This is a genomic window from Candidatus Magnetominusculus xianensis (assembly GCA_001541255.1).
Classification (GTDB): Bacteria; Nitrospirota; Thermodesulfovibrionia; order Thermodesulfovibrionales; family Magnetobacteriaceae; genus Magnetominusculus; species Magnetominusculus xianensis.
Map to the genome: position 1 here is coordinate 1 of LNQR01000019.1, position 57671 is coordinate 57671.

The window sequence follows — 57671 nt, forward strand, 5'->3', positions numbered from 1 at the left end:
AGTCGTACTGCTTCAGACTTAAACTCTTCATCTTATCTTCGTCTTTCCATCTCCTACCTCCGTTTCTGTATTCTACCTTATTTTCTTGTCCTCTGAATCGGGGTAAGATCAATGCACAACTCAGCATGAATGATGGAACAATCTTCTGCAGACTCAGGATGGTTTTGTCCTCTTTCCCGATTAATATGTTATTATTTGTTTAATCAGCCGGTTATGTAATCTTGTGTTACCCCGGCACATTCGCAAAGACATGAAAAAGAGACTCGACATACTATTAACACAACGCGGCCTCGCACCGTCGAGAGAGAGGGCAAAGGCCCTGATTATGGAAAATAAGGTCTTAGTCTCCGGTCAGCCCGTTGATAAGGCCGGATGCACTGTTGACGAATCTGCCGAGATAACCGTAAGAGAAACCGAAGCGCCGTTTGTCAGCAGGGCAGGATTGAAACTATCTCACGCCCTCGATGAATTCAAAATCGATGTGACAGGAAAGACCATAATGGATGTCGGGGCATCGACGGGTGGGTTCACCGATTGCCTGCTTAAAAGAGGCGCTGGCCGCGTATTTGCTATTGATGTCGGCTACGGACAGCTTGCATGGGCACTTAGAAACGATGCAAGAGTTATTCCCATCGAGAGGACAAACATCCGCTATCTCGAAAGAGAGAAGATTCCATGCGCCGTAGATATGGTCGTCATTGATGTGTCTTTTATATCGCTCAGGCTTGTAGTGCCAGTGGTTTTGAGGTTTCTCCAGCCGACGGCCGCCGTTGTTGCCCTGATAAAACCACAGTTTGAGGTCGGCAGGGGTCAAGTTGGCAAGGGTGGTATTGTTGCCGAGGAGGACAAGAGACTGCGCGTCGTTGATGAGATGAAGGAGTTTTTTTCGTCATCTGGGCTATTCGTCCACAGTGTTTGTGAAAGCCCCATTCGGGGGCAAAAGGGCAATGTCGAATATTTTATTCATGCGTCGTGATAAATACCCACTGCCGTGTCCAAATATCGTTATAAAAAAATCGCATTTTTCTTAAGAATAGTGTTACTATATACATTCTATGTTGTAAGCATAAAAAAAGGAGGGAGATATGCCAAAGAAGAATTACTTTTTTACTTCCGAATCAGTAACGGAAGGGCATCCTGATAAGGTCGCTGATCAAATATCGGACGCCATTCTTGATTCGATAATCGCGAAAGACCCTACCGCAAGAGTGGCCTGTGAGACGCTTGTTACGACGGGGTTGGCTTTCATAGCCGGAGAAATTACGACATCTACTTATGCTGATATACCGTCAATCGTAAGATCGACAATAAAGGACATCGGATACACGAGGGCTAAGTACGGTTTTGACTACGAGACCTGCTCGGTCATCACGGCTATACATGAGCAGTCGCCTGACATCGCCATGGGGGTTGACCCGGGCGGGGCAGGTGACCAGGGGCTTATGTTCGGGTTCGCCTGTACTGAGACCGAGGAGCTGATGCCTGCAAGCATTATGCTGGCTCATAAGCTTGCCATAAAACTTGCCGATGTACGCAAAAAAGATATTCTGCCATACCTGCGCCCTGACGGCAAAACCCAGGTTACGATAGAGTATCGTGAGGGCAAGCCGCACAATATCAATAACGTCGTCGTATCAACACAGCACAGCCCCGACGTAACCCTGAGAGAACTTAAGGAAGACATCATAGAAGAGGTGATCAAACCAACCATCCCCAAAGAGCTGCTTGACGAGGAGCATATCATCTATCACGTCAATCCCACCGGCAGATTTGTCACCGGCGGCCCGATGGGTGACACCGGCCTCACGGGAAGAAAAATCATCGTTGACAGCTACGGCGGCACGGGCAGACACGGCGGCGGCTGTTTCTCTGGTAAAGACCCCACGAAGGTTGACCGCTCAGGCGCATATATGGCACGGTATATTGCAAAGAATATCGTAGCCGCCGGCATCGCAGAAAGGGCAGAGGTTCAAATTGCCTACGCCATCGGCATAGCGCAGCCCCTTTCAATCCTTGTCGATACGTCAAACACAGGGAAGGTCTCACACGAAAAGATAGTAAAGATAATCAGGGACAACTTTGACCTTACCCCAAAGGGTATAATCACCAAGCTTGACCTGAGAAGACCAATATATAAAAAGACAGCCTCCTATGGACACTTCGGAAGACCAGACCCCGATTTCACATGGGAAAAGACTGACATGGCCGACCACCTCAGAGCAGAGGCAGGCCTATAGCATTGCTATGCCATATTTAAATCGAAAAAAAGGAGAGTTTCTACAATGGTGAAACATGACGTTAAGGACATAGGTCTTGCCGGCCAGGGAAAGCTGAGAATCGAATGGGCAGAGATGGAAATGCCGGTACTAAGGTCGATAAAAGAGCAATTTTCAAAAGGAAAACCCCTGAAAGGCATGAGAATGGCCGCATGTCTGCATGTCACGACAGAGACGGCAAACCTGATGGAAACTCTGAAGGCCGGCGGGGCAGAGGTTGCCCTTTGCGCATCAAACCCGTTAAGCACACAGGACGATGTGGCGGCAAGTCTGGTGAAAAACTCAGACATTCCGGTATTTGCCATCAAGGGCGAGGACAACGACACGTACTATAAGCACATCATGGACCTCCTGTCCTTTGCGCCGCACCTTACGATGGACGACGGCGCCGATGTAGTCAGCGTGCTTCATAAAGAAAGGCAAGACCTGCTCTCAAACGTCATAGCGGGGACAGAGGAGACTACCACCGGCGTTATCAGGCTTCGCGCAATGGCCGAAAAGGGGGTCCTGCGCTACCCAATCATAGCCGTCAACGACGCGCTCACCAAGCACCTGTTTGACAACCGCTACGGCACAGGCCAAAGCACTATGGACGGGATACTAAGGGCGACGAACAGGCTGATAGCGGGTGCGGTGTTTGTTGTATGCGGTTACGGCTGGTGCGGGCGCGGCGTTGCGATGAGGGCACGCGGGATGGGCGCACGTGTGGTTGTGACGGAGATAAATCCACTAAAGGCGCTTGAGGCCACGATGGACGGCTACGACGTAATGCCTGTGATGGACGCCGCGAAGATTGGCAATATATTTGTCACAGTAACCGGCAATATAAACGTGATAAGCGAGAAGTGTTTCGGCGTGATGAATGACGGCGCGATTGTATGCAACTCCGGGCATTTCAATGCAGAGATAGAGCTGAAGGCGCTGACAGAGATGGCCGTAGGAAGGCGGGAAATCCGGCCTTTCGTAGAGGAATTTACACTGCCGAACAAGCGCAGGATATATGTGCTTGGCGAGGGCAGGCTGATAAATCTGGCCTCTGCCGAAGGGCATCCATCGTCTGTAATGGACATGAGCTTTGCGAATCAGGCCCTGTGTTCGGCATATGCTGTTACTAAACATGAAGGACTCAAGAACACCGTGTACAGTGTCCCTGAGGAGATAGACCGCGAGATAGCAAAGCTCAAACTAAAGTCAATGGGCATAAAGATAGACAAGCTCACAAAGGCCCAGAGCGACTATCTGAAGAGCTGGGAGATGGGGACATAATTGATCTAAAGACGCTGTCGCGCGCTGAAATTGGGGAATTGTTCCAGAAGATGGGGCTTCCCGCATTCAGGGTATCTCAGCTTATACATTGGATGTACGAGAGAAACGCGGTAAGCATAGATGATATAACCGAGTTTTCGAAGCCCTTGAGGGAAAAGCTCAAGGGCTTTTCGTATATAGGCGGCGTAAAAATCATCAAAAAGACAGACTCCCCAGACGGGACAATAAAACTGCTATTTGGCCTTGAGGACGGGCTTTCTGTGGAAGGTGTGCTGATACCGGACGAATACCGCCTGACGCTTTGTGTATCTTCACAGGTTGGCTGCGCTATGGGCTGCAGGTTCTGCCTTACGGCGACGATGGGATTTATAAGAAATCTGAGGGCTGATGAGATAGCCGGGCAGGTTACAGCCGTGCGGCGGGAGCTTAATGCCAATGCCAATTCAGAGATAACCAATATCGTATTTATGGGGATGGGCGAACCGCTTAAGAATTTTAACGAGGTGGTCAAAGGCATAAACATATTAACCGACTACATGGGGATATCAAAGCGCAGGATAACGCTGTCAACGGCGGGTGTGGTGCCGGAGCTTCAGAAATTATACAAAGAGATACCGGAGGTGAATCTGGCCGTCTCACTAAACGCAACTACTGATGAGACGAGGTCAGCGCTGATGCCGGTAAACAATAAATACAACATTGGGGCATTGCTGAGGGCGTGTGGGCGGCTGCCTATATCACCACGGCGGCGCATAACCTTTGGCTACGTGTTGATAAAAGGGGTAAACGATACGCAGGCTGACGCGCGGCGTCTGATTGCGCTGTTAAAGGGCCTGAGCGCGAAGGTTAATCTGATACCGTTTAACGAATATGACACTGCCAAATTCGAGCCGCCTGACGAGAAGACCGTCCTTGAGTTTCAGCAAATCCTGGTAGACAGACACGTCACCGCGTTTATACGCAAGAGTAAGGGGCGGGGCATCTACGCAGCCTGCGGACAACTTAAGACATGCCACGAGACGGACAACTGACTTACCGCAGCTCACACCTCATGACATAAAAAACTAACAACCACTGTAACCAAAGTCATAGACATACTCGAAGAATGCTGTTAGAATGTGGGAAGTGGGAAGGGCAGCTGTTGGCAGCAGCCACCCCTCTTGCAGTGAGTGTCGATATGGTCGGAATAACTCCGGAATAACTAGAGAAACCATATCGTCAATAAAAAAGGTACCTAATTATATCACATCAGAATTGTTGTGTAAAGGCATATCTTAGACCTAAATCCACCATCAAAATAAGCCACGGCACCAGTTGATGTTAGAGTTTATGGACAGACCCTTTATAGATAAGATGGTGTATAATATCTTCTGAAAATAACAACAAAACGCATATAGTGCGTTTGCCCTGGGAGAGTGTCTAAAGTTCTTGTATAAAACGCGGCATTTATTCTAAAATTGACGTCAATGAAGACGGCGGCAAGAAAGATACCTGATTGGGCGGCAGGGGGCGTGGTTGCGCTTCTTGTGATGCTGGCGCTTGCCTTTGACTGGTCTTCTTTTATGAAACTTGAGTATCTGACCTATGACCTTAGGAGTACCCTGAGGCAGAAAAAGGTATCAACTCCTGTTGTTATCGTTGGAGTAGACGAAGTAACGATTGAAAAACTCGGACCGCTGCCGCTGCCGCGCACGTATATGGCAGAGATGGTGCGTAAACTCAGGGAATACGAAGCTAAGACCATAGGGGTCGGGTTTATCTATTCAAAATCAGAATCCGAAAATGACAGAGGACTGTCTGCTCTGAGGGAAATCATGGGAAAAATAGATAAAGACCCCACTACGCCGCGAGTGGCTGGCATCCAAAAGGCACTTGTCGAGGCCGAGCACTCACTAAACACTGACCCTGTCTTTGCCGGTGCGATTGAGAATTCTAAAAATGTGGTACTACCTCTTTCATTTTACCTAACGGACAATGTAGCTGCAGAAGAAGATGCAAAGCCGCCGACTGCCGATTATGTAATGAAAAACTCTGTTAAAACAGATGGAAAGGGTACATTCTTAACTGCCCGCGGTATTGTTCTTCCCATAAGAGAGTTTGCCGATAAAGCACACGCGCTTGGTCATCTAAACATTGTGCCAGATAGCGACGGCATTGTACGCAGCGAGCCGCCTTTGATACTTTATAAGGACAGACTATTTCCCTCGTTTGCCTTTCAGCTTGCCCTCGCTTATAAGGGCTTAGGGATTAGTGAAATCACGATAATCGGCGGGATTAAGGCCGCCAAAGCATTGACAATTCCTCTGGATAAAAGTGGAAGAATGCTTATCAGTTACACCGGCAAGGCCTCAAGCTCTCCTTATTATTCGTTCCTTGATGTAATGAACGGTAAAATTCCAGCTGCGATGTTCAAAGATAAAATAGTGCTGGTTGGGCTGACGGCTGACGGGGGCGGCGCTGTCAACAAGACTCCTTTGAGGAGTAATTATAATAATATTGAAATAGTGGCTCAAGCGGTAGAAAATATCCTTAACTCTAATCATATAACACGTCCGTGGTGGCTCACATATGTTGAACTGCCCGTTATGCTGCTCTTTTGGGGCATTATTGCCTTTCTGATTCCACGAGTTAAGACGGTTGCAGGGGCTGTCATTGCAGGGGTGGTGTTAATCGCATGGGGCATAATCTGTATATATTTATTTTACTCGCAGGGGCTATGGGTAAAGATGTCATATCCGGCACTTGTCCTCTTTTTCGGATACATAGCCGTTGTGTCCAGGCAGCTTTTACTTGGTGAGGACAAGACCACGTCTGCTGATACCAGTGAAACGAATAAGATGCTTGGGCTTAGTCTTCAGGGGCAGGGGCAGTTAGATGCGGCATTTGAAAAGTTCAGAAAATGCCGTTTAGAAGATGCCACGACAAGGGAACTTCTATATAATCTGGGACAGGATTTCGAACAAAAAGGTATGCAAAGCAAGGCACAGGCCGTCTATGAACACATCATAAGTGCAGGTGATTATAAGGGACTTTCAGACAAGCTGAAAAAACTCAAAACGACCGGAGAAAAGGCTGCCCCTGCCGTTCAGCCGCAAGAGTCTGAGGCTACGATAATGATGATGGAGGGCACCGGCACGAAATCTACATTAGGACGTTATGAGGTACTGAGAGAACTTGGTCGTGGCGCTATGGGAGTTGTATTTTTGGGGAAAGACCCTAAGATAAACCGTGATGTGGCAATAAAGACATTGAGCTATGATGAAATAGATTCTGAACAGATTGTTGAGATAAAAACCAGGTTTTTCCGTGAGGCCGAGGCAGCCGGTAAACTATCTCATCCGAATATTGTACGAGTGTATGATGTTGGTGAGGACAAGAATGTGGCCTACATGGCAATGGAGCTGCTTGAAGGGACTGATTTGGCCAGATACTGTGCTAAGGACTCAAGGCTCCCGTTTGGAGAGGTACTGCGTGTGGTAACGCGCGTAGGTGAGGCGCTTGACTATGCCCATCAAAACGGTGTCGTCCACAGGGACATAAAACCGGCCAATATCATGCTTCTCAACAACAAGGAACTCCGTGTTACGGACTTTGGAATTGCAAGGGTCATGGAATCCTCAAAGACGCAGACCGGCATGGTGCTTGGTACACCAAGCTATATGTCGCCAGAGCAAATAGCCGGACGCAAGGTAGATGGGCGTTCTGATTTGTTCTCATTAGGGGTGGTGTTTTTCGAGCTTCTATTAGGTGAAAGGCCATTTAAGGGCGACAGCATCGCCACACTGATGTATAATATTACGAGTACTCCTCCGACGCCTATAAAAAAAATAGAACCACGAATCCCAAACTGTGTAGTGGAAATAATAGACAAACTGCTCCAAAAAAATGCGGAAGACCGCTACAGCCGCGGCAAAGACCTGTTAGACGCAATAAACAAATGCAAGAAAACCCTGGTAAAACGCCCTGCACCGCCTGCTCAATAGAATCGCTGCACATGCTAACCACTCCGTTAGGACTGCTTGGGGGCAATTGCACAGTTGATTTTAATCTGTATTAACATGTAACATATATCCCGTGAGGGTTGGTATTTAACTTAATGAGAAAGATTCTGATAGATAATATACTTCAGAGTATTCGTTCCGGCCTTGTGGTGCTGGACTATCACGGCATCATTGTTTATGCAACCAGCCCGGCAATGAAAATACTTGGCTATGAGGAAGAACAGTTCATCGGCAAGAGCTGGGGGGAATTATTTCTCCACACGGAGAATAACTCTGAACTCAATCAGATTATTATTGATGTAATCGGCGAGGAGAAGTTAAATCTTCACCGCGAGGTCAGCTATTTTTCCCCTGCGCGCCAGCACTACCAGCTTTCTGTTACTACATCTTATCTGCGTGAAACGAAGACCATTTCAGGTATTATCGTCCAGCTTGATGACATTACTGAACTTTCTGAGTTAAGGCAGCGGGAGAAGTTAATGATAGAAGAGAGGCAGCGGTTTTCTCTTGAGATGCTTGAGAGCATGAAGAAGATTTCGCTTTCCGTTGCCCATGTAATTCTCAATCCAGTTGCCAGCATTGGCGGTTTTGTTCGTCTGATGATGAAGAGAATCGACGAAGACAATCCACTCAGGCAATATCTTGAGCCTATCGGCGAGTGTACCGGCAGGCTTGAGGGCATCGTTAAGTCATTCAAAGAATACACTGACATCAAAACAGTACACTACGAAACCATCCACCTCATTACGCTAGTTGAAGGGGTTCGGCCTAAGATAGAATCTATAGCCAATAAGCTTGAGAAAGAGATTCGCTATCGTATAGATGTCGAGGACAACGTAACGGCTTATATCGACCCTGTGCTATTTATGATGGCGTTGGACGAAATCCTTATAAATTCCATCGAAAGTATCGAAGACGGCCCAGGTGAAATTGACATAATCGTCTATAAAGCCGCCTGTGGTATTATTGTTGAGATTAAAGACACTGGTTCAGGAATCGACAACAAACACATTCCATATGCATTTGACCCATTTTTTACTACAAAGACCAGCAACAACGGTATGGGGCTGTTTAAGGTCAGAAAAATTATCACCGAACACCTCGGCACAATCACAATTGAACGCAGGGAATTGCTTGGAACAAAGGTAATCATTCACCTGCCAGCAGATGATCTCCCGGCAAATAATCTCATGATTCAATAATGCTCATCACAACAATACGTGCGGCTGTTGACGCGGCCTAGTGATATTAATATCTCGTATGATATGGTCCCAGCCCATGCTGCTATTTCTGATGCCGTAATTTCTTTACCACCCTGCCGCCCGATGAGGATGACCTCTGTGTTTTCTTTTATATCGCAGCAGTCAGTTAAATCCACCATCGCCACATCCATACAAATCCTCCCGATAATGGGGGCAAACTGGCCGTTTATCAGCACATGTGCCTTGTTTGAGAGCGCCCGCGGATAGCCGTCTGCATAGCCTGTGCTGACAACACCGACGAGGCTTGCACGCTTTGTTACGAAAGTCCTGCCATAGCTTATCGATCTGCCGGAAGGTACTCTTCTGATATGTAAAATACGCGACTTAACAGTCATCACAGGTCTGAAGTCTGCCGTCTCAAGCCGCGGGTGTGACGGTTCAAGTGAGTCTGAGCCGTATAATACCAACCCCGGTCTCACTGCATCGAGGTGACTTGCGGGGAAAGACATAACAGCGGCGCTGTTGGCTATGTGCCATGTTGCATCTTTAAATAACCCCGACAACTCAGACCTTAAATGCAAATATCTCTCTAACTGCAACTCGGCAAAGCTCCTGTCCTTTAAATCGGCCTCTGAAAAATGACTCATAAACCCTGTCACTCTAACACCCTTTAATCTGCTTAGTGCCTTAATTCCCTCTATATCTCTGTCATAGAGAAATCCAACTCTGCCCATGCCTGTGTCTATATCGACGTGAATATCAATTTGCCGGTTTTGCTTTAACGCCTCAGCAGAAATGGTATCAGCCGTGCCCGCGCCATAGACGATAGGGGTTAACTCATATTTAATAATATCTGCAGCATCAATATTGTCAAAATAAACGAGGATTGGGATTTTTTGAATTCCGGCTTGACGCAGCTCCAAAGCCTCAGGGGCATAGGCAACCCCCAGACAGTATACGCCAAGTTTTTCAAGCGCTGAGGCAACCTCTATAGCACCGTGACCATAGGCATCGGCCTTGACCGTGGCAATGACCCTTCTGTTGTTCGTGAGGACTTTAACTAACTCATAGTTGTGTTTAAGGGCAGCAAGGCTTATTTCAACAGCAGTACCCCTTCCCATAGAGCACTATTTTGCTGCCTTTTCTTCCTTTGCTGCACCCTGCGCTGCCTCTGGTTTTTTTGGCGTTACGTCGATTTCATCATGATCACTAAGACCTTTTTTCAGGTTTTTTACAAAAGAGCCCATCCCTTTGCCCAACTCTGGAAGCCTCTGTGCGCCAAACAACACAACAACCACCACAAGTATCAATAACAGCTCTGGCATACCTAAACCAAACATTTACAACCTCCTCGTGAAACCGCAGTGGGGTCTCACATTCATACGCTCACCACTAGTTAATCATAACTTATTTCAATGACGATTATCAATGTATAGTAAATCCTCAGGCGTATTAATATTTATAAAACTGAGGCCTGCTGAGTCGGCCTGCTGTACTAGTTCTTCTTCGACATACCTTACATTAATGGTTTTTAGTATAGCGGCAAGGGATTTAACGCCGTTACTGATGGATTTTTCCAGCATTGGGACAATCCTCTTATGATACAGTGCAGCAAGGGGCTGTGGTCTTCCTAAGTATAGCGGGACAACGGCGTCGTAATCTTCAGGATATGATGTGATAAGCGCTATGAGTTCCTCTTTGACAAATGGCATGTCGCAAGCTACAAAAAAAGCCCTGTCATTCCTGCAATTAAGCAGGCAGGAGAGAATGCCGGTTGCTGGCCCTTTTTCGGTTAATACATCGCCTATTAAGATTTCAGCCTTCGGGAAATAGATATCTGGCTGATTTGTACTGATTATGATCTCATCAAAAAACCCAGCCAACAGATGCAGATTCCTGTCGATTATAGTCTGACCGCCAATCTCAATAAACGCCTTCAGAGAGGGGAAACGTTTATTCTCCCCGCCAGCGAGGACAACCCCTGAAATATTTGTGACCATATGGTTCCTTGAACATATTGTACCAAATTGGGTTGAATTATACCACTGATGTTTTGTATGATACGGACAGACCGGTGATGATAGGGCAATGAGAAAAAGAATCCCGACAAGCGCAACGCGCATAGGAATGTACGTTGACGGCTTTGACTCATCGTGGTTTAAAACACCTTTTCTCAAGCATCATTTCGAGATAAAGTCACAGAACCAGTTAGACAAAATACTGCAATCCGGCATAGACCATCTGTATATAGATACCGAAAAGGGGCTGGATGTCTTATCTGATGAAGAAATATACCCTGCACCCACCCGCTCAACACCGAAAAAAACTGCCGAACTGCCTGGAAAGCCCGTAAATAATCCCCATAAGCAGGACGAAAAGGCATTCATGGATTATATCAAGGCAATTAATGAACTCCTCCAAATAGACAAGCTATGTTTGGTAGAGTCAACGGCGGTTGATTTTGACCTCTTTGTAAAGATAGACATGAACATCATTCCTTTGTCTCTTCCGCGCAATAAAAAGGGCAGCTCTGTAATCACAAAAGAACTGCTGGCTTCCCCCGGCGACCTGTTGATTAGCCGCTGTGATGTGCAAAAATACAGGAATTATCTCACAATGATAGCAAAGGACTCCGGCTCAACCCAATCACTTGCCAGCAAAAACATGCTGATAAAAGAAAACGCCAGAATACTTATTCGTGAACTGTTCGACGACCACGGAAGCCACGAGAAGGTAGAGGCATGTAAAGATTCAGTTGAGAACATCATGTCATCGATAATAGACACAAAGGGTCTGATAACCAATCTGTTTACAGTAGACAAGCACGATTACTATGTCTATACCCATTCGGTGAATGTCTCAGTGTTTTGCGTAGCTACGGCCTTCGCGATGGGAATAAAATCCGAGGCTGATCTTTTTGCCATAGGCCTGGGCAGCCTTTTACATGACATAGGGATGATTACACTGCCGCCTGAGGTGCTGCATAAACCGCATCAACGCCTTACGGACTTCGAGACAGACTTACTCAAGGGACATATTTTTGAGGGGCTTGACATAATCAATCTATACAATGGTATTCCACCCGATACTATGTTCCCTCTGATAGAACACCATGAGAATCTCATGGGAACGGGATATCCAATGGGTCTGAAAGGTGATAAACTCCACCTGTCCGGCAAGATTATCTCCATAACAAATACCTATGATACGCTGACTACATCGCGGCCGGGATTTCAGGCAGTTTCACCGTATGAGGCGCTTGCGTATCTGCGCGACCATAACAGTCTATACGATGCTGACATTTTAAAGGAGTTCATATCCGTGCTTGGTAAATCAAGCCAGTAGGTCTTACTCATAGAGAAACACTTCGTTTCTGCAAACATACTATACACTGGCAGCCGGATGCGGGGGATGTGAGATGAACAAGGCCATGTATTACTCCGCCTTCGTTATCAAACTTCTTTGATATGATATCAAAACATTCTTGTTCATGATAAATATAATATCGTCGTAACTCATACGCTATCAAATCCGCATATTGAACCATCCTTGTCGCTTTGGAATCAACAAAGAGTGGAACATCAGACATGTTTACCAATTTATGCCCCCATCTATGCCCAACATCCCTAAATTCACGCGCAAGCATTTGAAGAGATGTTTCATAAGTTGATTTGTCTAAAATGATAAGGCCACGCTGTGGATTTCCATTTTTATAGATACGAGTAAGATATTGGTCAAATCTACTGGCTAATTGCTCAAAGGCGTATTCTATGGGATCTCCTGGTGATAAAGCCACCCTGTTTATGACATCACCGAAAAGCTTTATACTTTTACTCTGCTCCAAAAAAGATAGTGCTTTTTATAAGTTTCAAGCCTTTTAACTTTCTCTATTCCTCGCCAATGTTCTTTGCCATTGAAAATATTAACACCACGAAACTCTAAGCTTTTAAGGTTCTCAGGCCATACGTCCTTTGCTAAGGAATCCAATTTGCCACTTAGATAGTATGGGGTTTGTTCATAACAACACAAACCTCCTAAAATAACCTCTTTATCAGAGGCATTTTTAGCGGAGCCAGAATCACCCAGATAGAGTAAATACATCTTTTATGAGTGAAGGCGGCCAGGCAGACATATGTCTCAACGGACTGCAAAAGGCAACCCTCCCAACCGCTCAGCTATATTTTAACATATAAGATTATCTATTTTCAAAAAATTTGCTTCTTGTTCTATTATATTACCAGTTATATTTCCCAAACAATAGACAAAATAAACCATATGGTTATTTTGTCAGGCCCTAAGGCGGCTTCCTGCTTCACACCAGCGCAGTGTGCGTCTGTGCCTCGCGCAGCATATCGAGGGCAGCCTCAAAGTCAAAACCCCTGATTGCCTCGTCTATCTTTTTGTAGTGCTGAGGGAATGCCGCATTGAACATGTCTGCATTGTTGTCAAGGACATCACCGGCATCGGCATTGTCATCGGCAAGCAGCGCTGCAAGCTGCTCACAAACCTTATTCAGCCTCTCAGGGTCAACCTGAGTCTGTGCGCTTAGGGCAGGGTCTGGTGGCAGCGCCTGTTCCAGTGCCGCAATCAGCACAGCGAGCATATCTGCGACAACTGTAAGCTGTCTGTCTACAACCTCCCGCGCATGTTTTTCCTTACACTGGGTCTCAAGTATCGCCGCCTCTGACTGCACTTCACCAGCCCCGATATTGCCTGAGACACCCTTGGTGGTGTGTGCAATTCGCTCTGCGGTCTTCCAATCACCAGCAGCCAGCGCCTCTTCTACCTGAACACGCATGTCCTTTTGACCTGATATAAACTTTCTCAACATCGACAGATAGAGTGAACGCTTGCCAAGCACACGGCGCAGCCCGGACACGACATCCAGCCCCGGCACATTCAACGGTAAATAGGTCTCCGCCTGTGGCTTTACCTCCTGTTTAACCGCATGTGATGCACCTATGCCATCACGCGGTTTTACCCATTTCAGCAGCCCCTTCCACAGTTCATCTGGTTCAATGGGCTTGGATATGTGATCGTTCATGCCCGCTGCCAGGCACTTGTCCTTGTCTACCTGCATGGCATTGGCCGTCATCGCCACAATTGGCAGATCATTCAGGTGGTTGAGCTTGCGTATCTCTCTCGATGCGGTCACCCCGTCCATTACTGGCATCTGCATGTCCATAAGCACGATGTCATAGGGTGCAGCCTGCACCATGTCCACAGCAATCTGACCATTGTCGGCAACTTCTACAATGAACCCTGCATCTCTCAGCAGTTCAGTGGCGACTTCCTGATTCAACTCGTTGTCCTCCACCAGCAGTATGCGCGCACCCTTGATTGCAGCCAGTGCCTCCATGTTTACCGAGATACGTTCTATGCCTGATTCACGCCGCTCGGTCTGCTTGCCGCCAAGTACATACGCAATGCAGTCAAACAAAACGGAGGCATTAACCGGTTTTATCATAAAGTCTGAAATACCTGCCTGCTCTGCTCCCTTAATGGCATCCTCGCGGCCATATGCAGTTACCATTATCAGGTGTGGCTGCCTCTGCAGCGGGACGCTGCGAATGCGCTGCGCCACCTCTATGCCATCCATGCCCGGCATCTGCCAGTCAAGCATTACTATATCAAAGGGCTTCCCTTCCTGATCTGCCTTTGGAATTAACTCCAGGGCCATTTGACCGCTGCTTGCCTCTTGTGTGACAAGGAACATGCTCTCAAGCATGTCACATAGCACAAGACGCGCGCTGTCATTGTCATCTACGACCAATACCTGTTTGCCCTGCACGTCAATACTGAGGGCACGCACGCGCTGGCGTCCCTGCGCCTTGCCAAGCCGGGCGGTGAACCAGAAAGTGGAACCTTTGCCGTACTCACTGTCTACACCTACCTCACCGCCCATCAGTCCGGCAAGACTCTTCGATATGACAAGCCCCAGCCCTGTGCCGCCATACTTGCGCGTTATTGAGGTGTCTGCCTGCTGAAAGCTCTGAAACAACCTGCCGCGCTGCTCTTCGGTAAGCCCAATGCCGGTGTCTTTAACTGCGAAATACAGCAGAACATCCCTGTCAGACTCTTCACGCTTGCGTACCTGAACGCTGACTTCCCCTTGCTCTGTGAACTTCACTGAGTTATTAACATAGTTTATCATGATTTGCCCAAGACGCAGCGGGTCACCTATCAAGGCATATGGAACGCCTCGCTCCACATCGAAAACAAGTTCCAGTCCCTTGGCCGTCGTTTTCTCAACGACAAGATTTGCAACGTTCTCCATAACCTTGTCCAGTTGCAGTTCTATATTCTCAACAGTGAGCTTGCCCGCTTCAATCTTAGAGAAATCCAGAATATCATTAATTATGCCAAGAAGGTGCTGTGCTGAACCCTGAATCTTTTTAATGAAATCTCTCTGGCGCGGGGTCAAATCTGTCTTAAGTGTCAGGTGCGACATGCCGATGATCGCATTCATTGGTGTGCGGATTTCGTGGCTCATGTTAGCGAGGAAGTCAGACTTAGCCCTTGTGGCGTCCTCGGCTATTTCCTTGGCTTCCATCATCTGCGCGTTCACCTCTTCCATTTCGCGAAACAGCTCATCGCGCGACTTCTCAGCCAGTATCCACCGCACAAGGGTAATTTGTTCGCTTGACAGGGGTAAGCTGCTCAGTGTAGAGCGAAACTGAAGGACGCAAACTCCTGTGTTGTCTTTTACCTCCCTGACAACCCCAATCGAAGGCGGACAGTAAGGAGGTCTCATTTGCCCGGAAGGAATAAAATTGATGACAAGCCGTGCAATAGAGTCATTTTCAATATTAATATGTGCAGTGAGCGGCGGTTGTTTGGCTAACGCAGTGGCACAATCTGAAAGCCATGCCGCACGCACCGTAGTATCTAATGCCGATGTTACACATGCCATAGCATTGACCATCTTACGCCTAAACTCGATGAATGACCGTTCACCTTCAAGCGTCAGGGATACGAGGTGTTCTATTTCAGGCATTTTACCACCACGCAGGACACATCATCTGTCGATTTCCCTGCCTGAAGCATCACTTCCTTAACTATCTGTGTTGCCGACAGTGATGAGCTGCGAGTGAGTACGCTTACCCTTGCGCTCTCTGAGACGCCATCAGAGGCCATGACAATTATATCACCAGGCACCAACTCCACCGATTGTAAAAATATGCCCGGCATTCTTTCCCCTATAATACCATCGCGTGATACCCCTCGCCAGGGCCGCGCCCCAATCACACGAATATGGACATTTCCAACACCGGCGTATAAAAGCCGACGGCTTACAGTGTTGACAAAGGCCAATCCCACTGCGGCACCGCGTGTGCCAATTGCCATCCCATGGAGCAACAACAGTTGCTGCTCTATGTCTGAAGATATGGTCTCCATCATCTTTCGTCCGAACTGTTCTGCAAGCAGATGGGCCTCAGGGCCATGCCCTGAAACGTCGATGACGCCAAGCAGCAGCCCTGCATCCACAGGATGCAATACCGTTATATCTCCGCTGAGAGTTTCACGCGGGTGTGGACGCACCTCTGAGGCATACTCAATCTTCATAATACTGGATGTGCTGCGCTGTGACTGGCGGCTTGCTTGCCCAGAACTACTAACGCCATTGAGCCACTTGCTGGCAACAACCCTGGTTCCTTTTCCAACAACAGTCTCTATATTCATAGTTGACATGATGCGCTTAACCGCTGGAAGCCCAAGCCCAAGCGTACCGGCACTGCTGTAGCCGTCCTGCATTGCACGCTGGACATCACGAATACCGGGGCCGTTGTCTTGTGCAATCACCTGGATTGCATCATGCCCGTCATCAACAGTCCGCGAAAGCGACAGAGTGCCCTTGCCTGCAAACTTTAAAATATTTGTGCCTAACTCAGAAACAACCGTGGATATCAACACCCGGTCATCAAGGCTGATATCCTTCATAAAAGGCAGTGTCTTTGACATAGCGACTACCCCATGCAGACTGGCAAAGCTGCTTAGGTTGAAGCTGACAAATGTTGTCCCATTTGTGTTGACCATATCAACCACTCTCTCCTTTCCCGAATCGTTGAAGGGCCTCATCAAGCCCAAAAAAGTAGTTAGTGCCTTGCGTCTCTGCCTGAACTTCGGTGAGATAGACTACAATGCCAGCAGAGAGACTTACGATTGCCGTTTCAGCGCCAAGCAGGTAGACTGAATTGAGAAATGCCCTTGCACGATTAAACTCGGTCAGATTCAGCACGTCCACAGCGGAAAAGTCCAGTATCACCGCCTTAATATCAGACTTCACGATTTGTGTGAGTACCGCCTCGCACATGGCGTTAAAATCATCTGTATCCAGGTCAGGGTGCATTGTTACTACAATGACGCCTTGGGTCTTCGTTATGGCAACCTTAGAATTCACACTCATGCAGCATATCCCACTATTTCACTTTGTGAGCGTCGGTGTCATTGGCCTTTTTGCCAATGAGTGACTCGCCGACCATCACCAGCGCCTTCTCAAACGCATCGCGCAGCGTGGCAGTTGTACGTATAGCCTCGACATTCACCCCAAGCTCCACAATTGTACGCGCTATTGCCGGAGAGAGCCCTGAGACTATGGCCTCACAACCCATGAGACGGGTCGCCTTAGTTATCTTTATCAACTGATTCGCAACGGCAGTGTCAACAGTTGCCACTCCGCTGATATCCAGCACAAACACCTTTGCGCGCATCTCAGAAATCATACTAAGCGACTTGTTCATTATATCCGATGTACGCATTGAATCAAGTACACCAACAAGCGGCAGCAGCAGTATGCCCTCCCAGATTGGTGTTACGGGGGTGGACATCTCCTGGACGGCACGGTCAAGCTCGTTTCGCATCTTCTCGGCCTCCTGCGCCTCGGCAAGCGCTGCCTCAAGCGCCTCGCCCTGACGGACTTGTGCCGTAATGTCATATGCAAATTTGACTATCTTAACTGGTTTTCCATTTGGATCGAATATCGGAGAGTAAGTAGCCTCAAGCCAGACAGACTCCCCTGCCTTGTCAAACCGCTCAAACCGTCCCCTGTTGAACTTGCCTTGTGCCAGGTCAGCCCAGAACTGGGCGTATGCCTGAGAAGCGGCGAATTCCTTGTCAACGAACATACGGTGGTGCTTACCTTCAATCTCGTGGGCTTCGTATCCCATGCGGTCAAGAAATAGGTCGTTCGCCCGAATTATTGAGCCATCTGTATTAAACTCAATTACCGCCATGGACTTCTCAACCGCATCAATTTTGCCTGTGGCGTTAGCACTGGAGAGCTTCTGGTTAGTGACTTCAGTAGCGAGCTTAATGACCTTCAAGACCTTACCGTCAGCGCCGAGTACAGGGTTATAGGTTGCCTGAAGCCAGACCTCGCGCCCACCCTTGGCTAAACGCATGTAATCAGACGCACAGAACGTGCCTTTTTTTAGCATATCCCAGAATTCTGTGTATTGGGATGATACCGCAAACTTGGGCTCGACAAATATACGGTGATGCTTGCCTCGGATTTCATCGATAGTGTAACCCATGCATTGAAGGAACATGGCGTTGGCATCTATTATTTCCCCGTCAACTGTAAACTCGATAATAGCGTTGGAGCGGTCAATGGCTCCGATGAGGGCCTTCGCCTCGTTTAAATCACCCTTGTATTCCATTATATCCTCCCCGTATATACATTAAGCACAAGGGCCTAGTCTAAAACAAATCCTGCCCCCTGATGCCATGGCTCACTCACAAAATAAACTACCCGCTTGTACTATAAACAATTCAGCGATAAAAATTCCATTTTATCAAAAATATGCCGAAGTAATTACAAATTTACCCATGTGTTTGCCGCTTGGCATATCTCCTCTGGCGGCAGCCCCAAGAAGGGATTTTATTCCCTCCCTGGGATAATGCCTCAGTGCTATATGCCTAAGGCTTTTCTTTTTTTCATTATGTGGTCTTCAATCCCGTTTACAATCTGAACAGGGTCATCGCCGATGGCAATTTTCCCTCCTGTAAGATTCTCGATATCTTGAGTCAGGAGTTTAACCACATCAGGGGCGCCTGTTACAGCAGGTACCGGAGATACATGTGTATAGAGACCAAAGGCTACTGCAAACAAGGCGTCAATCGTAGCTTTTTGCTCCATAAACTCAGGAGCTGTTACAGCTACTGGCAACTGTGACACGTCAACGCCAAGTGCCCCGGCAACGGCTGTTACCAAATTAGCAAGTCTTCCCGTATCAGTACAGGTGCCGAAACTCAGCGCTGGCGGAACTCCCAGGGCCTTGCATACGCTTTGCAGCCCTGCCCCAGCCAGCGCTATAGCATCAAGGCTTTGCAGTCCCGCTACCTGTAAGGCTGCATTTCCACACCCAGCACTAAGTACCAAAATATCTCTCTTTATCAGCTCCTTAGCAACTGCTACGGTCAGGGCGTCCTGTGGCCCGTTTGTTAGGGTTGAGCAGCTTACCAGGGCAGTGATGCCTTTTATAGACCCCTGTTTTACTGCATCGAGAAGTGGGGTCAAGGTTCCTCCAAGTGCTTTAAGCACAGATTCAGTTGAAAACCCTACTATTGCACTTTGTTTTTTCTGAGGTATTAATGTATCCTTACCCTTTCTCTTTACAAAGTTATCTATAGCTATGGTTATTAGCTTCCCTGCAATCTCCTCTGCGTTTTCAGGAGTATAATCAAAGTTATTGTTTACGCCCACTATTCTGACGAGTTTCGACACGCTGGCTACAGTTGAGTTATATTTATCTGCAAAAATGCCCAGAGTTGGCACAGAACAGTTCATGTCAACCGCAAAAAGGTCTACAGCTCCGGTTGCCATTACATATTCCTGGTTTATCCAATTGCCGGTAAGCCCTACAAACACATCGTCTGTGGGAAATCTCTGAATCAATTCCTGCCCAGTCTCGATAGAACCAACTACTCTGATACCCTTAGCGCCTTTGTCACGTGCAAGCTGTTGAATATCTTCACGATGTGCCAGCTTTATTACAGCCGCCCCAACAAAAGGTTCATGACCGTTTGGCAGAATGTTTACATAGTCTTTGTCTATTATGCCAACATCTACAAAAGTCTCATGGGGCGTAGGGGAGCCAAACAGGATGTCCTGGACAATCTCAAGTGGAATTTGGGAGCAATAAGCCATGGAGATGGCCATTCTAAAAGCCATTTTCGCTAAAGATACATAGTCTGAGTCAATATTGGTCATGCACCTGGTTTCTGTATCCAAAATTTCATGAAGTGGACCGCCCGGGAAAATCCCCATATCCTTCCAGATTCGCTTACGTGACTCTGGCGCAAATATCTCAACAAGCTTTGATTCCTCATCAGAGTCGCGGTGAAGTTCATTCAGGAAAAATTCGGCTACTTTTAAGGCAGTTTGCTTTACGCTGTCCTGCCTGCCTACTCCCAGAGTATCGGCAACATTGTTCAACATCTCTTCATTTTTTATCTCATAAAAACCCTTTCCCTCGCCCACAGCCTTTAACGTCTTGAAGGCTGTTTTTGCATGATGTGAGTACGCAGCAGTGCCAAAAACGTGCAAATGCACCAAATTCCTCATCACCATACCGTTTGCGTCTATGCCGCAGACTCCTCTGTCGGCATACTTTGTTATCCTGCATGGTCCATGACTGCATAATTGACAGCTTAAACCCTGTTTACAGTAATTACAGCGGGTTTTTTCCTGAGCCTCAAAGCGCTCAGGCAGACTTGACATGCCATCTTTCTTAACTCTTTCATGGAGTTCGTTGATGCTTCCGTGACTACTTACTTTTTCCATATATCCTCCAATTATTTACGTATAGTGAGGCAATAATAACTTAAAATATCAATAAATAAAATGATGCTTATCATATAACGCCATTTTAAACAGATTGGTTATTAATTATGTTCGATTGAGATTCGCCAGGTAATTAACTCTCTCCAAAACTGGCGGGTGGCTGTAGTGAAACAACACATACAGGGGGTGCGGGTGGAGATTCGATAAGTTGTCCTTTGCCAGCTTCACTAGGACTGAGATCATCTTGTCAGACCTGCCTGTCAGTGCGGCGGCAAAGCGGTCAGCCTGTCTTTCGTATCTCCTTGAGGCGGCATTCGAAAAAGGTTTGAATGGAAACACCACTATGCCCGCTATAAAGCTTATGAGCAGGAGTTTTACAAAAAATGAATTCTCATCTATGTTAAAAATATCCAGCACCGCATCTGTCTTAAGAACAATATGAAAACAGTACAAGGCCGCCAGTGTCATAACTTCATATGCGGCTATGAGTTTTAACAAATGACGTTTTCTCCAATGACCGGCCTCATGCGCCAATATGGCAAGAAGCTCCTCGTCGTCTACTTTTTCTATCAGCGTGTCATACAGTATTATGCGCTTAACCTTCCCAATGCCTGTAAAGTAGGCGTTTGTATGCGTTGAGCGGCGCGAGGCGTCCATCTTAAACACGCTTTTCACCGTTATCCCTGCCCTGCCCATCATCTCCTGTATCTTCTCAACCATCGATTCTTCTGATATGGGCGTAAACTTGTTAAATAACGGCTCGATTATATACGGTGACACATACATAAGCGCTATACTAAATATAAAAAACACCACCCACACCCAAAGCCACCAGAAATCCGGGCTCCTCTGTATAACATATAACCCAACTGCTATCAATGCCCCCATCAGGATTGTCGAAATCACCAGTGATTTTATCGAATCCGTCAGCCATACTCTCAACGTTGTCGTATTAAAGCCATACTTTTTCTCTATCTTAAACGTGCGCCACAGACTAAATGGAATCGACAGTATCGTCTCCCCATAGCTCAACAATAGAAAAAAGACCACCCCGCAATACATAAACGATAACTTAAACGACATTACCCATGAACTATACGCGTTTAACAGACCGCCGAAGATAAATCCAATTACCACTATGTTATTAAACATGGACTCTACAACGCCAAAGCGCATGTTTTCTATCTGATAATCGCAGGTCTTCTTTAACAGGGCAGCATCAACGCTTCCCCTAAACCCATCAGGCACTACTGACCCCTTTGCTGTCATGTGCCTTATGTTTATGAACTCAAGATAATACCCGAAGCACTCCTTTAATATGTATGCCGTGAGGATTATAAAGAGCGGCGTGTTCATTTATTTTGCGGCATCAGGTGCATGTTCTACGATAAGTCCTATCGGGAGGGATTCGCCAAATATTTCGTTTTCATCTGTGTTATCAAGCGGTGTCAGCTCCTCTATCTGCCTGATAAAGCGTCCTGCCCATTTAGCTGGGGAACTACCTTGTTTATATGTCAGGAGTTTTTTTACGATTTCCCCGCGCAGGGCATCATCTATGTCCCGTGTCCTGTCTCCGGTTTTTCTGGCAAGCTGGGCAATTGCATATGCCGAATCCTCCGGTCTTGCATCGCTTACGGCAAGACATTCTCCAATCCACCTCTCTGCAGTCTCTTTCGTAACCTGCCTGTCCAGTTGGCCGTAAAAGCTCACCCTTGCCCCTAGTCTTGATAATGACCAGAAGTGGCTTCCCAGTACCCTGCCCTTTTCTTTTTTAATTATTACAAGCAGTTCGTCTCCTAGGGCCGTCTTTATCTGAGGACTAAGGTGTTCAAGACTTGATACAAGCATCCACAGCTCCACATATTCTGAACTCTCAAGGCGCGGGCCTTTTTTCTTTTGCATGATAAACGGTGCTATGCGCTTATAGACAATGTCCTGATGCTGTGTGCTGAGTCCTCCGGCAACACGCCTCCACAGTATCCACCACTCGCTGCGGCACTGCCCGTTGCGCGAGTACTTCACCCCCTCAGAAAATTGCTTCCACAGTTCCTTTATCCTCCAGTCATCCAGTGGATGCCCAAAGCCGGGTCTCAACAGGAAGCCCGCAAGATTAAGCCACCGTGCCTCATGCCCCGGCGTAACCAGGCGCCTCTGGCGCAGTTGAATCAGCGTATCCCACATCTTTCTGATTGCAGGAAGAGGCCAGTCGGCCTTGTTATGAACCCCAAGCACACCCGGCAAGGCCCTCGGCAGGTCATCTGGATTTTGGCCAGTAAATGCGCCCTCTATAAGTTTGACTGCATCGTCAATGTTTGATTCATTGAGCGTGTGCAGGTCCCCGCGTGCCGACGGTGGTTGATTTGGCAGGTCTGGTCCTCTGCGTATGTCAAACGCAAGTTTCCACTTATGGGTTGTTGTCTTTGATTCGCACCACACGTCAAGCGTGCCGTATTCGTTTAGCCGTATGCCAAGTGATACGGGGATTGTGGCAGCAACGGCCTTTTTCCCGTAATTCAGGATAGTCTTTATCTGTGGGAGTTCTGTAAAGGAATCCCTGTCAGCACTGATAATATCCCCCGGCCTGTCACCTGCCCGGTATGAAGAACAGTATACCGAAAAAGAAACAGGCGTGTTGGCGGCAACCTGGAACTCAGGCTCAAGTATATGCAGCTCTCCGCCTTCTTCAAATCCCCGCGGCACTATGCAGGCAGCAGCGATGAGGTCGTCATCAGAGCTTTCGCCGGTCTTCACGGCTATGTAGTATGCCTTGCCAAGCCCACCTGATATTTTTATCTTCTTTGTGGGGGAATTTACTCCTGAATCTACTGCCGCCTGCCTCTTTACAAGTCCATAGTACGCCGCACCCAAAGATACCGCGTGGTCATACCTGTCGTTTTCAAGTATGTCTAGCGCCCAATCAGGCTTACCTCCAAACCAATGCCTCAGTCCATCGATGGCACACTGTCTGATAAGCGGCGACTTGAAGACCCCGCCGTTAAATAACACCATATCAGGGCGCACGATGTCCACTCCACCGTCACTAACTACGGGAAGCGCCGGATTTACTGCATGTCTTTTCAAAAACGAGGCAAGATGCCTCATCACTGCCGTATCAGTCACGTATGGAAGACCTAGCTCCTGAAATCCTGTGCGCTTGTCCTTAGTAATCTCGTCTGACTTATCGACCTGCTGGAAGAATCCTTCTAAAGTCACGCGCCTTACGTCTTCATAGGTGATCTGTCCTTTTACAGCGCCGCCTATGACGCTGCGCCCTGTACCAAGAATGGAAATGTCAACAGCCCCTGGTGTCTCAGCTCTTCCTTGCGTATCACAAAGGAGCTGTTCCTTTGCTGCCCTGCACTGCTCAGACAGCGACACCCAGCCCTGAATGCCAAGCGTGCGTTTCCCTCCAGGTAATATTCGCGCCTCCATCTCCATTGCCAGGGCAAGGTCCATGTTATCACCGCCTAGCATCAGATGGTCTCCAACTGCCATTCGCTGAAACACCGGAAGACCGCCAAGCTCCTTCAGCGTGATAAGATTAAAGTCCGTCGTCCCGCCGCCAACATCAAAAACAAGGATCAGTTGGTATAATTTAATGAACTCCTGCCAGTTTTCTTCATGCACAGAAAGCCATGAGTAAAAAGCCGCCTGCGGCTCTTCAAGCATTGAGAATGTCCTAATGCCCGCTATTTTTGCCGCCTCAGAGGTCAACTCCCTTGCAGATTCGTCAAACGACGCCGGTATGGTGATTACAACAGTCTGATTTTCCAGTTTATGCTTTACATCTCCACGGGCAATACAGTAGTCCCACGCCTCTTTGATGTGTCTCAGGTAGCGGCTTGACGCCTCAACAGGTGAGAGCTTCCCACCGGCTGAGTCTTGCCTTCCCCAGGGTAAAATCGGAGATTTGCGCCCTACGCGGCTGTGGCAGAGCCATGACTTTGCCGATGTGACAAGATTTAACGGTGCCATAGCGCCTTTCACCCTGGCATACTCGCCAACAATACCGGACGTGTCTTTTGACCACGGCAGTACACACGAAGTGAGTTCGTATTGGGTTGGCAGATATAAAAATGACGGCAGCTGGGGGCATTCCTTAACCTGTCCTTCGCCTGTCAACTGTGGGATTTCAAATATGTGTATCTCTTCGCCGACCTCTGTATCGGCATACGAGACTGAGGAGTTTGTCGTGCCAAGGTCTATGCCTATGATATATCGGGAGCGCCCTGACACTAATCCTCTTGCCGGCCCTCTTGCCGGACACTGAACTCGAGCTTCCACTTGCGCTGTCCCTCAAGCGCCTCACACCACAGTTCAAGCGTCCCTATCTCTGTCAGATAACTATGAATCTTCACTGGCACCACAGCACCCTCACTTCCACCGGCGTTTCCATCTGCCTCAAGTGTGGCCTCTAATGAGGCAAGCTCTGACAGCTCTGTCTCATCCCATTCGTCAAGCACCTGCCCGGGCGTGTCTTCTTTTCTGATGTTTGAGCCAAAAAATCTGAACACCGACTGCTCACCGACAACAAGGCCAAACACATGCCCTGCAATACCCGTATCTGTGCCCTCTTCCATCCCAAACGGCACAACGCAGACGGCCTTAACCGGCGTGGGCATCCCCGGCACAGCCGGCATAGAGGTCTCAACCCCAATGTAGTAAGCCCGCCCCGCACCGCCTCTTACCCTGATGCCCTTTCCTCTTTTTGTAAACCCATAGTAGGCAGCCCCATTGGCAACGGCAGTATCGGGGTCATCTCCGGCAAGCAGTGTTACTGCCTGGGCGCCTTCTGCCTCTAACCACCCGCTGAGGACTTCCCTGACCCGCTCCCGCAGCGATATACCCTTTGTTACGCCGCCGTTAAATAATATCTTCGTGGGATGAATAAATGACTTTTCAGTCTCTTTAGCCCCAAGGTGCTGCTTAAGGAATTTTGATAAAAACTTCGTCACCGCCGAGTCAGACGAATACTGAAGGCCAAGTTCTTTAAAGCCCGACGCGCGTCTCTCGATGGGGTTGTCTTTAATAGTGCATTTGGGGAAGAATCCTTCCACAATTGATTGCTCTACCTCTTGTCTTTCCAGAACGGTCTTTATTGTGCCGCCAACGACAGACCGCCCGCGCCCAAGCACTACGATATCTGCACTGGCACACGCAGTGTCGCTGAGTATCTTTTCCTTTGCGTCGCGGCAGCTGTGAATCAGGCCCAGCATCTGATGTGAATCAATGTTTACTCCTTCGTCGTTAAATTTCTTTTTAACCGCATAGGCAAGCGTAAGGTCCATGTTATCGCCGCCAAGCAGTATATGGTCACCAACGGCGATTCTCTTTAAGACCAGCTCGCCGTCTTCCTCACACACCTCAATAAGGCTGAAATCTGTCGTTCCGCCCCCTATATCACACACCACGACTATATCGCCAACCGCAACATCCTTCCTCCAGCCATCGGCATTCCCATTTACCCAGGCGTAAAAGGCACTCAGCGGTTCCTCAATCAGATTAACATCGGCAAGACCTGCGGCGGCGGCGGCCTTCACTGTAAGTTCACGCGCGGCGGCGTCAAACGATGCGGGGACAGTAAGGTAAATGTCCTGTGCCTCCAGTTCATTTGCTTTGTCTGTGGAGGCCATAGTGTGGTTCCACGCCAGCCGTATATGATTTAAGTATGCCGCTGATACCGCTACTGGAGAGAGCTTCTCAGCCGCGTCTGTAACGTTCCACGGCAGTATAGGGGAGTTCCTGTCAACCCCTGAATGACACAGCCACGACTTTGCCGAGGAAATGACGCGGGTTGGGGCCTGTGCGCCGCGCGTAAGGGCATACTTGCCGGTGACATTTTTCATAGCTTCAGGTGCAGCCCACGGCAGCTTATAACTTATCTCAGGCCTTTCAGACTCAAGCGGCATATATAGAAACGACGGCAACGACTGTAGCTTTTCTACCATTCCAATGTCTGTAACCTGCGGTATTTCAAAGAGATTACACTGAGTATCGTCCTTCAGTGTATCTATATACGAAACGACACAGTTGGTCGTCCCTAAATCTATTCCAACTATAAATGGTGAATTTTTCATCGGTAACTCCTGTAAAAGGCGGGAATTTTATCGGGAACACATCTCAATTTAACACATTAAAGGATTTCAACCTCTGCAGGCTCTACAATGCTGAGGTCCTGACCGCCGGAAATCTCAGGCAAAGACGTCTTAACAACACGCCAGCCACAGTGCCTCAGCACACCGCGAAACGGGGGCTGCCCTGTAACATTGCCCGTTAGTCTGACTGCCGATGGGTCAAAGCCTGCCTCCACCGTTACATCATTACCTTCGGGTTCGTGCCTGACTGGTTCGATTTTTATATATTCCGTAATGGCCTCCCTGCATCCTGAGTGAATCGCCCTAACTGCGTTGCCAATTTGAGCGTCGCTGAATCCGCTGACATCCTCCTGAAGGAAGTCTATCAGGCGCCCCTTTTTCTGCAAGATCATAAGTGTTTGGGCGGATTTAGGCTCGAAGGCGGGCGCTGCCTGAATCTCAGGTACTGCCTTAACTTCAGGCACTGCCTCATTAGGCAGTATCTCATTCACTGAAGAATTCGCAACCATAGAGCTTACCACGCCATATATAACCGCCGACATGATAATACCAAGGGCAACAAAAATCCCCACAAGTAATACCTTCTCAACGCTCAGACTAATCGCAATAAACGCTAACAAGGCCGCAGAACCAGTCATGAGCGCCGCAATAACTACAAAAAGTTTCTTCTTGTCCAGCACAGTGGTACTATAACAACATTACGTGGGTATTGTCAATATTTTGGAGACTGTTGGTCAGGGCGTCAAAGTGGGGGGGAGTCTTTTTCTAATTAGTATCGCCTGTCACGGTCAATTCGGGCTTATCTGCCTCTGGTTGCTGCATATTTAACACATCAACGGCACCAATACTGCCTCCATCACTTGATCCACCTGATTCACCGCTGTAGGAGAATGTCTCAGCACCGGCTACAACTGTGCCGTTCAGCTCTTTTTCGCCTGTCAATGCAGTTGGTGTGGCAGCCATGTTTTTGACATCTGGCTTTTCAGGTGTTTGCACAGGCACATCTGCCGACTGAACTTCTGCTGGAGTTGGGGCTGCTGCTGGGCTTTCAGATTTGCTTGAGTCAAGCGGTGGCTTTTGCCCGGCTGATTTAGCCTTTTCTACGGCTGTCTTTAGAGACTTAAGCGATGCTGTCATTGCCTTCATCTTTTGTACGGCCTTGGACATATCCTTTAGTTCCGGCTTATTTATTACTGGTGCCTGCGGCTGGGTTTGGGTACTTGCCTCAGCGGTTGACATATTTAATATGTTCATTGACTCTTTTATTTTGTCAGATGGTTTTTTGGTTGTTTTTTTTGTATCCGGTAATTTTGAGACGGCCTTTTTCTCGACTATAACTGGCGTTTTTTCTGAGTTTTTTGCACTGTCAGGCTGAAGGTCAGGCGACTTTCCATTTCTTAGTGCCTGGTTGTCACTGCTGCCAACTGAACTGGTTACAGCAGTATTCCCTTCTTTGGCAGCACTGAATATTTTTGCCGAAGAATATACGATAACGGCCAAAAAAGCCAAGAACACTATCAAATAAACCAAATGGCGCGTGTAATCTGTAGTGTTGTTCTCAAGCAAGTTTGTTGGCTGCTTTGCCGGTTGTTCTGGCCCGCCGGTATCAATTTTTACGCTGCTAGCATATTTAGAGGTATTTAATTTAACTTGTGATTTAACTGGATAAAATCCATCCTCCTGTAAAATCCTCAAACCCTCTGTACTGTCCATATTTAAGGACTCTAAATATACGCGGATATAACCTTTTGTGAATACTTCACAGGGCAATGCCTTAAAGTCTTCGTCTTCCAATGCCTTCAGATAGGACAGCTTTATCATTGTCGTTGCGGATACATCCTCCAATGACAAATTCGCCGCCTGACGGCTTTTTCTGAGATAGTCCCCTATCACTATACCAACCCATACATATTATAATTGTATGATTTAATAAAGTCAAATTATTTTTTCATGACTGCTCACGGCAGCTCTTATTAATCTGCTCAACACGAATGAAACGTAAACAGGTGCGTAAATAACTCATCAGGGGAGTCGAAGACTACGCCGCAGTGCGGGCAGTTTTCTCTAAAACCGCCGTTGGGTGTGTCTTTCGGCCTGCATTCCAGCATGTTTCACGCGGTGCGGGCAACGGTAAATCTCAGAATATTTTTACCGTCTTCGCGGCTGTAACTAACATCATCCATAAGCTGTTTCATAAAAAAAATCCCAAGCCCGCCTATCTTTCTATTGTCTATATCGGCTTCTAAATCAGGTTCGGCAACAGCCGTCGAATCAAACGGCACACCCTCATCTATTAACTCAACATGCAAATCCCCTGCCTCATCCACCTTTATAACCATTTCGGCAGTGCCGGGGGGCTGCCCTTCATAGGCATATGATGCAATATTAACAAATGCCTCCTCAATAACTAACTCAACCTCCCCTACCCGCTCGGCTGTGAATCCATGGGCGTGGGCGCATGAGGCGGCAGCATCCAAAAACTCACGCAGGTGGTCAAGCGCTGCCGGAAGTTTAACCTCTGATATAACTATCAATTCTGGCATATTTGGCTTCTCAAATATTTTGGGCATTTCGGGCTATTGGGCTTCACTGTGAAATCCTCTTCAGGTCTTCTACAACTCTCAGTGCGTGGCCTTTGGCCTTGACCGCTTTGTAGTGTTTTATTATCGTGCCGTCATGGGCTATTATCACAGTTGAGCGGATTGTCCCCGTTGTTGTCTTCCCGTATGAGGTCTTCTGCCCCCATGCGCCGTAGAGTTCCATTACCTTGTGCTGCGGGTCACTCAAGAGCGGAAAATTAAGCGCATATTTCTCTTTGAACTTCTTATGGCTTTCCAGTGAATCAGCGCTCACACCCGCCACACGGGCATACGGAAGGATTATATTTAAGCTGTCTCTGAAGTCACATGCCTCTTGTGTGCAGCCCGGGGTGTTATCTCTTGGATAGAAATATAGTACAAGATGTTTGGCCTCTTGCAATAAATCGCTCAGTTGAAAATCCCTCTCCTGACCATTTGCATCTATTCCCGCTAATGTAAACTCAACAGCCTTTTGCCCTTCCATTTGGCATCCCCCCTATCAGTCTCTTACTGCCCAGCAGACATGCCCGGCTCTGTTACGATTACAGTGTCTTCATGGCTGTACGGCGGCACACATGCGCAAAGTACTTTTATTGGAACTGTGCCCGTGTTTTTGAGCTTGTGCGGCGTGCCTGGCTCAATACATACGGTGTCACCTGCTGAGACCTCAAACACATCCCCGCCAAGCGTCATAAGCCCCCTGCCTGCTGTAAAGTAATATATCTCCTCTGTCAGCTCATGTTTGTGCAGACTGGTCTGCCCGTTGAGTTTTACAATTGCCTCGGCCAGGCTCTGTTTTTTGTTTCCGTGAACCTGGGGGTGCATCAGTTCCCTTATCTCTGAGCCGTCTTTGGTTGTGTATGCGTTTATTTTTTTATATGTTGTCTTAATCATGCCTATTTAAGAGATAATTCATTATCAGTCTGACCCCTATGCCCGTTGCCCCTTTACGTATGTATGGTTTATCTTTGTCGGCAAATGCAGTAGAGGCTATGTCCAGATGTACCCACGGGGTATCTGTTACGAATTCACTGAGAAAATACGCGGCAGTGACAAGCCCGCCTGTCCTTCCCCCGATGTTTTTTATGTCGGCTATGTCGCTCTTGAGATAGTCCTTGTATTCCTCGTAAAGCGGCATCTGCCACACACGCTCATACGTCTCTTTGGATGCCTTTTTCAGTTCGTCCATGAGGGCTTCGTTATTTCCCATCATAGCTATGGCCTCGTTACCAAGCGCTATTGAACACGCACCGGTCAGTGTGGCCATGTCGATTATAACGGCTGGCTTGTAGTGTTTTATCGCATAGCCAATTGCGTCGGCAAGGACAAGGCGTCCCTCGGCGTCCGTATTTAGTATCTCGATGGTCTTGCCGGTGATAGCGGTAACCACATCGCCGGGGCGTGTGGCATTGCCTCCCGGCATGTTCTCAGTTGCTGGCAGCACTGCTACCAAATTTATATCAAGCGACAGCTCCGACGCCGCCTTTATTATCCCCAGGGCAGCAGCCCCGCCTGCCATATCGTATTTCATCTTTTCCATCCCATCAGCAGGCTTCAGAGACAGCCCACCGCTGTCAAATGTGATGGATTTGCCAATTATCGCTACAGGGGGCATTTTTACCGGGCCGCCATAGTACTCTATGACTATAAACTTCGGAGGTTCTGCCGATCCCTTCGACACAGACAGGTATGACCACATACCCTCTTTTTTTGCATCCCAGGCATCCAGTATATTTACCTTTACAAGTTTGCCGGAGAGGGACTTCGCCGTTTCTGCCAGTATCGTCGGTGTCATATCAGATGACGGCGTGTTCACTAAATCGCGGGCAAAACTTACGGCAGGGATAACGGTGTCAAGCCATTTCATTGAATCAGCCGAATTATCAGATTGAGCGGCATCAAGCACTGTCAGGGTTTTCAGACTTTGGGGCTGGTCTTTTTCAGGCCTTTTATACCTCCTGAACTCGTAGCTGCTTAACACACCACCTTCAACAAAATAGAATGCCGCACTATGCTGCGCGCCGTCTAATATCCTCAGCTCCTTAAATATCGCCGCTGAAAGGGCTGCTGAGATGACTTCATGCCCTTTGAGATATTTTGAAATAAAGACCTTGCCGCCGACCCTTCTCAGCCTTTCTGCCGTTAACTGTTCTGCCTTGCCTAATCCAACAAGGACAACCCTGCCGGTCTTCGTGTGCAGGAGGGTCAGCTCTGTGTGCTTGCCGGTGAATTCCTTTGTGTCAAGTACGTGTTTTATCAAACCCGCGGTCTCATCATCAAGCCCTGCGTACACGCTGCCCTTATAATCTTCTGTAAACGGTAAGATCAGTACGTCTGCCTTTATATCAGTCAAAGATATATTTTCAACAATCCTTATTTCCAAGCCGTCCCCCTTTTGAATAATATCGCGTATATTGTATCACAGTGCGCCGCGTTACGCAACGTAAATCAATTTATGCCATATTTTTTCAGCCTGTGCCTGAACTGCCTGAACGAGATATTAAGGAGCCTTGCAGCGTCTGTCTTACTGCCACCTGCCTTTTCAAGCGCCATAAGCAGATACCTTTTTTCGGTCTCCATCAGTATATCATCAAGCGATACACCACCTTCTGAGAACTCGACACCCTCTATGAACTTAACACCCTCTAAACAAGGCACAGGCTGTGACACAGTCTGACCAGAGCGTATATCTTCGGGGATTTCTTCCTCTGTAATTACAGATTTATCAGTAAAAGTAAGCAGCCGGTCAAGGGTATTCTCAAGTTCCCTGACATTACCAGGCCACGGGTATTTCATCATCACATCTATTGCCCCGCGTGTGAACTTCACATGTGCAGCATTGTTTTTATCCAAATAGTGGTCAATCAACACGGGAATGTCTTCCTTTCTATCCCTGAGCGGGGGCAGGTGTATGGGGATGACATTTAATCTGTAAAACAAGTCAGCCCTGAATCTGCCTGCTGCCGCCTCGTCTTTTAAAATCTTATTTGTTGCAGAGATAATCCTCACATCAACAGTTATGTCTTTAGTGCCACCTATGCGCCTGAATGAGCCGTCCTCAAGAACACGTAGAAGTTTGGCCTGGAGGTTTAGCGGCATATCGCCTATTTCATCGAGGAATATAATGCCGCCGTCAGCCGCCTCAAACAGTCCGGTTTTATTTGAATTCGCCCCTGTGAACGAACCTCTCATATAGCCAAAAAGCTCACTCTCAAGAAGTCCTTCAGGAAGGGCAGCGCAGTTTATTGGGATAAATTCCTTGGCAACGCGCTTACTGAGGTTGTGGATAGCACGTGCGATAAGCTCCTTACCGCAGCCGCTTTCGCCTGTTATCAGCACATTGGCGCTGCTCTCTGCAACCTTGGGAATGCTTAAGAGCAGGTCACGAATCGCCTTACTCTTACCTGCCACCTTTTGAAACGTGAACACTACCTGTGAGCGGAGGTTTTTGACCTCCCGGCTTAAGAGACGCCTCTCAAGGGCATTTTTGACTATTAGCCTGATCTCGTCTATCTTAAACGGCTTGTTTATATAATCATATGCGCCGGATTTCATTGCCTCTATTGCGTCTTCTGTCGTACCAAAGGCGGTTATCATCAACACCATCGTCTCAGGGGAGAGTTCCTTGACGCCTTTTAATATCTCATGACCGCTGCCAAGCGGCATTTTAATGTCTGTTATTACGATATCGAAGATGTCTTTTTTCAGAATTTCAAGGCCTTCTCTGCCGTCATACGCGCTTATAACGTCATAGCCCTCGCCCTCAAGCAGGAGTTTTAGTATATCGTTCATGCTTTTTTCGTCTTCTACTACGAGTATCTTGCCCTGATTCATTTTTAAATACCCTCCATCATTGAGCCATTGGCAATATTATTGTGAAGGTTGTACCCTCCCCCTCGATGCTGCTCACTGTTATCCTGCCCATATGGTCCTGTATAATCCTGTATACTATGGCAAGGCCCAGCCCTGAACCTCCTTTTTTTGTCGTAAAAAATGGATAAAATATCTTTGTTAATGTATCCGGGTTTATGCCGCCGCCATTGTCTTCAAACGTTATTCTAACATAACCTTGCAGGGCTTTAGCATCTATCACAATCCGCTTGTCAAGGGCTTCAGCCACAGGACATCCGAACGACTGCACCGCGTTCAGGCACAAGTTCCAAAATACCTGCTTAAGTTTGTCCTTGTCACCACTTATTGTCAAATCGTCATCTATACCGGAGGCAATTAGCTGTAGAGCGCTGGTGTCTTGCCCTGTTTGTCCTGTTTGTCCTGTTTGCCCAACTAGGGAGTTTCGAAGCATCTCAATGGTCTCTCTTAGTACGGCTGTGATAGAGATTATTTTGAACTCTGGCGGGCGTGGATTTGAATAGACAAGGAAATCAGTGATAATCTTATTAAGCCTGTCCATTTCATAGAGGGCTATTTCCATAACCCTTGCCATCTTGTCCGCTGGGACTTTTCCTTCTCTTAGCATCTCAATAGAGGCGCGCAGGGCAGCCAGGGGGTTTCTTATCTCATGGGCTATGTTTGCTGAGAGTTCTCCAATGGCCGCGAGTTTTTCTTTTTCCTTCATTTCCCGCTCCAGCTCTGTTATCTTTGTCAAGTCCTCAAAGGTAATAACAAATCCCATCATTTGGCCTGTGTTGTCCTTGTGTTCGGAGAGTTTTAATTCGATTATCTTATGGGTTGCCGTCATTGTTCCCTTATATATCCCCTTCTTTACCGGAAGTATGACAAAATCAAATACCTCCGTGATTGTCATCCCCACTGCCGCTTCACGGTTGATACCGGTTATCTCCTCAGCCGGGCGGTTGAACAACATAATGCTGCCTTCAGTGTCTGTGTAGAGCAGGCCGTTAGGTATGTTTTCTATAACCTCACGGTGAAAGGCATAGAGGTCGCTGAAGTCCCGCTCGGTTTTTATCAGAGTGGTTGACGTCCGCTCAAGATTTATCAGCAGGTTGCGGCTAAGGTAGGCGATTAAGAAAAGGGCTGTTATGTTGGCAAATATATTATAAAAGAAATCCTTCGGACTCAGACTTCTCACATATGGCACTTTTAATATCTGGTAGAACTGCAGCTCCAGGGCGATGCCATATAAAATACCGCTGAGACCGGCTACAATTAAAATCGTCCGCTTTCCCAGCGTAATCCCAGCGCTTATTATGTTTACAAGCAAAAGAAAAGAAAACCAGCTATCTATCCCGCCGGTTATCAAAATCAATGTGATAATTAAAAATATATCGAATATTACTTGAAAATATGTAAAGTGATAAAATGATTTCTCTACGGCACTGCTGGACTTTTCATCTGATTTTTCATATGACTTCTGAAGGACTTTAAAAATTACAAGATATATGATGGTCAGAAAAAAAATAGAGGCCGCAAGATAGGAAAGAAACATCGGATATATAAAGATTACAAACTTCTGGTCATAAAGAAAAAACGAGGCCAAGAGCAGATACGTAATAAAGACCCTCAGGAGGATCAACGACCTGAGCTTGGTAATTTCCACTTGCAGGTTACTTAATCAGTGTTACCATCTTAAATATCGGCAGATACATGGCAACAACTGTAAAGCCAACCGTGCCGCCAAGAAACACTATCATCATCGGTTCCATCAGGGCTGTGAGGTTTGAGACGGCCTGGTCAACCTCCTCATCATAAAAATCAGCTATCTTGGAGAGCATAGAATCAAGCGCACCCGTTGACTCACCAATAGATACCATGCTGGTTACCATCGGCGGGAACACCTTCGACTTCGACAATGGCTCGACTATTGTCTGACCCTCTGTTACCGAGCTTCTGACGATGTTTATAGTCCTCTCCACTACCTTGTTACCTGATGTCTTCGCGGTATTTTCAAGCGCTTCCAGTATGGGCACACCGCTTCTGATTAGTGTGCCAAGCGTTCTGGTAAATTTTGCCACAGCAACTTTCTGTATAAGCACTCCAAACACGGGCAGCTTTAAGAATATCTGGTCTGTGGCATACTTGCCCTTATCGGTACTTCGTATTTGTTTGTATATAAACGTAAGCGCCACTATCACAACCACAATTATTACGCCGCCCCAGCCGGCTATGAAATTACTCATCGCAATAATTATCCTCGTAGGGGCAGGCAGCGTACCGCCTAATGAGGCAAACATCTTTGCAAATGTCGGCACAACAAACACCATTATAACGCCGATACAGACAACGGCTATCGAAATAATTACCACAGGATAGGTCATAGCGCCCTTGACCTTCTTTTTCAGTCTGAGGGCCTTCTCTATATAATCGGCAAGATTCTGCAGCACCGAATCAAGAATACCGCCTAATTCGCCGGCCTGCACCATGTTAGCATACAGCTCGTCAAAGACTTTTGGATGTTTTTTTACCGCGTCGGCGAAGGTTGTACCACTTTCGACGTCTTCTTTCATATTGGCAATAATTGCCCGAAACGCGGGGCTTTCAGTCTGTACTGAAAGTATATCAAGCGCCTGGACAAGAGGTAAACCGGCGTCTATCATAGTAGAGAACTGCCTTGTAAACACCACAAGGTCCTTCGGGGAAACACTCCCACCCACTTTAAATGCCTTTTTTACGGGCTTTGCAGGCTTTACCTCAGCCATAACACCTCCATAGTACTCACTCCTAGATTATATCTAACCACAATAATATGTCAACATGTGTCATTTATAAATCATTTGATTTGATTTAAAAATTCAGGCAGCGCTATATTGTATCCAACTTCACCTTCCCAAGATAGACAACACAGCTTGAACACGTCATTTTATTGTCGTGACCACACCTCTTTTTATTAAGCTCCCAGCATGGAATCGACTTATCGACAAACGCTGAACAGTGCTGGCGTACCTGTTCCGGACACTTGGTTATCTCCCAGCACGGGGCATAGTCAAGCAAGAGCTTTAGCCCCTCAATACTTATCTTCCTGTCGTGTATCAGGTCTCTGATGCAATTGAGCCATTTAATATCGTTTTCTGAGTAGAAACGGTTCTTGTTTTTTCGTGAGGGCTTAATTAGACCGTGCTTTTCATACAGCCTCAGCGTCTGATCGGTTATCCCTGCCAGCTCTGCTGCAACCCCTATTGTATACAGAGGCCTGTCATCTCTGGAGTTTGCCATATTTGTCTTCACGCTGACCAACTATCTATACTCAACCAGGTCATCAAAGGCCAGCCTATATTTTTGTGGCTGAGGGTTCACCCTGTAACCAAAGGGAACAATCAGCGCAACAGTATGCTTTACCTCATCAAGGCCAAGCGCCTCCATTACCTTAGACAGAGAAAACCCACCAATCGGACACGAATCTATGCCGATGGCAGCGGCAGCCGTCATCATGTTCGCCGCCGCTATGTGACACTGTGTTATGCTCCATTGGCTGATATTTATGCCTGAGTAATAACTGGCGTAAAAGTCTCTTACCCACTTAAGCACCTCCGGGCGGTCAGCAAGGCAGGCAAAGCGCGCCTCTACATATTCAGACCCCGGCAGTAACTCTTCTATTTTTGCCGCTATTACTACCGCGTCACTGCATGTCGAAAGCTGTACCTGATTAAAACATGCCTCTTTCAGCTTTTCTTTTAACTCCTGTGTGCGTACTACGATAAACCTCCACTGTTCTAAGCCGAAAGACGAAGGGCTGAGACGCCCTGCCTCAAGAATAAACCGGAGGTCTTCATCCGGTATCTTTTTCTCTGCATCAAATATTTTACAAGCGTGGCGAAACTGCATCGCCTTCAGGAAGTCTCCCTTCATGGTTTTTCCTCCTTATGACCATCGTCTATGTTGTGTGTCTCATCAAGTTCCAGCTTTAATCCGGCTATTAAGATATCTTCTATTGTTCTTTCACTATCTGGTTTTGGCGGCGCTGCTGGTTTTGGCGGCATAATCGGCTTAATCGGCATAACTGGCTTTACTACCACTTCAGGCTCTGCCGGTACTTCAGGGATATCCGGCACTTCAGGGATAACCATGATTTCAGGTCTTGCATCCTTTTTAGATTTAGCACCTTTTTTAGATTTAGGCTGCACTTCAGGGGCAAGGTCAGGCTCCGGCTGTTTTAGCGCTTCTGGCACTTCTGGCACTTCTGGGACAGCCTCCTTTTTAGATTTAGCCCCTTTTTTGGGCTTAGGCTGCACAATTGGGGCAGCCTCAGGCTCAGGCTCCAATTCTGGCTCCAATGATATCTCGTACTCCTGTTCGGTAGTACCGCCGGTCTCCTGCGCTATTTCCATATCTACCAGCGCTGAGAGTGAGTTGAAATCGCTGGTGTCTATTTTCAGATTACCGGCCTCGTCCTCCATAGGATGGTCCAACTCTAACTCAAAGGGTATATTTAACACTGGTTCAGCACTATCCCCTGGACTAAGCTCTATTACCATTTCTGGCAGCTCCGAAGAGGCCCCGGCTATTTCAAGAGAAAACTCAGCAGGCAGTTGAAACTCTCCCTCCTCCACTGCGGCGGTTGATTCAACTGTTTCGGACAGAGCCTCATCAATTGCGCTGAAGTCGGCTGATATAGCGCCACCGTCTTCTATTTCCAACTCTAAACTATGGTCTGAACTAACGCTCAACTCTGAGGGAAATTCCTCCCTCTCAAGTTGAATATCACTGTCCAGCACGTGCTCACTTTCTTTGAGGTCATAATTACCTGAGTCAGAATCGGGCAAATCATCCACCTCAAGCTGAAACTTAAACTCAGGCATGGCCTCCTGCTGAGTTTCCGCTTCCGGCATATCATCGCTCAGTTTAATATCAGACATGGAGTCAATGTCGAACTTGTATTCTCCATCCTGCTCAGGTTGAGATAAAATGCTTATATCTTCATTATCTGCTGGTACGCCGTCATTGGTGATGTCATCAATTGTAAAATCTATATCTCCCTCTTTTCCATAATCAACCGTGATATCATCAGGCGACGCAACAGGAGGCTCATCGATGCCTGACTTCAGGGCAGCCGCATCTACAGTAAAGGCCTCTGGGTCTACCGTAAAGGCATCTGGCTCCATAGTAATGGCCTCGGGGTCTATTGTAACAGCCTCGGGGTCTACGGTAAAGGCATCTGGTTCCATAGTAATGGCCTCAGGGTCTATTGTAACAGCCTCAGGGTCTAACGTAAAGGCCTCAGGGTCTATTGTAAGTGCCTCGGAGTCAGCCGTGCCCTGGTCCTCATCTAAGCTGATACCGTGCCTGATACCGGAGTGGATATTTTCATTGAATGCCTCGTGGTCGCCATGATGCTGAATGCCTACGGTTTCTTCGTCGTCAGTATTGTGGGCGTATGCGTCTTTGCCAGAAAGAAGCCCTGCCCCCAGTGCTGCACCGGCTGCGACACCGGCTGCAATAGGTGCCGACGCACCAGAGCCTGCCTCTTCATAGTTTGGCTTGGCTAATGGCACAGTATCTTGTTCATAATCCGGCGAAGAGGCAGACTGACCCATAGGCACATATGACGAATCCGTCCTTTCCGCCTTATTCGCTGCCCAGTAACAGATAGCCGGTTGTGCAAGAACTGCCAACAGTGACAGTGCAAAAAGAATCATTGCAATAACAAGTATGACAAGCGATAAGGAACCAGGGAATAATGAGGCAAAAACGCCGCCTACGGCCATCACTACCGGCCCAATTAAAATTGCAAGGCTCAATAATCCATATTTCTTATTAATCCCAAGCCTCTCACATATACTCATCCACGGCACAACTTCAAGTATTGGTAAAACAAATATAATCAGAATCCACCACAATGGCTTATCAGCGGCCTGAACCTTCGTATACAAGTTGAGAATCGGTATCCATGCCATCCATGGCATAGGAACGTCCAATCGGACGGCAATCTTATAAAAGTAATAGCTGTGAAATATAAAACCAAGGACGATAAAGCCTATGATTCCAAAGACAATCAGAATAAGTGTCTTCGGATTAAAAGGCAAGTTCTTCGGCAGTGGCATGCCTGTATCCGGTGACTGCATCTTGGGCTTTGGTAATGTCCTCGCCGTGGGCTTTGGGGCGGGAGTGACCGAAGGCTGAACGGGCACGGGCGCTGCCGTAGCAACCGGCGGTTGTGCAGCCGCATGAGGCGCAGGTGTAACCGCTGCAGAGGGCGGTGGTGTTACCGCAGTAACAGGCGGCGGCGTTCCTGGAAGAGGTGTTGCTTTCGTAACAGGTGCAGCGGGTTTGGTCTTTGCGTCGGGTGCTGCCTCAGGCTTTTCGGGTTCCTTAGTCTCTACATCATCTTCGTTGGGCGGTGGATAATCGGTTACGTGAGAACGCCCGCCCTTGTCAATCCATCTGTACAAGGCGGCTGATGCTATATTTTGCACTAAGAACACCGATAATACTGTCAGTAAGACCGGTAAAATAAGCCTTTTTCCCATGCGTCCTCCCTTTTCACAGAACCCATATATAAAACCTGACCACAATTCTACCAAATTTCTTAAAGTAAAATCTTCACTTTTATAATATTTATTACCTGCCGACATATACTTTTTTTATTTTCCGGCTATATAATCACCTAGCAGTCCCCTTGTGTGTTCGTCGTCATGGCAATAGGCACACAGATTTTCCCAGTTTGAACCGTCCTGGGGGTTGTTATTGTGGTTGCCGTCTTTGTGATGCACCGTTAACTGGTTCTTGTTTTTTTCGTCGAATTCACGGCCGCACTTTGCACATATCAGACCGTGAATTTGAAGCGACTGCTGCCGGTAATTACTGTTTGTGTTTTGACTTGCTGCCTTCAGCTCCCGAATTATTTCCTCGACGGACTTGTTACTGTCAGTGACCTTTTTAATTGGTCTTCTTGGTTTAAACGACCGGTTTTGCGCCATCACCGCCCTCCCAGGCAATCAACTCAGCTCTTACCTTCACAGGGATTATCTTTCTCAGCCCCTGCATGTATGACCTTAAAGTCTTCGCCTTTTGTTCATCCTGAATTGACTTCATAATTGATTCCATCGCCTGTTCATTGCCTTTCAACGCTCCGGCAAACTCTTTCGGTATCTCTGCTTTGGTATTTGCCGCAAGTTCTATTAATCTCCTCATTTTTTGAATTGTCAGGTCATCACGTTTTTTCTGCTCAAAGTATCTGGGATTAAGTCTGCTTAACTCAAGGGTTCTCAGGTATATTTCCTTTCTGAACACCCCGTCTCTGATAAATGAGGGGTCGTGCGTTATTGCATCATTAACCTCTTCATCAGTAACTTTTATGCCAAGATTAATGGCCTCGGATAAAAGTAGTTCATTGTCTATGATTCCCTCAAGGACTATATCTTTCAGCCTTAGTTCCTTTTCCATCTCCGGCGTGAACTTCTCCTTTAGCGCATTGGAGTAGTAGTTTTTCATATTCTCGTACATCCTCCAGTACTCATCAGGGTATATTTTCTTTTCCCCTATCTCTACAAGGGCGAGCTGCTCTAAGGACTTGTCTATCGGGCCAACGTAAAAGAATATGAAGGATATGATTATCAAAAAGAAAAACACATAAAAAAACTTCGCATACTTGTGCATGAATTTAATCATTTGTATATCTCCTTTACCGCTATATTTTTTTCGCTGTCTTATGTCTCTGCAATTTCCTCATCCCTTAGGTTTACCTCCCCCTCCGGCACTATCGATGAAATTGAGTGCTTATAGATCAGCTGCTGCTTAATATCTTTCAGTATTATTACAAAGCTGTCAAACCCCTTGATTACGCCCTTCAATTTCACCCCGTTAACTAAATATATCATAACCGGCATTTTTTCTTTCCTGAGAAAGTTCAAATACGTATCCTGCAGGGTTGTACCCTTAGCTGCTGCCATTGTCATATCTCCTTATTTTTATTTACTATAAATTATTTTTCTAAATAATTCAAGCGGTTAAATTGGAAGGTGAGGGATAATTTTATGCAAAATCTCTTTTTCGTCTGATATACCAGTTATATCAAGGCACAAAATGTCTGGTTCGCTCTTAAACCAGCATATCTGTCTCTTGGCATATCTGCGTGTTGCCTGTTTTATTTTTAACACGGCCTCTGCTAATCCTGTCTCCCCCCTGAAGTACGCGAAGAGCTCTTTGTAGCCGATTGCCTGCATAGGTGTGTGGGCAAGCGGCAGCCTGAACAGTGTTTCAGCCTCTTCTACGAGGCCAGATGCCAGCATCATATCGACTCGTTCGTTTATCATCGCATATAACTCATCCCTCTGTCTTGTCAGGCATATTTTTATAAACTCATAGGGAAGCGGCCTTGTCATTTCCATTTGCAGTTTTGACATAGTGGTGCCGCACTTGAGGCATACCTCTATGGCACGAATGACCCTGCGGTGGTCGTTGGGGTTTATCTTCTCAGCACTTTTGGGGTCTATACTGCCGAGATAGTTATACAGGAAGCCGGGCGTCTGCGCCTCGGCACTCATCAGATTATTTCTTAGCTCCCAGTCCGCCGACGGCGCTGAGAAAAGCCCTTTTGACATTGCCCTGATATAAAGGCCGGTGCCGCCGCTTACTATCGGGCGCTTGCCCCTTGCGGTAATGTCTTCCATTATCAGGGCTGCATCAGATACGTACCTGCCCGTGCTGTATGTGTCTGTTGGCCCGGCTATGTCTATCATATGGTGGGCAACCAGTGACCTTTGGTCTGCTGTCGGCTTTGCCGTACCAATATCCATCCCTTTATATACCTGCATCGAATCCGCACTTACGATTTCAGCGTTAAGCCTCTGCGCAAGGACAATCGTCACACCGGTCTTTCCAACGCATGTTGGGCCGCATATGGTTAGTACTTTCATCTTAATGGCTGCGCTGCGCCCCTGAGGGCAAATGCCGCCCTTGCCACCTCCGACATCTCCCTCACATCGTGTACGCGCACAATATCAGCGCCCTTTAATATGGAAGCACTCACCATGGCGGCTGTCCCCATGAGCCTTTTATCAACCGGCACATCCCCTAATATCTTCCCAATAAATGCCTTTCTCGATGCACCTATTAATATGGGATAACCCAGCCCCTTAAATCTGCCAAGATTCCCTATTATCTGAAGGTTATGGTCTATGGTCTTGCCAAACCCTATGCCAGGGTCAAGGACTATCATATCTTTCTTTACGCCCGCAGCAAGCGCTATATCTATAGATTTATTAAAATACGCCCCGATTTCCGAAAATATATCTTCATAGACGGGGTTTATCTGCATATCCTTTGGTGTGCCTTTGATGTGCATGATGATTACAGCCGCATCATAGTGTGCCGCGACTGAGGCCATAGCGCCGTCGAATCTGAGGCCGCTTATGTCGTTGATTATCTCTGCCCCCGCCTCGAGTGCTCTTCGTGCCACGGCGGCCTTGTACGTATCAATAGATATGGGGATTGAGACGCCCTGCGCTATTGCCTCTATCACAGGGATAGTCCTTCTGAGTTCTTCATCATATGACACGGCCTCAGCGCCGGGGCGGGTTGACTCTCCTCCTATGTCTATGATATCTGCACCCGCTGATACCATAGCAAGGGCCTGGTCAATTGCCATAGTTCTATCAAAAAAGCGTCCGCCGTCTGAAAATGAATCGGGCGTCACGTTCAGAATACCCATCACGCAGGTCTTTGCTGATAGGTCTATGGGGTGTCTTTTTAAGCGGAGTATCAATTTGTTTTGGTTATTTGGGTTATTTGGGCTAGTTCGATAAGATAGGGAAGCTTCGGCAGAGCTTAGGCCAACTCAGCAGCCTGAGGACGCAACTGTCTGGTTTGTTCTATGAGCAGATCTATTTCGTTATTGCCGATAGTCTCTTTCTCAAGCAGTACTTTTGCCATAGCCTCAAGCGTATCGATATTGGCGCTGAGAAGCTCCTTCGACGACTCATATGCCTCCATCACAAGCCTTCTGACCTCTTCGTCAATGCCGATAGCGGTTTTTTCGCTATAGTCCTTGTGCTTTACTATCTCTCTGCCGAGAAATATCTGCTCGTCCTTTTTCCCGAATGTAAGCGGCCCCATTACGTCTGACATACCCCATTCTGTAACCATTTTTCTGGCAAGGTCTGTGGCGCGCTCAAGGTCATTGCCTGCCCCTGTGGTCATGTGATTAAGGGCAAGTTCTTCGGCTGCCCTGCCGCCAAGCAGTACCTTTAGTGTCTTTTTCAGAAATTCCCTTGAGTATGTATATCTGTCGTCAATTGGAAGCTGCTGGGTTACGCCGAGGGCGCGGCCACGAGGGATGATACTCACCTTGTGTACCGGGTCTGTGCCGGGCGTGAATTTGGCAACAAGGGTATGTCCTGATTCATGATAGGCGGTGTTTTTCTTTTCCTCATCGCTTATTATCATGCTCCTCCTCTCTACACCCATGAGTACTTTGTCTTTGGCCTTGTCAAAGTCTGACATCTCCACTTTTTCTTTTGTATCTCTGGCGGCTAAAAGCGCTGCCTCATTAACAAGATTAGAAAGGTCTGCCCCTGTAAAGCCCGGGGTACCTCTGGCGATAAGGGCTAAATCGACATTTTCTTCGATGGGAACCTCTGCCGTATGAACCCTAAGTATCTCCTCGCGCCCCCTGACATCGGGCTGTGAGACGACAACTTGTCTGTCAAAGCGCCCGGGGCGCAAAAGTGCCGGGTCAAGCACATCAGGTCTGTTTGTAGCCGCTATGACGATGCGGCCCTCTTTGCCTTCAAAGCCGTCCATTTCCACGAGCAGTTGGTTGAGGGTCTGTTCGCGTTCGTCGTGCCCGCCGCCAAGCCCTGCTCCTCTGTGCCTGCCAACGGCGTCTATCTCATCAATAAATATGATACATGGGGCATTTTTCTTTGCCTGGTCAAAGAGGTCTCTGACGCGTGAAGCGCCGACGCCTACAAACATCTCAACGAAGTCTGACCCCGATATAGAATAAAACGGCACATCGGCCTCACCCGCAATCGCCCTAGCAAGCAGTGTTTTACCAGTGCCGGGCGGCCCTACGAGCAGCACGCCTCTGGGAATCCTGCCGCCAAGCCTTGTGAACTTCTGCGGGTCTCTGAGGAAATCTATAATCTCCTGCACCTCTGCCTTTGCCTCTTCTATGCCGGCTACATCTTTAAATGTCACCTTGTTTGTCTTGTCGGAGACCAGCCTTGCCTTAGACTTCCCGAACGACATGGCCTTGTTGCCCCCGACCTGCATCTGGCGCATAAAGAATATCCAGATAAGCGCGAGAAAGATAATCGGCCCCCATGAAAAGAAAAAGCTCACATACCACGGGTTAGACGTTGGGGGTTTTACTGTTATCTTGACGTTTTTACTGACCATCTCTTTGACAAGGTCCGGGTACTCCATGGCAAATGTCCTGAACACCTTGCCGTCTTTGAGCTTGCCGGTCACCTCGTTTTCTTTAATCATAACCTCTTCCAGATTACCGGACCTTAATTTTTCAAGGAAATCCGAGAAGATAAGCTCCTCCTGCATGGGCTTCTGCACGCTGAGCAGGTTAAACAGCACAATCATCAGGCCGCCGATAAACAGCCATACGAAAATATTTTTATATGCATTGTTCAATTTACACTGCCTCCATCGTCATTATAGCATATATCACAATCAATTTCACAATATATTAATTCAACATACAAAATTAAATATTGGCAAGGCAGCCCAGCTGCACTGTGGAACTGAAGGCATAGATATTTTCATTGGAAATGTGATAGGATAGCCCCGTGCCCGTGAATGTGATATGAGGCAAGTGTAACATGCGCCGAATTTGATTTGAAAAAGGTAAAAATTGCAATAACAACGACATCCTTCGGCAAGTACGACGAAAAGCCGTTACTGCCGCTGCGTGCTGGCTTTGAGATTGCCCTGAATCCTTACGGCAGAAAATTAAAAAAAGAAGAGACCATAGAGGTCTGCCGCGGCTGCGTTGGAGTTATCGCGGGGACTGAGCCACTTAGTGCAGATGTGCTTGACTCACTGCCCGACTTAAGGGTTATCTCAAGGTGTGGCACAGGGCTTGACAATGTTGACATGACGGCAGCAAAGAGGCTTGGCATTGAGGTCTTTAACACCCCCGACGCCCCTACGCGCGCAGTTGCCGAGTTGACTCTGGGCATGATATTGAATCTCCTGAGAAAAATAAACGTGATGGATTCTTCTATCAGGACAGGCAAGTGGGATAAACTCATGGGCAATCTGCTAACTGGGAAAAACATTGGCATCATCGGCTTTGGACGAATTGGAAGGGCTTCTGCATCACTGTTACAACCATTTGGATGCACAATAGTATTTACAGACCCCTTTGTCGAAGAGACACCACCCTTTCAGAAATTATCCCTGAACGCGTTATTAGATTTTGCTGATATAGTTATAATTCATGTCTCTGCAAAGGATATGATTATGGGGGCGGCGGAGATTGCCAGAATGAAAAGGGGCGGCTGGCTTATAAACGTATCCCGCGGCGGGACAGTGGATGAAGAGGCGCTCTTTGAGAGCTTAAAAAGCGGTCATCTGCGTGGTGCGGCCATTGACGTATTTGAGCGCGAACCATATGACGGCAAACTAAGGGAATTGAAAAACACCATTGTCACCCCCCACATAGGCTCATACGCGGTTGAATCACGCGTTGAAATGGAGATACTATCCACAGAAAACCTGCTTAAAGGTCTCAGCCCATTAAGTGATGCTTAAGACAGGCAAGGTTGTGGTATTTGGCGGCGCGGGTTTCCTCGGAAGCCATGTGGCAGATTGCCTGGACGCCGAGGGCTTTGAAGTCTTTGTTTACGACATAAGGCAATCCCAGTATTTAACTGGCAGGCAAAAAATGATAATTGGTGATATTTTAGACGAAAATGCCGTAGAGTCTGTTGTCAAAGGATGTGATTATGTCTATAACTTTGCCGGTATTGCAGACATAGACGAGGCAAGCAAAAAACCATTAGACGGTGTACGTTATAATATTCTTGGTAACGCTATCATACTGGAGGCGTGCAGGAAGGCAAATGTAAAAAGGTTTGTCTTTGCCAGTTCGCTTTATGTTTACAGTAAGGCAGGCTCCATATACAGAAGCACCAAACAGGCCTGCGAACTATTAATCGAAAACTACAAGGAACTGTTTGGTCTGCCATATACAATACTTCGCTTCGGCTCACTCTATGGCCCGCGGGCGGACAACAGAAATATCATCTTTACGATGTTGACTCAGGCGCTGAAAGAGGGAAAGATAACCCGTTACGGCGACGGCGAAGAACTCAGGGAATATATCCACATCCATGACGCGGCAAGAGGCGCCGTTGAGATTCTTGATGAGGACTTTACCAATCAGCACATCATTATTACCGGCTACCAAAAGATGAGGATAAAGGATCTCCTGTTTATGATAAGGGAGATGTTTGAAAATAAGATCGAAATCGAATTCCTGCCAGCCGACACCGACCTGCACTACGAGATTACACCGTACACCTTTGCACCAAAAATAGGCAGGCGCCTGACCTCCCGCACCTATGTAGACCTCGGACAGGGAATCCTTGAGACTATTCATGACTTATATAATGCACTGCCGCTGCAATCTTCTTTGACGGAAAAGGTCTGACATGAGACATGAATTCCTGTCACACACGCTGGCAGACGGGCAAAACCCCGTATACGGCGGCACTATATCCCTTGCGATTCATACGCTTAAATCTATCTCCAGAGGGGACAGCGCTAATGTATCTTCATTTACAATGGAAAACCACTGGGGCACACATGTTGACGCCCCAAACCATTTCTTTAATCACGGACTGAAGGTCTTTGAGTATCCACCGGAGTTCTGGTTTTTTAAGCATCCTTATGTCTTACAGGTATCATTAGAACCGTCAGAGATTTTAAAAGGGCTTAGTGAACTATCACCACAAACAGACCTCCTGCTTATACAGTCAAACTGGTGCAAACGAAGACATGAAGAGGTATATGTAAAAGAAAATCCAGGCATTGACCCCGACGTGGGGTTTCATTTAAGAAGCAAGTACCCCCATCTGCGGGCAGTGGGCATAGACTGGATTTCTGTCTCCCCATACACCAACCGTGTGCTCGGAAGGCTTACGCATAGGGCATTTTTAGACCCTGACGGGCAAAATGCCCCGATTGTACTTATTGAAGACATGGACTTGTCCTCTAATCTTACTGCTTTGAGAGAAGTGGTTGTTTTTCCCCTGCGTGTAGAAGCTTTAGACAGCGCTCCATGCACCATTGTAGGCATGTTTGATGATTAACTCGATAATATTTGATTTTGACGGCGTACTTGTCGAATCGGTGGATATTAAAACACGGGCATTTGCAAGGCTTTTTGAGCCGGAAGGCCAGAGTGTTATGGCAAGGGTTGTGGAGTTTCACCTACAAAATGCCGGTGTATCGAGATTCGACAAGTTTCGTTATATTTATGAACATATCTTAGAGAGGCCGCTTACCACAGAGCGGTTCGATGAGCTTTGCAAACATTTTGCAGACCTTGTCGTCAATGAAGTGTCTCAGGCGCCGTATGTCAGTGGTGCGCTGGAATTTTTGGACAACTTCGCCATCAGTGCTTACAAGTGTTTTGTGTCAACCGCTACCCCGCAGGCAGAGATAGAGCAGATCATAAGACATAGACACATGGGTAAGTACTTTAAGGCAGTCCACGGTGCCCCAAAAAAGAAGTCCGCTATCGTACAGGAAATCCTTGAAACACACGGTATCGCCCCGGAGACAGCCGTCTATGTCGGCGATGCCATGAGCGACTACAAGGCGGCCTCAGTTAATCATGTACCATTTATCGCCCGAATCAGGGGAGACATCGAGATATTTAACGGCGATATATTTGACGGCATAACCTGTATTAAAATCCCCGATTTAACCGAACTCTATCAGGCGATAAACTCCCTAAATCACTGACTGCAACAGGTTCAGGACTTCAGCCACGACAACGCGGCATCGAGGTCGTTGTGAAATACCTTGTGGTTTTTCGACAATATAAAGGCTATTGAGGCAAAAAAGGCAGTCGTAGCGCTCGGCACTACTGTGGCACTTTTTTGCACCTTATCTCTTATCTTTGCATCAAATGATTTCATCTCCATAGCCAGTTTCATAGAGGGGGTCTCCATGTTTAACGTATTATAGAGAATTCTCGTACTCTGGGACTTAGTTAGAAGTTCTTCGATACCAGAGGCGGCTTGTTTCACTATTTCCATGTCCATCTCACCAGTATATACTGAGATGATTATTCCATCCTGAAGCGTAATGTCTGTCTGACCTTTCACTTATTCCACTCCTTTATTTTCAGTTATTACTTGCAGGGCTCATATTATTCTTGAGTATATCGGCCTGCACATTGGTCTGCTTCGTAGAATATACCATGATTGTTATCCTACGGTTTCTTGGGTCGTTTGGATTGTCTGCGATTAGCGGTTTGGTTGCGGCAAATCCAGCTACCCTCTCTAAATCGTTAGGGTCAATGCCGTCGCGTTCGAGTTCTTTTCGGGCAGCTGATGCCCTGTCGGTCGAGAGTTCCCAGTTAGTGTACTTGCTTGATGAATAACTCAGTGCGTCCGTGTGGCCCTCTATTGACAGCTTTATGCCCTTGAGTGTCAGGAGGTCTGTGGCTATAATTTTTATCAGTCTCTTTGCGTCCTGCGTCAGCTCAGGACTTCCAAGCGCAAACATGGGCTGACCGGCCTTGTCAACAATCTGTATTCTTACGCCGCCCTCCACTACATCTATCAAAACCTGATCTTTTAAGTCGGCATTCCTTTCCCCTATTTCCTTTTTCAGGTTCTCCCCTATATTTCTCTGCAGCTTTTCCTTAAACTGTTCAGCGCCTATCGACTCAGTCTCTTTAATCTTCTCTTCTACGTCCTTGATCTCTTTCTTCAGGGCCGCTCTGAGCTTTTCCAGACTTTCCAGTTCCGCTGGCGAAGCGTCTTTGATTTTTGCCTCTACTTTATCCATGTCTTTTTTCAACTTCTCAAGTTTTTTTTCCAGGTCTCCAGCGCCTTCTGATGCCGCACCTTCGATTGTTTCACTTACCTCATCTTTTGGGTATTTGGTAACTGCTGAATCAACCACATCTTTACCCTTTCCTACAAAGCTCATTGAAAGGGCTTCAAACATGCTCAAGTTCTTAAAATACGTCGAGAGCTGCATTTTTTTTGAAGGGGATGTCATATTAAGAAGCCACATCAGGAGGAAAAAGGCCATCATCGCCGTCACAAAATCCGCATAAGCCACCTTCCATGAACCGCCATGACCGCCGCCATGACCGCCTTTCTTCTTTTTCTTTATTATTATGTTCTGGCCTTTCATTTACTAACCATTTATTTTCTACCTATTTTCCACCTATTTTCTAACGGCGGCCTCAAGTTCTGCAAATGTTGGCCTGTCGTGTCCCGGGATTGCCCTCCTGCCGGCCTCTACGGCTATCTGCGGCGCTGCCCCGCCTACAAAGGCCACTAACGCCGTCTTAATCACATAAAACATAATTTCTCCTTCTTTCACCTTTATTTCAAGATTTTGCGCTATCGGCCCGACAAACCCATAACACAACAAAATGCCCAAAAAAGTCCCAACTAGGGCAGCGCCTATGCTGTGTCCCAAAACAGCGGGAGGCTCCGATATCTTCTCCATCGTCAACACAACGCCAAGCACCGCTGCCACTATTCCAAACCCAGGCAAGGCGTCACCCATCTTCTGAATTGCCATTACCGGCAGCATCTCCTCATGTGCACTGGCCTCAATGTCTATGTCCAGTAAATCCGCTAACTCATGGGGCGGCATATTGGTCGTTATAATGACCTTCAAATTATCGCAAATAAACCTCATCGCGTGATGGTTTGAGATAACGCTCTTATACTTTGTGAACATAGGGCTTTTCCCTGGCTCTTCCACATCCTGCTCAATCGAGATTAACCCTTCCTTTCTTACCTTGGAAAACACAATGAAAAGCAGCGCCAACATCTCCAAATACTCCGCTTTTGTAGCCCCGCCCTCTTTCAGTATTGACGCAAAACTAGCAATTACCGCCTTTACCACCTTCATTGGCGACCCAACAACCAACGAGCCAGATGCTGCTCCGAATATTATCAGCAACTCAGGGGGATTTAACAGTGTCGCAAGATTACCGTGTTCAATCAAAAAACCACCTATTATTGACCCCATTACCATGAACATCCCTATTAAAACTGTCATGCCTGATAACCCACCGTAATATTATTATTTTGTATCAGAACCTTTCTCCTTATAGAAATGGTCACGCTGTTTTCTTAGAATCTCACGCTGCCTGTTCAGGGTATACCGAATTATCTCGTCCCTTACATCTTCCTCGACATTGACGAAATTTATTGATACCTCGCATTCGCCGGTTTCAAGACATGCCGACATGACTACATTCCCATAAACAATCAGGCCGACAGGGGGCGATGACGGAAGCAACATCTTTATCTCCACTGAATCACCTTTCTCAAACTCGGTGCGGCACCTTAGACGTACCCCTGATGCACTTATGTTGACATCTTTCTCTTCGGCATCCACCAATCCTTCTTTTTCCAGCGACAGCTTATCCAACACTAACCCCAGTTTCATGTCTATATCAAGGAGCATCTTCCAAAGGACAGGGCTTATAGTCTCATCAGGGATGTCAACGGCATAACTTCTCAAATTCGACATCTCCCTGCCAAACTCAGAGATTATCTTCGATTTTTTGTTAGCAGCAACTGCATTAATCTTTTTCACTACTATTGACAGACAATCGTCAACCCGAAAAAAATCACGCTGCTCGGTTCCAAGCAGACGCAAGCGCACATACAGTTTATCTGATGAGGTGACTTCCGTGAAATAATCTATATTATCAGTTGACAGCATAACGTGCTGCCCTTTTCTGAAATGTTCAGAATACCCGTTAGCAGCGTTGATAGTTATATGGTCACCTTCTACCGAAAAAACAGAGGTATCGTATCGCTCAACCTTTGGCATCAGCTTACATATCACTGTCTCACCTTTTATCAGCAACATTCTCTCCTATTGTTTGCCGCTATACGCATGTACACTAACAAAAGACAAGTTATGTTGTCAACACATTCTGATTGCATTAAAAAAAAATGTATCATATCTTTCTAAGTACCACAAAGTACTCTATCTTGTTTGCCGCGGCTGCGGACTCCAATACTATTTCTGTCCCGATTGAAAACATATCTATAATTTTTAAAAGATGTTCTTTAAAAGTTGTACTGTTCCATACGTGAACATGCTCGTTTCTATTTCTTACATTTCTAACTGCGGACAGAAATGCCTCTTTGGTCTGGAATGTCTCAGGGTGGACAGCGATCAGGAAATCTGTATAATGGTCATCTGCCGCCTCATTTACCTCTAAGTAGTAATCGGCAAGCAGGTGTTCAAATTTTGTGAGCTGCCTGTCTTTGTCAAATGTATAGTCCTTGTCCGGTACCGACAGTACAAGTAATCCATTTTTATTAATCGCAGGCCACACGTGAAGAAATACCCTGATGGGGTTCGCTACATGCTCAAGCACATGGTTTAGTATTATGAAGTCGAAGTCCTCATTAGTGATTTCTGAGACTGGATTTATGTTAATGTCTCCTATGAAATCAGGCTTGACAAATAAAGCAGGGTCAACTTCGCAGAATAGTTTCTTTGACACGTCCATATCATGGATATCAAGATACTTTACAGTACACTTAGCCTTATCTAAAACCGCTGGGCAGTTTAAGGCGCCTATCTCAAGGCCACAGCCGCTTAACAGACTATAGGCCGCAGTGCGATGTTCCATTAATCAGACTTACGTATCCAGTTAAGCAGCTTCTTTGCCATTTTATGTGTTAAGGTACCCTCTTTGATATATTTCTTTAAGAATAACTTTGTCTGAGATGAGACAGGCGCAGAAGCAGCATCATAGTTATAGCTGTCGTATATCGACTTGATAGCCCATGTCATCTCTTTAAGGTGGTCGATAGCAGGATGTATCTCAGGGCCGTAAATGTACTTTATTGTGTTTGTGATAAGCTCATAACACTCTATGTGCGCGCTTACAGGGTCCTTGAGTATCGTATTGCTGCCATGAAGCCTGTATGACAGCAGTTTTTCACCTATTAAAAAATTGCATCCTTTTTCGTTATGTTTCATCGCCCTGACCGCAAAATCATAATCGAGTATGTATCGAAGGTCATTTAATAGGCCGATTTCGCCTGTCAGGCCTGCCTTGAAAAAAAAGTTGGAGGTACTTATCGTATAATTCCCTCTCAATATTGCCTTTAACGGGGATGTGTTTTGGAGATAACCATTTTTTAATTTTGTATACCATTTAATCCAATAGTGTTCCGGGTCGTCTATCGGGTTTGATTGGCTGTCGATAAGAGTCAGATCGGTAAATTGAAAGACATACCCGCCCTCTTTTGCCGTGCTTAGCAGTCTTTCAAGGCGTTTTACATGATATGCGTCGTCTGAGTTAATGATAGATATGTAATCACCTGCCGCCATCGAAATACCGCGGTTAATGGTTGCATGTGAGCCGCTGTTTTCCTGAGAGTAGTATTTTATTCTTGGGTCTTTGTACTTTTTTATGACTTGCTCGGTTGCGTCCTTTGAGCCGTCGTTTATTATTATAAACTCAAAATCGCCAAAGGTCTGATTCAGGACGCTCTCTATTGCCTCAGCCACATAAAGTTCATGGTTATATGCTGGCATTACAACTGTTATCCCTGGTTTTTTCATTTACCTGTTATCTGCTTCTCCTTGAAGCGGCAGTATGCCGCTTTCAGACTTTTGCGTGCGGCAGTATGCCGCGACTTTTGCGTCTATCTGTAGCTTTCTGATATAATCTCATTCATCAACCGTTAATGATTCGAATGTGAATTATAGAAAAGAATACTCTTTTTGTCAAGATATTTTATGCCTGTAAAGATTTATCATTCAATTGTGAACCAATTGACCATGTTTAATGGCTATGTAAAAGGGCACCTGAAGAGGAAACTCTATCCCTTTTATATCAGGGCCGCTAACTTATTTTTTGCAAAGAGGAGCTATCATGCGTGGATACAAGCTAATGAACCAAATACTGCCGACCTTGAAGCCCAACGCACATGTATATTTGACAATATGCCTTTGTTCGCTGTTGTATGCGTTTTCAACCCCTCACAGTCAATAATCGCCTCGCTGAGGAGACAGACTTATGTCAGGTGGCATTTGTATATCCTCAGTGACTCTCCACCTCTTCAGGCAGAAGAAAACATTACCTTCATTGATATATCATTGCCGTCAAATGAGATTATCGCTCAGATAGATGGTGATTTTATTGTAATGCTAGGACTAAACACAGTCCTCTGCCCATTTGCGCTGTATGAAATAACAGCTTCTATAAATATCAATCTCAATGGGCCCAATGGGAAATTCTTTTATTCAGACGAAGACTCATTAATCGGCGGCAAACGTGCATCACCTTATTTTAAGCCAGACTACTCACCGGATACACTGAGGAGCTTTAACTACATCGGGACATTGCTTGTAATCGCAAGGGAACTTTTTGTCCAGGAGTTCACTCATATGCCTGATAACATATACGCAGTCGCGCTTAAATGCACACACAATGCAAAGGGAGCGATAGTTCACATCCCGAAGGTGCTTTACCATACAACCGACAACGATACACGCCACGCAGCAGAGGCCATCTCTGCCCATCTGGTTGAACTTGGCGTTTCAGTTGAGGTTGAACAACGCAGTCCCGGTCTGTTTAACGTTATATATGAAATAAAAGGCAGCCCCCGCGTATCTGTTATAATTCCAAACAGGGACAACTCCGTGCTGCTTGCCAAGTGTGTAAAGTCTGTTCAGACTGCGGATTACGAAAATTACGAGATAGTAATTGCAGAAAATGGAAGCACCAAAAAGGATACCTTTGTTCTATATGATACGCTTAAGCAGGACAAGAGAATAAGAATAATCCACTGGCAGGGGACATTTAACTACGCAAAGGTAAATAACGACGCCGTAAGGGACTCTGACGGGGCAATCCTGCTGTTTTTAAATAACGACATAGAGGCAATAAACCCTGACTGGATCGTAAACATGCTCAGGCACGCAGTAAGAAAAGACGTTGGCGCTGTCGGGGCTAAACTATACTATCCCGACGGCACAATCCAGCACGCAGGAGTAGCGGTGGGCGTTGGGGGCATTGCCGTAGAGTATTACAAGGGACTTAAAACCAACAGCACGGGCTGCTTTAACAGGCTTTCAGCAGTACATAATGTTGCCGCTGTTACAGGTGCTTGTCTGATGTTAAAGCGGGAGTTATTCGACAGGATTGATGGATTCGATGAGTCATATGCACTTGCCTATAATGATGTAGATTTGTGCCTGAGACTGCTGGAGTTGGGATTTCCAACGGTGTGGACGCCATATTCAGAGCTGATACACAGAGAATCCAGGACACGGGGTTATGAAATCACACAGACCCAAAGGCAAAGACTTGAGGAAGAATCTGCAATGTTCACACAAAGATGGCGGCACATACTTGATGAGGGTGATCCATATTATAACCCTAATCTATCACGCAAAAGAGGGGATTTCACACTCAGCTAACCAATGGGCTGCTTGTCAAACTACTTTTGTTGTGAGAAAACTACTCAACATATTAATATTGCGCCCATGCCGGGCGCACCTCAAAAAAAAAGGCCGGGGATTAACCCGGCCTTTGTATCGTTATTTGAAACCTAGTAACAAGCTACTAATGATGCTAATCCGCTGAAGCTCTTCTGTGTCGAAACGCCACCAGTTGTGCTTACTGAGTTTACGCGGGAATATGTGCCGCTGAACGTAATCGGATCCAACACCATATGTAAGCGGGTCGCGTCTAACTGCGGTCCATTTGCAACATCGGTGTAGGTCGAGATGCCAAGCAGGTTTAATCCTACTTCAAATGTGCCTGCACCCGTGCGAATCATGCTTCCATTGACAGCCTGTGAGTTGATTACGCCATTGGTGAACACCTGTGCTGCTAAACCGGCTATCATGTAGTTATCGCTATAGAGCAGGGTTGAGCTGCCTGCAAAATCCGCTAAATCCATCACACCAAGCTTCATATACGTATATCCACCAGTTGTAGCATCGGCCAGAACCCAGCAATACTGCCCTGCTTCACTCTTCCCCGTATTCAATGCCAGTACACATAACGCTAACACTAACGCTACTGCCAGAACCTTTATTACTCTCATCAAACAGCCTCCTTTTAGCACTTTTTCTACTTATCTTTTTCACCTACCCTTATAGGGTAAGCTTATCTTCCTTAATCATACTTAACTACAGGCTACGGGCACAGTGCAAATGTCGCTACGCCGGTAAATCTTCTTTCTGTACCGTTTGCCCTGAAATAGTAACCGTTAAACGATGAGTCTAACATCATGACCATGTTTTCTACCAAAAGGGTGTTCGATCCAGCTATTCCATCCGACACCTGCAGTCCTACCATGTAGCCCATGCTTGAATACGTAAGGTTACCCTTAGCTATCTGCACAGCAGTTGCGGTAGAAGTATTTGTGCGGGTAGTTGCGCTCTTTGTCCCTGCTAATCCATAGTCGCCCGTGCCAAAATCCAATACGCCAACCCTTAAGAAAAACACTTCGCTCGTCTTACCATCGTCCAGGTTCCAGCATAACTCCGCCCCGTATTTATCCGCAAAGGCAGATGCGCTCAACGCTACCACAAACAACATGGCTACAAACACTATCTTTAATGCTTTCATTAAATGCCCTCCTGTTTATTCTTCTTCGCCTGCCCTATGGACAAGCGGTTTTCTATCCAGTTTAGTAAAGACATGTTGTAAGAGTCGCTACTCCGTCATACCTTGTATCTGCCGTTGAAGCCGTAGATGTGTGAGTTGTCGTCGAACGGAAGTATGTTCCATTCATTGAGCCTGGGTCTAACAAGAGATGCACATCTGCCGTATATGAAGTAGCTGATGCCACCGTGCTGCTGGCCGCCGCAACGCCGTTAGCATTCAACATCCCTTCCAATACGCCATTTGGTGTGCTTGTGGTTATCCCCGTTACATTCATCGCACCATTAGCAGTTACGATTGTCGATGCCCCGGTTGCAGTGTTGTAGATAGTTACTGTGCCCGTCAACATATAGTGACCGAAGCCTAAGTCTGTCGTCGTCAGTCTTACACCCTCGACGATACCCGCATTACCATCACTTGCTATCCAACAATACGTTCCCGCCTGCGCATGTGTGTTCACTATCAACACACTCGCCAACACCAACATCAGTACTGCCAAACCCTTTAGTACTTTCATCTAAGTCCTCCTGTTGTTTTCCGGCCTGCCGGCCGTTATTTAAGTTAACCCCTATACCTGCCTTCCTCAACATAAAGCGTCGAGAGACAAGCGTAGACAGTATACCATCTTTCCAAAATAAAGTAAAGTATTCCTTTCAAATTTTTTCTGATAACGCCTGTTTGACAATCAGTATTCGCCTCTGCATCTACTACAGTCGCGCCCGCCAATGTGCCCAACCCCGCTATCGCCACCACCTCCACATAAGCTATTTTCACAGCTATTTCCCTACAGTACGGCACCGCCTCTTCCATGCCGCTATCACAACCCATGCTTCAATCGGCTTATTATAACATACTTTACAAAAAAAGCAACATTTATTTTAAAAAATTTATTTGGCTTCGCATATTACCTGCCCTGTTCAAATACACTGCTGCCTGCTCCTGCAATCATAATTGTTGTTACGAAAATAATTTGGATAATATGCTTCTATTAGTATTATAATTAATCATCACAACTCAAGAGGTCTAAACATGAAACCAGATGCCATGAACAAGCCTGTAATCGCATCACTATACCTGATATGTGCATTTTGTCTTGCGGCAGCGCTGTTGAGCGCGCTCAACTCCTTCGCAAACAGCTCTAACGTCGTCAACGTTATTAAGATAAGCGGCGCCATCGGCCCCGTAACGCAGGAGTATATTGCAAAGGCAATAGACAAGGCCAACAAGACTGCTGCCACAGCCTTGATAATTGAAATGGACACTCCAGGCGGTCTGGACACATCCATGAGGACAATAGTAAAGGAGATAACCGGCAGCAAAACACCGGTTGTTGTCTATGTATCTCCATCGGGGGCGCGCGCGGCATCTGCCGGTGTGTTTATCACAATGGCCGCCCATATAGCCGCTATGTCGCCGGGCACAAATATCGGGGCGGCACATCCGGTATCACTCAACGGGGAAATGGATAAGACAACATCCGAAAAGGCTGAAAACGACGCAGTTGCCTATATAAAATCAATCGCACAGGCAAGAAAGAGAAATGCGGCATGGGCAGAGGAGGCGGTAAGGAAAAGCGTTTCCCTGACGGCGAATGAGGCGCTAACACAAGGGGTCATAGACCTGATTGCCACCGACATAGACGACCTGTTAAAAAAAATCGACGGCAGACAGCTGCAAACAGACAATAATACTACCGTTGTCCTCAACACTTCAAAGTCAACTTATGTGGTAAGGGACGT

The 57671-nt window shown here is 46.9% G+C and carries 53 protein-coding genes and 1 pseudogene (1 of these 54 running past the window's edge); 13 read left to right on the forward strand and 41 right to left on the reverse strand.

Going from position 1 to position 57671, the window contains the following annotated elements:
* Nucleotides 1–250 precede the first annotated feature (250 nt).
* The 6 genes from ASN18_RS01945 to ASN18_RS01970 all read left to right on the forward strand — a co-directional run bounded on the left by ASN18_RS01945 (nucleotide 251) and on the right by ASN18_RS01970 (nucleotide 8745).
* On the forward strand, nucleotides 251–976 hold the full coding sequence (locus ASN18_RS01945; RefSeq protein WP_085050984.1) for a TlyA family RNA methyltransferase: 726 nt from the start codon (nucleotides 251–253) through the stop codon (nucleotides 974–976).
* 109 nt (nucleotides 977–1085) lie between these two features.
* Nucleotides 1086–2237 (forward strand): methionine adenosyltransferase, encoded by a 1152-nt coding sequence (gene metK / locus ASN18_RS01950; RefSeq protein ID WP_085050917.1) that lies wholly within the window; start codon nucleotides 1086–1088, stop codon nucleotides 2235–2237.
* 45 nt (nucleotides 2238–2282) lie between these two features.
* The gene (gene ahcY, locus ASN18_RS01955) at nucleotides 2283–3542 is read left to right on the forward strand and encodes an adenosylhomocysteinase (RefSeq protein WP_157072784.1); all 1260 of its coding nucleotides are present in this window, start codon (nucleotides 2283–2285) and stop codon (nucleotides 3540–3542) included.
* Nucleotides 3542–4573 (forward strand): dual-specificity RNA methyltransferase RlmN, encoded by a 1032-nt coding sequence (rlmN, locus tag ASN18_RS01960; protein WP_306688526.1) that lies wholly within the window; start codon nucleotides 3542–3544, stop codon nucleotides 4571–4573. Before ahcY ends, rlmN begins: the two co-directional genes overlap by 1 nt.
* A 435-nt stretch (nucleotides 4574–5008) precedes the next feature.
* On the forward strand, nucleotides 5009–7525 hold the full coding sequence (locus ASN18_RS01965; RefSeq protein WP_085050919.1) for a serine/threonine-protein kinase: 2517 nt from the start codon (nucleotides 5009–5011) through the stop codon (nucleotides 7523–7525).
* A gap of 113 nt (nucleotides 7526–7638) precedes the next feature.
* Nucleotides 7639–8745 (forward strand): two-component system sensor histidine kinase NtrB, encoded by a 1107-nt coding sequence (locus ASN18_RS01970; protein WP_085050920.1) that lies wholly within the window; start codon nucleotides 7639–7641, stop codon nucleotides 8743–8745.
* On the opposite strand, the gene alr is transcribed toward ASN18_RS01970, so the two are convergent.
* The 3 genes from alr to mobA form a co-directional block, all read right to left on the reverse strand.
* Complete coding sequence (gene alr / locus ASN18_RS01975) at nucleotides 8739–9866, reverse strand: alanine racemase (RefSeq protein WP_085050921.1); 1128 nt, start codon at nucleotides 9864–9866, stop codon at nucleotides 8739–8741. The genes ASN18_RS01970 and alr overlap by 7 nt on opposite strands.
* 6 nt (nucleotides 9867–9872) lie before the next feature.
* On the reverse strand, nucleotides 9873–10085 hold the full coding sequence (tatA, locus tag ASN18_RS01980; protein WP_085050922.1) for a twin-arginine translocase TatA/TatE family subunit: 213 nt from the start codon (nucleotides 10083–10085) through the stop codon (nucleotides 9873–9875).
* 72 nt (nucleotides 10086–10157) lie between these two features.
* Nucleotides 10158–10745, reverse strand: coding sequence for a molybdenum cofactor guanylyltransferase (mobA, locus tag ASN18_RS01985; RefSeq protein WP_236861435.1), 588 nt, complete (start codon nucleotides 10743–10745; stop codon nucleotides 10158–10160).
* Between the two features lie 88 nt (nucleotides 10746–10833).
* Here mobA and ASN18_RS01990 point away from each other — a divergent pair, with 88 nt between their 5' ends.
* Nucleotides 10834–12090: a cyclic di-GMP phosphodiesterase gene (locus tag ASN18_RS01990; RefSeq protein ID WP_085050923.1), complete on the forward strand. Its 1257-nt coding sequence runs from the start codon at nucleotides 10834–10836 to the stop codon at nucleotides 12088–12090.
* Nucleotides 12091–12097: 7 nt separating this feature from the next.
* Here ASN18_RS01990 and ASN18_RS01995 read toward each other — a convergent pair whose 3' ends face one another.
* The 28 genes and pseudogenes from ASN18_RS01995 to ftsH form a co-directional block, all read right to left on the reverse strand.
* Nucleotides 12098–12589 (reverse strand): DUF3800 domain-containing protein, encoded by a 492-nt coding sequence (locus tag ASN18_RS01995; RefSeq protein ID WP_236861436.1) that lies wholly within the window; start codon nucleotides 12587–12589, stop codon nucleotides 12098–12100.
* Nucleotides 12590–13057: 468 nt separating this feature from the next.
* The gene (locus tag ASN18_RS02005) at nucleotides 13058–15742 is read right to left on the reverse strand and encodes a response regulator (RefSeq protein ID WP_085050925.1); all 2685 of its coding nucleotides are present in this window, start codon (nucleotides 15740–15742) and stop codon (nucleotides 13058–13060) included.
* Complete coding sequence (locus tag ASN18_RS02010; RefSeq protein WP_236861437.1) at nucleotides 15730–16782, reverse strand: ATP-binding protein; 1053 nt, start codon at nucleotides 16780–16782, stop codon at nucleotides 15730–15732. Before ASN18_RS02010 ends, ASN18_RS02005 begins: the two co-directional genes overlap by 13 nt.
* 1 nt (nucleotide 16783) lies before the next feature.
* On the reverse strand, nucleotides 16784–17152 hold the full coding sequence (locus tag ASN18_RS02015) for an STAS domain-containing protein (protein WP_085050927.1): 369 nt from the start codon (nucleotides 17150–17152) through the stop codon (nucleotides 16784–16786).
* A 13-nt stretch (nucleotides 17153–17165) separates the two neighbouring features.
* The gene (locus ASN18_RS02020) at nucleotides 17166–18404 is read right to left on the reverse strand and encodes a PAS domain-containing protein (protein ID WP_085050928.1); all 1239 of its coding nucleotides are present in this window, start codon (nucleotides 18402–18404) and stop codon (nucleotides 17166–17168) included.
* A gap of 251 nt (nucleotides 18405–18655) precedes the next feature.
* Complete coding sequence (cooS, locus tag ASN18_RS02025; RefSeq protein ID WP_085050929.1) at nucleotides 18656–20530, reverse strand: anaerobic carbon-monoxide dehydrogenase catalytic subunit; 1875 nt, start codon at nucleotides 20528–20530, stop codon at nucleotides 18656–18658.
* Nucleotides 20531–20635: 105 nt separating this feature from the next.
* Nucleotides 20636–21886, reverse strand: a complete 1251-nt coding sequence (locus ASN18_RS02030; RefSeq protein WP_085050930.1) for a M48 family metallopeptidase — start codon at nucleotides 21884–21886, stop codon at nucleotides 20636–20638.
* A complete protein-coding gene (locus ASN18_RS02035; RefSeq protein ID WP_085050931.1) occupies nucleotides 21887–24766 on the reverse strand; it encodes an Hsp70 family protein in 2880 nt (959 codons plus the stop codon). It abuts the gene before it with no gap.
* Entirely contained in the window at nucleotides 24766–26607 is a 1842-nt protein-coding gene (locus ASN18_RS02040) for an Hsp70 family protein (RefSeq protein WP_085050932.1), read from the reverse strand. Before ASN18_RS02040 ends, ASN18_RS02035 begins: the two co-directional genes overlap by 1 nt.
* Before the next feature lie 56 nt (nucleotides 26608–26663).
* A complete protein-coding gene (locus tag ASN18_RS02045) occupies nucleotides 26664–27305 on the reverse strand; it encodes a DUF2760 domain-containing protein (protein WP_236861438.1) in 642 nt (213 codons plus the stop codon).
* Nucleotides 27306–27390: 85 nt separating this feature from the next.
* On the reverse strand, nucleotides 27391–28518 hold the full coding sequence (locus ASN18_RS02050; RefSeq protein WP_236861439.1) for a helix-turn-helix domain-containing protein: 1128 nt from the start codon (nucleotides 28516–28518) through the stop codon (nucleotides 27391–27393).
* A gap of 89 nt (nucleotides 28519–28607) precedes the next feature.
* Entirely contained in the window at nucleotides 28608–28733 is a 126-nt protein-coding gene (locus ASN18_RS17745; RefSeq protein WP_306688521.1) for a C2H2-type zinc finger protein, read from the reverse strand.
* A 3-nt stretch (nucleotides 28734–28736) separates the two neighbouring features.
* Complete coding sequence (locus ASN18_RS02055) at nucleotides 28737–29168, reverse strand: ATP-binding protein (RefSeq protein WP_236861440.1); 432 nt, start codon at nucleotides 29166–29168, stop codon at nucleotides 28737–28739.
* A gap of 43 nt (nucleotides 29169–29211) precedes the next feature.
* On the reverse strand, nucleotides 29212–29688 hold the full coding sequence (locus ASN18_RS02060; protein ID WP_085050936.1) for a peroxiredoxin: 477 nt from the start codon (nucleotides 29686–29688) through the stop codon (nucleotides 29212–29214).
* Between the two features lie 23 nt (nucleotides 29689–29711).
* A complete protein-coding gene (locus ASN18_RS02065; protein WP_085050937.1) occupies nucleotides 29712–30098 on the reverse strand; it encodes a cupin domain-containing protein in 387 nt (128 codons plus the stop codon).
* Complete coding sequence (locus tag ASN18_RS02070; RefSeq protein ID WP_236861441.1) at nucleotides 30091–31587, reverse strand: leucyl aminopeptidase; 1497 nt, start codon at nucleotides 31585–31587, stop codon at nucleotides 30091–30093. The genes ASN18_RS02065 and ASN18_RS02070 overlap by 8 nt, the downstream gene beginning before the upstream one ends.
* A gap of 65 nt (nucleotides 31588–31652) precedes the next feature.
* The gene (locus ASN18_RS02075) at nucleotides 31653–33038 is read right to left on the reverse strand and encodes a sigma-54-dependent transcriptional regulator (protein ID WP_085050939.1); all 1386 of its coding nucleotides are present in this window, start codon (nucleotides 33036–33038) and stop codon (nucleotides 31653–31655) included.
* A 16-nt stretch (nucleotides 33039–33054) separates the two neighbouring features.
* Nucleotides 33055–34722, reverse strand: coding sequence for a two-component system sensor histidine kinase NtrB (locus ASN18_RS02080; RefSeq protein ID WP_085050940.1), 1668 nt, complete (start codon nucleotides 34720–34722; stop codon nucleotides 33055–33057).
* A gap of 7 nt (nucleotides 34723–34729) precedes the next feature.
* A pseudogene (locus ASN18_RS02085) lies at nucleotides 34730–35764 on the reverse strand (type II secretion system F family protein); the annotation flags it as partial.
* Nucleotides 35765–35924: 160 nt separating this feature from the next.
* Nucleotides 35925–36347: a MerR family transcriptional regulator gene (locus ASN18_RS02090; RefSeq protein ID WP_157072785.1), complete on the reverse strand. Its 423-nt coding sequence runs from the start codon at nucleotides 36345–36347 to the stop codon at nucleotides 35925–35927.
* A 9-nt stretch (nucleotides 36348–36356) separates the two neighbouring features.
* A complete protein-coding gene (locus ASN18_RS02095; protein WP_085050943.1) occupies nucleotides 36357–36968 on the reverse strand; it encodes an NAD(P)H-dependent oxidoreductase in 612 nt (203 codons plus the stop codon).
* Complete coding sequence (locus tag ASN18_RS02100; protein ID WP_157072786.1) at nucleotides 36965–39586, reverse strand: hypothetical protein; 2622 nt, start codon at nucleotides 39584–39586, stop codon at nucleotides 36965–36967. The genes ASN18_RS02095 and ASN18_RS02100 overlap by 4 nt, the downstream gene beginning before the upstream one ends.
* A gap of 114 nt (nucleotides 39587–39700) precedes the next feature.
* The gene (locus ASN18_RS02105) at nucleotides 39701–40036 is read right to left on the reverse strand and encodes a YajD family HNH nuclease (RefSeq protein WP_085050945.1); all 336 of its coding nucleotides are present in this window, start codon (nucleotides 40034–40036) and stop codon (nucleotides 39701–39703) included.
* Nucleotides 40014–40727 carry a SurA N-terminal domain-containing protein gene (locus ASN18_RS02110; protein WP_085050946.1) on the reverse strand — a complete coding sequence of 238 codons (714 nt, stop codon included), beginning with the start codon at nucleotides 40725–40727 and terminating at the stop codon, nucleotides 40014–40016. The genes ASN18_RS02105 and ASN18_RS02110 overlap by 23 nt, the downstream gene beginning before the upstream one ends.
* A 38-nt stretch (nucleotides 40728–40765) precedes the next feature.
* Complete coding sequence (gene hfq / locus ASN18_RS02115; RefSeq protein ID WP_085050947.1) at nucleotides 40766–41008, reverse strand: RNA chaperone Hfq; 243 nt, start codon at nucleotides 41006–41008, stop codon at nucleotides 40766–40768.
* A 57-nt stretch (nucleotides 41009–41065) separates the two neighbouring features.
* On the reverse strand, nucleotides 41066–41974 hold the full coding sequence (gene miaA / locus ASN18_RS02120) for a tRNA (adenosine(37)-N6)-dimethylallyltransferase MiaA (protein ID WP_085050948.1): 909 nt from the start codon (nucleotides 41972–41974) through the stop codon (nucleotides 41066–41068).
* Nucleotides 41971–42768 carry a dihydropteroate synthase gene (folP, locus tag ASN18_RS02125; protein WP_085050949.1) on the reverse strand — a complete coding sequence of 266 codons (798 nt, stop codon included), beginning with the start codon at nucleotides 42766–42768 and terminating at the stop codon, nucleotides 41971–41973. The genes miaA and folP overlap by 4 nt, the downstream gene beginning before the upstream one ends.
* A gap of 116 nt (nucleotides 42769–42884) precedes the next feature.
* On the reverse strand, nucleotides 42885–44705 hold the full coding sequence (gene ftsH, locus ASN18_RS02130; RefSeq protein WP_085050950.1) for an ATP-dependent zinc metalloprotease FtsH: 1821 nt from the start codon (nucleotides 44703–44705) through the stop codon (nucleotides 42885–42887).
* Between the two features lie 204 nt (nucleotides 44706–44909).
* Here ftsH and ASN18_RS02135 point away from each other — a divergent pair, with 204 nt between their 5' ends.
* Genes ASN18_RS02135 through ASN18_RS02150 form a run of 4 tightly spaced genes read left to right on the forward strand, consistent with a single transcriptional unit; the run spans nucleotide 44910 to nucleotide 48047 of the window.
* On the forward strand, nucleotides 44910–45827 hold the full coding sequence (locus tag ASN18_RS02135; RefSeq protein WP_085050951.1) for a phosphoglycerate dehydrogenase: 918 nt from the start codon (nucleotides 44910–44912) through the stop codon (nucleotides 45825–45827).
* Nucleotides 45820–46728 carry an NAD-dependent epimerase/dehydratase family protein gene (locus tag ASN18_RS02140; RefSeq protein ID WP_085050952.1) on the forward strand — a complete coding sequence of 303 codons (909 nt, stop codon included), beginning with the start codon at nucleotides 45820–45822 and terminating at the stop codon, nucleotides 46726–46728. The genes ASN18_RS02135 and ASN18_RS02140 overlap by 8 nt, the downstream gene beginning before the upstream one ends.
* A 1-nt stretch (nucleotide 46729) precedes the next feature.
* Complete coding sequence (locus tag ASN18_RS02145; RefSeq protein WP_085050953.1) at nucleotides 46730–47389, forward strand: cyclase family protein; 660 nt, start codon at nucleotides 46730–46732, stop codon at nucleotides 47387–47389.
* Nucleotides 47382–48047 carry an HAD family hydrolase gene (locus ASN18_RS02150; RefSeq protein WP_085050954.1) on the forward strand — a complete coding sequence of 222 codons (666 nt, stop codon included), beginning with the start codon at nucleotides 47382–47384 and terminating at the stop codon, nucleotides 48045–48047. Before ASN18_RS02145 ends, ASN18_RS02150 begins: the two co-directional genes overlap by 8 nt.
* 11 nt (nucleotides 48048–48058) lie before the next feature.
* Here the strand turns inward: ASN18_RS02150 and ASN18_RS02155 are convergent, their stop codons facing one another.
* The 6 genes from ASN18_RS02155 to ASN18_RS02180 form a co-directional block, all read right to left on the reverse strand.
* The gene (locus tag ASN18_RS02155; RefSeq protein ID WP_085050955.1) at nucleotides 48059–48412 is read right to left on the reverse strand and encodes a SpoIIAA family protein; all 354 of its coding nucleotides are present in this window, start codon (nucleotides 48410–48412) and stop codon (nucleotides 48059–48061) included.
* 19 nt (nucleotides 48413–48431) lie between these two features.
* Nucleotides 48432–49454: a flagellar motor protein MotB gene (locus tag ASN18_RS02160; protein WP_085050956.1), complete on the reverse strand. Its 1023-nt coding sequence runs from the start codon at nucleotides 49452–49454 to the stop codon at nucleotides 48432–48434.
* Nucleotides 49455–49487: 33 nt separating this feature from the next.
* Nucleotides 49488–50336 (reverse strand): flagellar motor stator protein MotA, encoded by an 849-nt coding sequence (gene motA, locus ASN18_RS02165; RefSeq protein ID WP_085050957.1) that lies wholly within the window; start codon nucleotides 50334–50336, stop codon nucleotides 49488–49490.
* Nucleotides 50337–50360: 24 nt separating this feature from the next.
* Complete coding sequence (locus ASN18_RS02170) at nucleotides 50361–51158, reverse strand: PilZ domain-containing protein (RefSeq protein ID WP_085050958.1); 798 nt, start codon at nucleotides 51156–51158, stop codon at nucleotides 50361–50363.
* Nucleotides 51159–51249: 91 nt separating this feature from the next.
* Nucleotides 51250–51933: a class I SAM-dependent methyltransferase gene (locus ASN18_RS02175; protein WP_085050959.1), complete on the reverse strand. Its 684-nt coding sequence runs from the start codon at nucleotides 51931–51933 to the stop codon at nucleotides 51250–51252.
* Nucleotides 51933–52874: a glycosyltransferase family 2 protein gene (locus tag ASN18_RS02180; RefSeq protein WP_085050960.1), complete on the reverse strand. Its 942-nt coding sequence runs from the start codon at nucleotides 52872–52874 to the stop codon at nucleotides 51933–51935. Before ASN18_RS02180 ends, ASN18_RS02175 begins: the two co-directional genes overlap by 1 nt.
* 177 nt (nucleotides 52875–53051) lie before the next feature.
* Here ASN18_RS02180 and ASN18_RS02185 point away from each other — a divergent pair, with 177 nt between their 5' ends.
* A complete protein-coding gene (locus ASN18_RS02185; RefSeq protein ID WP_085050961.1) occupies nucleotides 53052–54737 on the forward strand; it encodes a glycosyltransferase family 2 protein in 1686 nt (561 codons plus the stop codon).
* Between the two features lie 131 nt (nucleotides 54738–54868).
* Here ASN18_RS02185 and ASN18_RS02190 read toward each other — a convergent pair whose 3' ends face one another.
* The 4 genes from ASN18_RS02190 to ASN18_RS02205 form a co-directional block, all read right to left on the reverse strand.
* On the reverse strand, nucleotides 54869–55369 hold the full coding sequence (locus ASN18_RS02190; protein WP_085050962.1) for a hypothetical protein: 501 nt from the start codon (nucleotides 55367–55369) through the stop codon (nucleotides 54869–54871).
* Nucleotides 55370–55461: 92 nt separating this feature from the next.
* Nucleotides 55462–55896: a hypothetical protein gene (locus ASN18_RS02195; RefSeq protein ID WP_085050963.1), complete on the reverse strand. Its 435-nt coding sequence runs from the start codon at nucleotides 55894–55896 to the stop codon at nucleotides 55462–55464.
* A 61-nt stretch (nucleotides 55897–55957) separates the two neighbouring features.
* Entirely contained in the window at nucleotides 55958–56449 is a 492-nt protein-coding gene (locus tag ASN18_RS02200; protein ID WP_085050964.1) for a hypothetical protein, read from the reverse strand.
* A gap of 44 nt (nucleotides 56450–56493) precedes the next feature.
* Nucleotides 56494–56742, reverse strand: a complete 249-nt coding sequence (locus ASN18_RS02205; protein ID WP_157072787.1) for a hypothetical protein — start codon at nucleotides 56740–56742, stop codon at nucleotides 56494–56496.
* 219 nt (nucleotides 56743–56961) lie between these two features.
* Here ASN18_RS02205 and ASN18_RS02210 point away from each other — a divergent pair, with 219 nt between their 5' ends.
* On the forward strand, nucleotides 56962–57671 hold the 5' portion of the coding sequence (locus tag ASN18_RS02210) for an NfeD family protein (protein WP_236861442.1). It continues 619 nt past the right edge of the window; the window shows 710 of its 1329 coding nt (coding positions 1–710); it begins with the start codon at nucleotides 56962–56964; its stop codon lies off the right edge, out of view.

What these genes read in the sequence shown, in the direction of transcription:
- ASN18_RS02015 (WP_085050927.1), bottom strand. Translation starts at nt 17,152, where the DNA reads ATGAGTGTGAATTCTAAGGTTGCCATAACGAAGACCCAAGGCGTCATT.
- ASN18_RS02095 (WP_085050943.1), bottom strand. Translation starts at nt 36,968, where the DNA reads ATGAAGGGAGACTTCCTGAAGGCGATGCAGTTTCGCCACGCTTGTAAA.
- folP (WP_085050949.1), bottom strand. Translation starts at nt 42,768, where the DNA reads ATGGGTATTCTGAACGTGACGCCCGATTCATTTTCAGACGGCGGACGC.
- ASN18_RS02065 (WP_085050937.1), bottom strand. Translation starts at nt 30,098, where the DNA reads ATGATTAAGACAACATATAAAAAAATAAACGCATACACAACCAAAGAC.
- ASN18_RS02180 (WP_085050960.1), bottom strand. Translation starts at nt 52,874, where the DNA reads ATGAAAAAACCAGGGATAACAGTTGTAATGCCAGCATATAACCATGAA.
- ASN18_RS01945 (WP_085050984.1), top strand. Translation starts at nt 251, where the DNA reads ATGAAAAAGAGACTCGACATACTATTAACACAACGCGGCCTCGCACCG.
- ASN18_RS02005 (WP_085050925.1), bottom strand. Translation starts at nt 15,742, where the DNA reads ATGCCTGAAATAGAACACCTCGTATCCCTGACGCTTGAAGGTGAACGG.
- ASN18_RS17745 (WP_306688521.1), bottom strand. Translation starts at nt 28,733, where the DNA reads ATGCTGGAATGCAGGCCGAAAGACACACCCAACGGCGGTTTTAGAGAA.
- miaA (WP_085050948.1), bottom strand. Translation starts at nt 41,974, where the DNA reads ATGAAAGTACTAACCATATGCGGCCCAACATGCGTTGGAAAGACCGGT.
- tatA (WP_085050922.1), bottom strand. Translation starts at nt 10,085, where the DNA reads ATGTTTGGTTTAGGTATGCCAGAGCTGTTATTGATACTTGTGGTGGTT.
- ASN18_RS02190 (WP_085050962.1), bottom strand. Translation starts at nt 55,369, where the DNA reads ATGAGAGTAATAAAGGTTCTGGCAGTAGCGTTAGTGTTAGCGTTATGT.
- ASN18_RS02145 (WP_085050953.1), top strand. Translation starts at nt 46,730, where the DNA reads ATGAGACATGAATTCCTGTCACACACGCTGGCAGACGGGCAAAACCCC.
- ASN18_RS02100 (WP_157072786.1), bottom strand. Translation starts at nt 39,586, where the DNA reads ATGGGAAAAAGGCTTATTTTACCGGTCTTACTGACAGTATTATCGGTG.
- ASN18_RS01965 (WP_085050919.1), top strand. Translation starts at nt 5,009, where the DNA reads ATGAAGACGGCGGCAAGAAAGATACCTGATTGGGCGGCAGGGGGCGTG.
- ASN18_RS02150 (WP_085050954.1), top strand. Translation starts at nt 47,382, where the DNA reads ATGATTAACTCGATAATATTTGATTTTGACGGCGTACTTGTCGAATCG.
- ASN18_RS02055 (WP_236861440.1), bottom strand. Translation starts at nt 29,168, where the DNA reads ATGCCAGAATTGATAGTTATATCAGAGGTTAAACTTCCGGCAGCGCTT.
- motA (WP_085050957.1), bottom strand. Translation starts at nt 50,336, where the DNA reads ATGACAGTTTTAATAGGGATGTTCATGGTAATGGGGTCAATAATAGGT.
- ASN18_RS02200 (WP_085050964.1), bottom strand. Translation starts at nt 56,449, where the DNA reads ATGAAAGTACTAAAGGGTTTGGCAGTACTGATGTTGGTGTTGGCGAGT.
- alr (WP_085050921.1), bottom strand. Translation starts at nt 9,866, where the DNA reads ATGGGAAGGGGTACTGCTGTTGAAATAAGCCTTGCTGCCCTTAAACAC.
- mobA (WP_236861435.1), bottom strand. Translation starts at nt 10,745, where the DNA reads ATGGTCACAAATATTTCAGGGGTTGTCCTCGCTGGCGGGGAGAATAAA.
- ASN18_RS02195 (WP_085050963.1), bottom strand. Translation starts at nt 55,896, where the DNA reads ATGAAAGCATTAAAGATAGTGTTTGTAGCCATGTTGTTTGTGGTAGCG.
- ASN18_RS02170 (WP_085050958.1), bottom strand. Translation starts at nt 51,158, where the DNA reads ATGTTGCTGATAAAAGGTGAGACAGTGATATGTAAGCTGATGCCAAAG.
- ASN18_RS02030 (WP_085050930.1), bottom strand. Translation starts at nt 21,886, where the DNA reads ATGAACACGCCGCTCTTTATAATCCTCACGGCATACATATTAAAGGAG.
- metK (WP_085050917.1), top strand. Translation starts at nt 1,086, where the DNA reads ATGCCAAAGAAGAATTACTTTTTTACTTCCGAATCAGTAACGGAAGGG.
- ASN18_RS02160 (WP_085050956.1), bottom strand. Translation starts at nt 49,454, where the DNA reads ATGAAAGGCCAGAACATAATAATAAAGAAAAAGAAGAAAGGCGGTCAT.
- ASN18_RS01970 (WP_085050920.1), top strand. Translation starts at nt 7,639, where the DNA reads ATGAGAAAGATTCTGATAGATAATATACTTCAGAGTATTCGTTCCGGC.
- ASN18_RS01990 (WP_085050923.1), top strand. Translation starts at nt 10,834, where the DNA reads ATGAGAAAAAGAATCCCGACAAGCGCAACGCGCATAGGAATGTACGTT.
- ASN18_RS02110 (WP_085050946.1), bottom strand. Translation starts at nt 40,727, where the DNA reads ATGATTAAATTCATGCACAAGTATGCGAAGTTTTTTTATGTGTTTTTC.
- cooS (WP_085050929.1), bottom strand. Translation starts at nt 20,530, where the DNA reads ATGGAAAAAGTAAGTAGTCACGGAAGCATCAACGAACTCCATGAAAGA.
- ASN18_RS02175 (WP_085050959.1), bottom strand. Translation starts at nt 51,933, where the DNA reads ATGGAACATCGCACTGCGGCCTATAGTCTGTTAAGCGGCTGTGGCCTT.
- ASN18_RS02060 (WP_085050936.1), bottom strand. Translation starts at nt 29,688, where the DNA reads ATGGAAGGGCAAAAGGCTGTTGAGTTTACATTAGCGGGAATAGATGCA.
- ASN18_RS02185 (WP_085050961.1), top strand. Translation starts at nt 53,052, where the DNA reads ATGCCTGTAAAGATTTATCATTCAATTGTGAACCAATTGACCATGTTT.
- ASN18_RS02205 (WP_157072787.1), bottom strand. Translation starts at nt 56,742, where the DNA reads ATGGAAGAGGCGGTGCCGTACTGTAGGGAAATAGCTGTGAAAATAGCT.
- ahcY (WP_157072784.1), top strand. Translation starts at nt 2,283, where the DNA reads ATGGTGAAACATGACGTTAAGGACATAGGTCTTGCCGGCCAGGGAAAG.
- ASN18_RS02140 (WP_085050952.1), top strand. Translation starts at nt 45,820, where the DNA reads ATGCTTAAGACAGGCAAGGTTGTGGTATTTGGCGGCGCGGGTTTCCTC.
- ASN18_RS02010 (WP_236861437.1), bottom strand. Translation starts at nt 16,782, where the DNA reads ATGGTCAACACAAATGGGACAACATTTGTCAGCTTCAACCTAAGCAGC.
- ASN18_RS02105 (WP_085050945.1), bottom strand. Translation starts at nt 40,036, where the DNA reads ATGGCGCAAAACCGGTCGTTTAAACCAAGAAGACCAATTAAAAAGGTC.
- ASN18_RS02040 (WP_085050932.1), bottom strand. Translation starts at nt 26,607, where the DNA reads ATGAAAAATTCACCATTTATAGTTGGAATAGATTTAGGGACGACCAAC.
- ASN18_RS02075 (WP_085050939.1), bottom strand. Translation starts at nt 33,038, where the DNA reads ATGAATCAGGGCAAGATACTCGTAGTAGAAGACGAAAAAAGCATGAAC.
- hfq (WP_085050947.1), bottom strand. Translation starts at nt 41,008, where the DNA reads ATGGCAGCAGCTAAGGGTACAACCCTGCAGGATACGTATTTGAACTTT.
- ASN18_RS02020 (WP_085050928.1), bottom strand. Translation starts at nt 18,404, where the DNA reads ATGGAATACAAGGGTGATTTAAACGAGGCGAAGGCCCTCATCGGAGCC.